Genomic DNA, 51712 nt, shown 5'->3' with positions numbered 1-51712 from the left:
GTTTGCGAGCCACTGGCTCGCGGCCGTGCCGAACGCCCGGCGCGCTGCGCCGGGCCGGGGTTGCGCGGTGAGCGCGCAGCGCGAGCCCGCAACGGCCCGAGAGGCGGAGCCGATCGGTTGCGTTTGCGAGCCACTGGCTCGCGGTCGTGCCGAACGCCCGGCGCGCTGCGCCGGGCCGGGGGTTGCGAGGTGAGCGCGCAGCGCGAGCCCGCAACGGCCCGAGAGGCGGAGCCGATCGGTTGCGCTTGCGAGCCACTGGCTCGCGGTCGTGCCGAACGCCCGGCGCGCTGCGCCGGGCCGGGGTTGCGAGGTGAGCGCGCGGTGCGAGCCACGATCACCGGGCTGCGTCCGGAAGTCCCCAAAGTTTGCTTCGCAAACCATGGGCCCCGCCGTTGCGCTTCCATACCCCCATTCATGCCTGTGGCGCGAGTCGTCCCCTGAGTCACGGGGGCCGGGCATCCGTCCACATCCGTGGGAGCGGCGTGAGCCGCGATGGGCCTTTCCCGATGGAACCGGGTTTAAAACCGGGTTGCGTGAACCCGATCGCGGCTCACGCCGCTCCCACGCGAGATCCGCGGGACGCTGTCGTCCAGCGGCGCCGCCGGGCCGCCAATCTGAACCGTTCCGTGGCCTGCGCCCGGGCACGGTTACCTCACGCGTGCCACAATCGAAGCTTGGTCCATGGGATGGCCCCACATCAGTCAGGAAACGATCCAGATGAAGCGCACCCTTCTTGCCGTACTCGGCGCAATCAGCCTTTCCGCCTGTGCGCAGGCTCCCGATGCCGACGCGGGCACGTCGGCGAAAGCCCCGGTGGTCGCCAGTCCGATGGTGCCGGCGGCACCGGAACCGGCCGAGGGAACGCCGGATGCACTGGCGCTCAAGGCGGTCCGTACGTTGAGTCCGAATCTGCAGCCCGAGCACATCGGCGCGGCGCCGCTCCCGGGCTTTCGCGAAGTGATCGTCGGCGGCCAGATCGTCTATGTCAGCGACGACGGCCGCTACATGTTCCTGCCGGGCCAGGGCGGGGCGCTGTATGACGCCGTCGCCGAGCGTAACCTGAGCGAGGACAGCCTGGCCGGCCTGCGTCGCGACCTGCTCAAGACGATCCCGGCCAGCGAGCGCATCGTGTTCGCGCCGGCCGAGCCGAAGTACACCGTCACCGTCTTCACCGATGTCGAATGCGGCTATTGCCGCCGTCTGCACAGCGAGATCGCCGAGTACAACAAACAGGGCATCGCGATCGAGTACCTGGCGTTCCCGCGCATGGGCATCGGCAGCGAGGACTACAACAAGATGGTCTCGGTCTGGTGCGCGTCCGACCGCAAGCAGGCGCTGACCGACGCCAAGGCGGAGAAGTCCGTGCCCGAGCGCGACTGCAAGAACACCGTGACCATGCAGTACAACATCGGCCAGCGCGCCGGCCTGACCGGTACGCCGATGATCCTGACCGAGGACGGTGTCCAGGTTGGCGGTTACGTGCCGGCGGAGGCCTTGCGCCAGACCCTCGACAAGCTCGCGGCGAGCAAGGCCGAAGCGGCTCCTGCTCCGGCCGCGAACGCGGCCGCTGCCGGCGGCGTCTGAGCCGGGCCCCGTTTCCGCCGTCCGCGCCGGACGGCGGACCGCGGGGGCGCGGGATTCCACCGCTTCAGCCGGTATTGCGGTCCGGGGTCGGCGCCGGGGCGGGCGCTTGGTTACAATCTGCGCCCCCGATGTCGCACGGTTCCCCGGACATGATCGTCCTCGAGGGCCCCCAGGCCCTGTCTGCGTTCCGTCGTGAACGCCTCCAAGCCCGCCTCCAGGCCCTCCACCCCGATCTGCGTCTGCTCGGCGCCTGGCCGGTCTACTGGGTACAGCCCGAGCCCGGTGCGCAGCCCGACGTCGAGGTCCTGAGCCGGATACTGCAGGCAGGCCGCGATGCCGGACCGGTGGCGGCCGGAGCGGTCAGCCGGTATGCGACTCCGCGTCTGGGCACGCTCTCGCCGTGGTCCAGCAAGGCAACCGAGCTGCTGCACGGCGCCGAACTGCAGGTCAAGCGGGTCGAACGCGGCCTGCGCTACGACCTGGCCGGCTGGCCAGCCGACCCGGCCACCCGGGCCGCAGTGGCGAGAGTCCTGCACGACCCGATGACACAGTCGCTGCTGGAAACGCGCGAGGCCGGCGAGGCGCTGTTCACGGCGCTGGCGCGCGGGCAGCTCGAGCGGGTCGCCCTGGACGACCTCGATGCCGCCAACCTGCGCCTGGGCCTGGCCCTGGCCGAGGACGAGATCGACTACCTGCGGGAGCGCTACGCGGCGCTGGGCCGGCAGCCATCCGATGTCGAGCTAATGATGTTCGCGCAGGCGAATTCAGAGCACTGCCGGCACAAGATCTTCAACGCCAGCTGGACCATCGATGGACGCGACATGTCGGCCGGTGGCGGGCCGCAGTCGCTGTTCAAGATGATCAGGAACACCCACGCCGAGACGCCGGAGCACACGCTGTCGGCGTACAGCGACAACGCCGCGGTCGTGGCCGGCTATGCCAGCCGCCGCTTCCGTCCGGATCCGGCCAGCGGCCGGTATCGCAGCGAGGACGAGGTCGACTCGGCGTTCTGCATCAAGGTCGAGACCCACAACCACCCCACCGCCATCGCGCCGTTTCCGGGTGCCTCGACCGGCAACGGCGGCGAGATCCGCGACGAGGGCGCGACCGGCCGTGGCGGCAAGCCCAAGGCGGGCCTGACCGGCTTCTCGGTTTCGCACCTGCGCATTCCGACCCTGCCGCAGCCCTGGGAGCGCGAGCGCGCACTGAACCCGCGGATGGCGTCGGCGCTGGAGATCATGCTCGAGGGCCCGATTGGCGGCGCTGCGTTCAACAACGAGTTCGGCCGCCCGAACCTGGCCGGTTACTTCCGCAGTTTCGAGCTCGACGAGGGGAGTGCCGGCGACCTGTCGCTGGTGCGCGCGTACGACAAGCCGATCATGCTGGCCGGTGGCCTGGGAGCGGTCGACCGCGTACAGGTCGAGAAGCGCGGCCTCAAGCCGGGCTACGCGGTGATCGTGCTCGGCGGTCCGGCGATGCTGATCGGCCTGGGTGGCGGTGCGGCCAGTTCGGTCGCCTCGGGCACCAGTTCCGAGGACCTCGATTTCGCCAGCGTGCAGCGCGACAACCCGGAGATGGAGCGCCGCTGCCAGGAAGTGATCGATTGCTGCGTCGCTCTCGGTGAAGCCAATCCGATCGCCAGCGTGCATGACGTCGGTGCCGGCGGGCTGTCCAATGCGATCCCGGAACTGCTGCACGACTCGGGCGTCGGCGGCGTGATCGATCTCGATCGGGTGCCCAGCGACGACCCATCGTTGTCGCCGATGCAGCTGTGGTGCAACGAATCGCAGGAACGTTACGTGCTCGGCCTGCCGGCCGATCGCGTGTCCGAGTTCGCCGCATTGTGCGAGCGTGAGCGCTGCCCGTTCGCGGTGGTCGGCCATGCGACCGCGGAAGAGCGGCTGGTGGTCGGCTACGGCGCGACCGTCGAGACGGTTTACGGCGACAAGCCAGCCGAGGACAGGGATGTCCGAGCGCGCAACGGCGAAGCCGGTGCGCGGAGCGAATCGAAAACCGCGCTTTTCGATTCGCTCCCGGAAGTCGGGCAGGAGGCCCGATCTTCCGGAACTGACGCGTATGCGATCGACATTCCGATGGACGTGCTGTTCGGCAAACCGCCGAAGATGCATCGCGACACCACGCGGCCGCCGGAGGCGCCGTGGCCGTCGCTGGACTGGAGCGGACTCTCCCTGCACGACGCCGCGCTGCGGGTGATCGCCCATCCGAGCGTGGCGGCGAAGAACTTTCTGGTCACGATCGGCGACCGCAGCGTCGGCGGCCTGACCGTGCGCGACCAGATGGTCGGACCCTGGCAGATGCCAGTGGCCGATTGCGCGATCACCCTGTCGGGCTTCGACGGATTCGTGGGCGAGGCGCTGTCGATCGGCGAGCGCACGCCGCTGGCCCTGCTCGATGCGCCGGCCGCGGCGCGGATGGCGGTCGGCGAGGCGATCACCAACCTGTGCGCGGCGCCGGTGGAGTCGCTGAACCGGATCAAGCTGTCGGCAAACTGGATGGCGGCCGCCTCGCACGACGGCGAGGACGCGTTGCTGTTCGATGCGGTGCGCGCGGTCGGCATCGAACTGTGCCCGGAACTCGAGCTGAGCATCCCGGTCGGCAAGGATTCGCTGTCGATGCAGGCGCAGTGGACGTCCGCGCAGGGCGTCAGCAAGTCGGTGTCGCCGGTTTCGCTGATCGTCAGCGCGTTCGCGCCGGTGGTCGACGTGCGCCGCCAGCTGACACCGCTGCTGGAGCGCGACATCGACTCCGAGCTCTGGCTGATCGGGCTGGGCGCCGGCAAGCAGCGGCTCGGCGGTTCGGTGCTGGCGCAGTGCCATCCCGATGCCGTGCTGGCGGGCGCGGCCGGCAGCGAGCTGCCGGCATTCGCCGGGCAGCCGTCCGAGGACGGCCGTCGCAATGTCGGCGTGCCCGACCTCGACAATCCCGAGCGCCTGCGCGATTTCTTCGAACTGATCCGCGACGCCCGCGAAGCCGGCTTGCTGAAGGCCTACCACGACCGCTCCGACGGCGGCGCCTTCGCGACGCTGTGCGAGATGGCGTTCGCTTCGCATCTGGGTCTGGAGATCAGCCTGGACGGGTGGGGCGATGATCCGTTCCGCACCCTGTTCAACGAGGAACTCGGCGCGGTGGTGCAGATCGCCAGCGAGGACCGCGCCGCGTTCGCCGACCTGGTCGCGCGCCATGGCCTGATCGATTGCGCGCAGCGCATTGCCCGTCCCAGCACGGCGCCGATGGTCCGCATCAACGAGGACGGCGAGACCCTCGCCGAGTGGCGCTGGGACGCATTGTTCGACGCGTGGTGGGCGACCACCCATGCGATGCAGAAGCTGCGCGACAACCCCGAATGCGCCGACCAGGAGCGCGAGCTGGCGCGCCAGTTCGCCACGCCTGGCCTGCGCCCGAAGCTGGGCTTCGATCCGGCCGAGGACATCGCGGCGCCGTACGTGAACGCGGGCGCGCGGCCAAAGGTCGCGATCCTTCGCGAGCAGGGCGTCAATGGCCAGATCGAGATGGCACGCGCGTTCGACAAGGCAGGGTTCGAGGCCTTCGACGTGCACATGAGCGACCTGATCGCGGGCCGCTTCGCACTCGCCGATTTCATCGGCCTGGCCGCCTGCGGCGGTTTCAGCTATGGCGACGTGCTGGGTGCCGGCCGCGGCTGGGCGACCTCGATCCTCGAACGGCCGGCGCTGCGCGACATGTTCGCGGCGTTCTTCGAGCGCGACGGCACGTTCGCCCTTGGCGTATGCAACGGCTGCCAGATGCTCAGCCAGCTCAAGCCGATCATTCCCGGCGCCGACCACTGGCCGGAGTTCCTGCGCAACGCCAGCGAGCAGTACGAAGCACGCCTGGCCCAGGTCGAGGTGCTGGAATCGCCTTCCGTTCTGTTGCGCGGCATGGCGGGTTCGCGCCTGCCGGTGGTGGTCGCGCATGGCGAAGGGCGGGCAACGTTCGCGGATGGTCTGGATCCGATGACCGTCCACCTCGCGCTGCGCTATGTCGACGGCAACGGCGAGGTCGCCACACGCTACCCGCTGAATCCGAACGGCTCGATCGATGGCATTACCGGCCTGGCCAGCGACGACGGCCGGGTCACCATCATGATGCCGCACCCGGAGCGCACCCTGTTGACCGCCAACCTGAGCTGGGCGCCGGCGGAGTGGGGCGACGACTCGCCATGGTTGCGGATGTTCCGCAACGCGCGGGTGTTCGTGGGGTGAGCTACGCCCCGGCTGCCCCGTGGCAACCGGGCGGCCCACGTGGTCTCGACGGAGCGGCGGAATCTACCCGGGACTAGCGTCGGTCGCCCCCACTGCGGCCGCCTCTCGGCGACCTGTTAAAGTCGGTTTCCCGGTCCGGACGGGCTTGCTGCCCCGATAGTGATGGAAGCAGAGATGATGCGCGCGGAGATGGCCCAGGCGGAAGTGCCCCTGACCCCCGATGAGGCCGTGGAGGCGCGCATCGTCGACATGCTGGTGTCGAAGGGGCGGCTCAAGGAAGCCGACCTGGGACGCGCTCGCCGCCTGCAGGTCGAGACCGGCGGCAGCCTGCTGTCGCTGCTGGGCAGGCTCGGGCTGGTGTCCGAGCGCGACCATGCCGATGCGGTCGCCGAGGTGACCGGCCTGCCTCTGGTGTCCGCCCAGACCGCCCCGGACCTGCCGCCGGAGGATGTCAGTCTCAGTGTCAAGTTCATGAAACAGTTCCATGTCTGCCCGCTGGCGTCCGGCGAGCAGGGCATCGAACTGCTGATGGCGGATCCGCAGGACGGCTACGCGGTCGACGCGGTGCGCCTCGCGCTGGCGCGACCGCTGCAGCTGAAGATCGGCCTCCGCTCGGAGATCGAGGCGTTGATCGAGCGCTGGTACGGCCAGGGCCGCAGTGCGATGGGCGCGATCGTCGAGACCGCGGAGGGCGAGGGCTCCGGCGACCTCGACGATGTCGAGCACCTGCGCGATCTCGCGTCCGAGGCGCCGGTGATCCGGTTGGTGAACCTGATCATCCAGCGCGCGGTCGAGCTGCGCGCGTCCGACATCCACATCGAGCCGTTCGAGAACCGGCTGAAGGTCCGCTATCGCGTCGACGGCGTGCTGCAGGAGGGCGAGAGTCCCCCGCAGAACCTGACCGCAGCGGTGATCAGCCGCATCAAGATCATGGCCAAGCTCAACATCGCCGAGCGGCGGTTGCCGCAGGACGGACGGATCATGCTGCGGGTGCAGGGCAAGGAACTGGATCTGCGCGTGAGCACGATCCCTACCGCCCATGGCGAGAGCGTGGTGATGCGTCTGCTCGACCGCGAGACGGTAGTGTTCGACTTCAAGCGGCTGGGTTTCACCGACCATTTCCTGCCGCAGTTCCAGAAGGTGCTCGACCAGCCGCACGGCATCCTGCTCGTGACCGGCCCCACCGGCTCGGGCAAGACCACCACGCTGTACACCGCGCTGTCCAAGCTCAACACGCCGGACGTCAAGATCATCACCGTCGAGGACCCGGTCGAGTACCAGATCGAGGGCATCAACCAGATCCAGGCGAAGCCGCAGATCGGGCTGGATTTCGCCCAGGCGCTGCGCTCGATCGTGCGCCAGGACCCGGACATCATCATGATCGGCGAGATGCGCGACCTGGAAACCTGCAGGATCGCGATCCAGTCGGCGCTGACGGGTCACCTCGTGCTCAGCACCCTGCACACCAACAACGCTGCCGGCGGCATCACCCGCCTGCTCGACATGGGCGTGGAGGACTACCTGCTGACCTCGACGGTCAACGGCATTCTCGCCCAGCGCCTGGTCCGCCGGCTGGAGCGGCAGCACGCCGAGCGTTATCCCGCCAGTGCCGAGGAGATCGAGAAGTTCGGCCTGCGCCGATATCAGCCCGAGGGCGACATCCATTTGTTCCGTCCACGCCCCTCTGCGCTTTCGCCGACCGGCTATTCCGGACGCACGACGATCATGGAGTTCCTGGTCATGAACGACGAGTTGCGCCGGGCGGTGATGCGGCATGCCGGCATGGGCGAGATCGAGGAGATCGCCCGCCGTTGCGGCATGCGTACGATGTACGAGGACGGTATCGCCAAGGCGCTGGCCGGCGAGACGACGATCGAGGAAGTCCTGCGCGTGACCGAGGACGCCTGAACCGATGGCATTGTTCGCCTACAAGGCGCTGAACGCGCGCGGCGAGATGCTGGAAGGCCAGATGGAGGCCGCAAGCAGCCAGGAAGTCGCGCAGCGCCTGCAGGAGCAGGGTCACCTGCCGGTGGAGGCGCGCCCGGCGAGTGAAGGCGGCGGCGGTTCGCTGTTGAAGGGGCTGTTCAGGCCGAAGTCGTTCTCCGGCGAACGCCTGGTCCAGTTCACCCAGCAACTGGCGACCCTGCTCGGCGCCGGGCAGCCGCTCGACCGTGCGCTGAGCATCCTGCTCGAACTGCCCGAGGACGAGGCGGCCCGGCGCACCCTGACCGATGTGCGCGATGCGGTGCGCGGCGGCAGCTCGCTGTCGGCGGCGCTGGAGCGCCAGCACGGCACGTTCTCGCGGCTGTACATCAACATGGTCCGCGCCGGCGAGGCCGGTGGCAGCCTGCAGGAGACGCTGGCGCGCCTGGCGGATTACCTCGAGCGCAGTCGCGCACTGCGCAGCCGCGTGATCAATGCGCTGATCTACCCGGCGATCCTGCTGGTGATGGTCGGCCTGAGCCTGCTGTTCCTGCTCGGTTACGTGGTGCCGCAATTCGCGCAGATGTACGAGAGCCTGGATGCCGAGCTGCCGCTGTTCACCCAGGTCGTGCTCGGCATCGGGCTGTTCGTGCGCGACTGGTGGATCGTGCTGCTGGTGGTGCCGGGGCTGCTGTTGTGGTGGTTCGACCGCAAGCGCCGCGACCCGGCCTTCCGCGAGGCGCTCGACGGCTGGCTGCTGCGGCAGCGCTTCTTCGGCGGGCTGGTGGCGAAGATGGAGACCGCGCGGCTGGCGCGCACGCTCGGTACCCTGGTCCGCAACGGCGTGCCGCTGATGTCCGCGCTGGGCATCGGCCGCAACGTGATGGACAACCGGGTGCTGGCCGACGACGTCGGCAAGGCCGCCGACGAGGTCAAGAACGGCGTTGCGCTGTCGACCGCGCTGGCGCGCGGCAAGCGCTTCCCGCGGCTCGCCCTGCAGATGATCCAGGTCGGCGAGGAGTCAGGCGCGCTGGACGCGATGCTGATCAAGACCGCCGAAACCTTCGAGCAGCAGACCTCGCTGGCGCTGGACCGGATGCTGGCCGCGCTGGTGCCGGTGGTGACCGTGGTGCTGGCCGGCGTGGTCGGCGTCGTCGTGCTGGCGGTGCTGACCCCGCTGTACGACCTGACCTCGGCGATCGGGTGAGGCGGTGCCGCCGAACGTCCGGCGCGCGCCTGTGACAGTCCGCGAGGCGGAGCGTGGGAGCGGCATGAGCCGCGAAAAGCTTTCCCGTGAGCCCGTCGCGGCTCGCGCCGCTCCCATGACGCGTCCGGCGGCGGCCCCCGCACGGTCGTGACAGGTCGCCGGTCCGTGACTGAATGCGCGAGCAGGGGACGTCGGCGGCACTTTGTTCACATTTCGGTGTCCGACCCTGAACCCCGTATCCTGCGGGCATGCGTCAGTGCCGCAAACAGACATGGAATAGGGTAAACATCGCAGTTTCCCCGCCCGCGGCCCGGCCGGCTTCATCCCGGGCCGGTCGAACGGGCAGTCAGCAGGCATCACGCAATTCGCATAAACGCCAGATCACGAGGACGACCATCATGCGCAACCGCCGTTCCATCACCCGCAGCCCGTCCGCCAGCGCGCAGCGCGGCATGAGCCTGATCGAGATCATCATCGTGATCGTGCTGATCGGCGCGGTGCTGACCTTCGTCGGCAGCCGCGTACTCGGCGGGGCCGATCGTGCGAAGGCCAATCTCGCCAAGTCGCAGGTCACCACGATGGCGCAGAAGGTCGAGGCCTTCCAGATGGATACCGGCCGCCTGCCGACCACCCTCGACGAGCTGGTGACCGCTCCCGGCGACGCCCCGGGCTGGCTCGGCCCCTACGCCAAGGCGCAGGAGCTGAAGGATCCGTGGGGGCACGACATCGAATACCGCACGCCCGGCGAGAGCGGGCCGTTCGATCTGGTGATCCTCGGCAAGGACGGCAAGGTCGGAGGCACCAGCGTGGACGCCGACGTCCGCTACGAGTAAGCGACGTTTCCGTCGACGTCCTGCCATGAGCGCCCGGGCATCGAGCCGTCGCGTCCGCGGCGTTTCCCTGGTGGAGATGTTGCTGGTGGTCGCGCTGTTCGCGGTCGCGAGCCTGCTGGCGGCCGCGGCGATGACCGGCGGTTTCAGGGGCATGCAGTTGCGTTCGGCGGCCAAGGAGGTTGCTTCGCAGTTGCGCTACACCCGCGCGCAGGCGCTGGCGACCGGCGAGCCGCAACGTTTCGTGATCGATCCGCAGGCGCATCGCTGGGAGGCGCCGAACGGCCGTCACGGGGAGATTCCGGAAGCGGTCGGGATCCGCTTCACCGGCGCCCGAGAGGCGCAGGCGGCCGAGGGGCAGGGGGCGGTGCTGTTCTTCCGTGACGGCGCGGCGACGGGGGGGCGCATCCAGCTGAGCATCGAACAGGCGGCGTGGAACATCGACGTGGCGTGGCTCACCGGCGAGGTACGCCTGCGCCGGGCGGAGGCGGAACGGTGAAGCGCGCGACAGCTGCCGATGATCGGTGGACCGGCATGGCGGCTCCTTCCATGAGCGAGCCGTCGGCCTTCGGTTGCCGGCTCCGCCGGCAGCGGGGCTACACCCTGATCGAGGTCATCGTCGCCTTCGCCTTGCTGGCATTGGCGTTGACCCTGCTGCTTGGCACCCTGTCGGGCGCAGCCCGGCAGGTGCGCTGGTCCGGCGATGCCGGTCGCGCTGCACTGCACGCGCAGTCGCTGCTGGATCAGATGGGAGTCGGCACGCCCATCGAGCCGGGACAGGACCATGGTGAGTTCGAGGACGGCCGCTATCGCTGGAGCCTGGTGATCGCGCCCTGGGAGGATCCCGGGTTGCCGCCGGATGCACTGGAGCCCGCCGGCGGTGCATTCAACCGGCTGTACGAGCTGACCCTGGCGGTGGAGTGGGGCGAGGGTCGTCCCGGCGAGCGCCTGCAACTGAGGACCTTGCGCCTGGTGCAGGGCGACCCGCTGGAGGCCGTGCCATGAGCCGGATGCCGGCGGGGCCGGTGGCATGCGCGGGAGACAGGGCCGCAGGCTTTCAGGTCGCGGTTCCCCGTCCCATAGCCGGCTGCGGCGCATCTGTGAGGCCGAGCGGCCAGCGAGGCTTTACCCTGATCGAGGTGCTGCTGGCGACGGTGCTGCTCGCGGCCGGTCTGGCGCTGGCGTTCGCGACGCTCACCGCTGCGACCCGGACCGTGAACCGCGGCGAGGCGATGGCCCAGCGCGGCGAGCGTGAGCGTGCGGTGCTCGGTTTCCTGCGCCAGCGGCTGTCGGCGGCGCGCCCGGTGGCATTCGAGATGAACCAGGACACCGCCCTGCCGGTGCGCTTCGTCGGCGAACCCGACCGCATCCGCTTCGTCGCCGACCTGCCCGACTACCTCGGCCATGGCGGTCCCTATCTGCACGATTTCCGCATCGAGGCCGGCGACGACGGTGTGCGCGTCGTTCTCGCGCTGGCGGTGGTGCAGGCGGCGCAGACGTTCGAGGAGCCCGATCCGCGGCCGCCGGAGCTGCTGGTCGACCGGCTGGACGAGGCGCGTTTCCGCTATCGGGCGCTCGGCGTGGACGGCGCGCTGTCCGACTGGCAGGACCGCTGGGAGGCCAGCGAGCAGTTGCCGTTGCTGGTCGAGGTCACCCTGACCGATGTCGACGGCCGCGCCTGGCCGCCGCTGGTGGTCGCGTTGCCGCAGGCGGGCAGTCTGGCCGGCGGCGTGGTGCTGTGATGGGATTGGCGATGGGCGAGGCATGCGCGCAGGGCGCGCGACAGGTCGGCAGCGCGGGCCGACGTCGATGGGCCGGGACCGGCGTCGCCCGTCCTCAGGATGATCCGGGAGATGTCTTTTCGCGCCTTGCTCCATGTCCCCGTTGGCCACTCCCTGTTTCCGGCCGGGTCGCGTGCGGAGCGCAGGGCCGACGTTGCAGGCCCGGACAGCGTCCTTCGGCCGGCGCGGCCTTGCTGCTGGTGCTGTGGCTGATCACCCTGCTGACCGCGCTGGTGGGAGGCTTCGCGCTGGCGGCGCGGATCGAGGCGCTGCAGGGGCGGGTGCTGGTCAGCGGACTGGTCGCCGGCAATGCAGCGCGGGCCGGGATCGAATACGCGATGACCCGGGTCGATCAGACCGATCCGCGCCTGCAATGGCGTCCGGACGGCCAGCCCTACACCTGGCGCTACGGTGGTGCCGAGGTCGAGGTCCGGATCATCGACGAGAATGGCAAGGTCGACCTCAACCAGGCCGACATGAACCTGTTGACGGAACTGTTGCGGGTTCTGGGCAGCGAACAGACCGAAGCCGCACGGCTGGCGGCGGCGATCCTGGACTGGCGCGACACCGATCCGCTGACCCAGGCCGCCGGCGGCGCCGAGGACGCCGACTATGCGTCCGCCGGCCGCGCATACGGGGCCAAGGACGCCGAGTTCGAAAGCATCGCCGAGCTCGAGCAGGTGCTCGGCTTCACCCCGGAGATCTACGCCAGGATCGAGCCGCACGTGACCGTGTTCAGCGGCCTGCCGCGTCCGGACGGCGCGTTTGCTTCGGCCGAGGTGCTCGATGCGATGGGCATGGATGGCGAACTGGTGGTCGAACAGCGGCGGCAGGTCGATCCGGTGACCGGGCAGCCGCTGGGAGGCGCCGAAGGGCTGGGCCTCGTGGGCAGCCGGAGCGGCACGTATAGTATCGGCAGCCGCGCGCGGCTAGCGGATGGCCGTGAGACGGTGGTGCGCGCGGTGGTCCGCACGGGAGGCAGTGCCGTGCCAGGCATGGCGTATACCGTGTTGCGCTGGGAGGAGGGAGTGACACCACGATGACAGCTCTGCGAGACCGCCTCGGGGCGATCGGCCGCGGGTCGAAAAGCGGCATGGGCGCCCGGCTGTGGCCGGGAGCGGGCCGCTTCCTGGCCTGGTGGGGACGATCGCTCGCGTCCTGGCTGCCGTCGACGCTGCGCCGCGCCCTCGGCGTCGGCCGCGGACGGCTGATGCTGCAGGCCGCCGGCGACGAGATCCTGCTGTCGCGCCACCAGGACGAGGCTTTGCAGCCGCTCGGGCAGATTCCCGCGCCGCCTGCCGATGGCGACGCGATCGCATTCGCGGCCTCCGCGACCTCGGCCGATCCGCTGGACGGGCTGCTTGCGCCTCGCCTGGCCGAACTTCCGCGCTGGCTGCTGCTGCCGGCCTCGACCTGCCTGCGTCGGCGGCTGCGGTTGCCCGCGGCCGCGGCCGACCGGCTTCGCGACGTGGTCGGCTTCGAGGTCGACCGGCAGACGCCGTTCGCGGCAGAGGCGGTCGTCTACGACGCGCGCGTGCTCGGCCATCACGACGGCGACGGCCAGCTCGACGTCGAACTGGTCGTGGTGCCGCGCGCCGCGCTGGCGCCGCAGCGCGATGCGCTGGGCGCACTGGCCGCCGATCTCGCCGGTGTCGACGTGGCCGGTCCCGATGGCGTGCCGATCGGCGTCAACCTGCTGCCGCCATCCGAGCGCCGGCTGCAGCGGGATCCCTGGCGGCTCTGGAACTGGGGCCTGGCCGCGCTGGCGGTGACCGCCTGCGGTCTGATGTTGTGGCAGGTGCTGGAGAACCGCCGTGCTGCCGCGGACGTCTTCGAACAGCAGATCGGCGCCCAGGCCGCCGCCGGTCGCCAGGCCGCGGCCCAGCGCCAGCGCCTGGTGTCGCTGATCAAGGGGCAGGCCTTCCTCGATACCCAGCGGGCCGCGCGTCCGACTGCCGTCGAGGTCATTGACGAGCTGACCCGCCGCCTGCCCGACAGCACCTATCTGGAGAAGCTCTCGCTCGAGGACCGCCGGATGATGCTGATTGGGCTCAGCAGCGAGGCGCCGGCCCTGATCGGCCGCCTGCAGGGGGCCGGGCAATGGCGCTCGCCGGCACTGGCCGGAGCGCTGCAGCCGGATCCGGCCAGCGGCCGCGATCGCTTCACCCTGACCGCGGAGCTGACCGCGGCTCCGTCGCGGCCGGCCGGAGCGGAAGCAGCGCCGGCGCAGGCGCCCGCGGCGGCCTCCGATGCCGCCGATCCGGACGACGGGGAGGGCGACGATGACGCCGAGTAAGCGCGATCGCTGGCTGGCGCTGGCGCTGTTGGCGGGCCTGCTGCTGCTGGCCTACGCCGTGCTGGTGCATCCCTGGTGGACCGTGCCGATGCGCGAGCTCGACGGGCGGATCGCCACCCTGCAGGAGCGCGAGCTGCGCCTGCGTGCCCAGATCGAGCAGGCCCCGGTGGTCGAGCAGCGGCTCGCACAGCTCGCCGAGCGGCAGGCGAACCGCCCCGGCTTCATGCCCGAGGCCAACGCCGAGCTGGCGACCGCCGCGTTGATCCAGCGGCTCGAGGCGGTGGTCGCCGAGGCCAGCCCGGGCAACCGCAGTTGCGCCATCGTCAACCGGTCGCCGCTGGAGCCCAGCAACCGCGATCCGTACACCCGCGTCACCGTGCAGGTCCGGCTCAAGTGCGGCAGCCCGGAAACCGCCGCGGTGCTGCATGCGCTGGAGAGCGGGTCGCCGCGCCTGTTCGTCGGCAACCTCAACATCCTGGTCCAGCGCATGTACTTCGCGCCGGGAACCGGTCGCAGCAGCAGCGATGGCGGTCTCGACGTCAGCTTCGACCTGTACGGCTACCTGCCCCCCGGAAACCTCGGCGATGGAGGCGACCGGGGCGGAACGCCGGTAGCGCGAGGAACGGCTCCGGATGCTTCGCGGGCAGGCCGCCACGAACCCGCCGGCGACGGCGACCGGGCAGGGCGCATCGCCGTCCGCCCGCTATCGACCAGGCGGATTTCCCTGCTGGAGGCGCGCGATGCGGGTTGAGAACATCGGTCCGCGCAGCTGGCTGTTGATCGCCGTCGCCGGCTGGGCCGTGCTGGCGCTGCTGCTGGCGTTCGCCGGCATGGGCGGCAGGGTCGAGCCGCTCGCGATGGGCGAGGGGCTGCTCGAACCGCTGCCGGCCGCGGTACCGGACGAGCGGCAGCCGTCGCTGGGACCGCTGGCCCAATACGCCGAGATCGGTGCCCGGCCACTGTTCAGCAGCGATCGCAAGCCCAAGCCGTTCTCGTTGCAGGGCGAAAGCGAGGAGGCCGACGACAGTGCCTTCGATTACCAGCTGACCAGCGTGCTGATCACCCCGCAGCTGCGGATGGCGATCCTGCAGCCGGCCGACGGCAGCGAGTCGGTCCGGGTCAAGCTCGATGCCGCACCGGAGTCGCACCCGGCCTGGCGGTTGGTCGAACTCAATGCGCGGTCGGCGGTGTTCGACGGCCCCGAGGGGCGCCGGACCCTGGGTCTGCGCGTGTTCGACGGCCAGGGCGGACAGGCGCCGACCCAGATCAGCGCGCAGGATCCCGGGGGGCGCAACGGCGCGCCGCCTCCGCCTCCGCCACCGGGCCTGCCGGCGCCGCCGCGCGACCCGGCTCCACCGGCGCCGTCCGCCCCGGCACCGGGCAGCGTCGCCGATGCCGCCGAGCCCAAGTCGGATGCGCCGGCGATCACCCCCGAGGCGCAGATGGAGGCGATCCGCCAGCGCATCCAGGCACGCCGTGCGGCGCTGCGCGAGCAGGCGCAGAACCGACCGCCTCCGCCGACCCCACCGGCTCCGTCGCCCAGTCCATCGCCCAACCCGCCCGAACAGAGCCGGTAGAGTGCACGCAATGAATCGACCGAACCTTTCCTTCGCTCCGTCCCATGCTCCGCGTTCCGCCATGGCCCGGCCCTGGCTGCTGGCGGCCTCGATCGCGATGCTGCTCAACGCCTGCGCCAGCGCGCCCACGCCGCGGATCAGCCGCGATGCCGACCTGCAGCCCCGCACCGGGAGCGCGACGGCCGCGGCCGCCGGTACTGCGGATGCCGCCGATGCCGAACCGCTGGACGAAGTGCTGGGTCCGCAGCCGCAGATCCGCCGCGGCAGCGGCGAGGTCATCAACCGCAGTGCCGCCGCCGCGCCGCCGCCGAATCTCGGCGCGACCAGCGGCGAGGCCACCTTCAACTTCGAGGGCGAGTCGTTGCATGCGGTGGTCAAGGCCATCCTCGGCGACATGCTCGGCCAGAACTACGTGATCGCGCCCGGCGTGCAGGGGACGGTCACCCTCGCCACGCCAAAGCCTGTCAGCCCGGCCAGCGCGTTGAGCCTGCTGGAGATGGTGCTGGGCTGGAACAACGCCCGAATGATCTACGCCGACGGCCGCTACAACATCGTGCCGGCCGACCAGGCGGTGCCTGGCAACGTCGCGCCGCGGACCGGCGGCGCGGTCGGCGCGCGCGGCTTCGAGGTCCGCGCGGTGCCGTTGCGCTACATCTCCGCCGAGGAGATGAAAAAGGTGCTGGAACCGTATGCGCGGCCCAATGCGATCGTCTCCACCGATCCGGCACGCAACGTGATCAGCATCGGCGGCACCCGTGCCGAGCTGGAGAACTACCTGCGCACGATCGAGATCTTCGACGTCGACTGGCTGTCGGGGATGTCGGTCGGTGTGTTTCCGATCCAGTCCGGCAAGGCCAGCGGCGTGGTTGCCGACCTGGAGAAGGTGTTCGGCGAGCAGAGCAAGTCGCCGGTTGCCGGCATGTTCCGCTTCATGCCGCTGGACGGCGCCAACGCGGTGCTGGTGATCACGCCGCAGGCCGAGTACCTGGACGACATCCAGCAATGGCTGGAGCGGATCGACAGCGCCGGCGGCGACATGCAGCTGTTCTCCTACGAGCTCAAGTACATCGACGCCGGCGAACTGGCCGAGCGGCTGGCCGAGGTGTTCGGTGCGAGCAGCAGTGGCAACGGCAACCGCCGCGGCGGCGCGCCGTCGCTGATGCCGGGGCTGGAACCGGTCGAGCTGCAGGACGGCGGCAACGGCAGCGTCGCCAACATCGGCGGCAAGGGCGACTCCGGCGGCAGCGGTGGCGACATCGGCAGCATGTCGCTGAGCCAGCGCCAGGCCGGCAATGGCAGCGTGACCCTGGAGGTCGAGGGCGCGCAGGTCGGCGTGTCGGCGATCGCGGAAACCAACTCGCTGCTGGTGCGCGGCTCGCCGGCCGCGTGGAAGTCGATCCGCGACGTGATCGAGCGCCTCGACGTGATGCCGATGCAGGTGCATATCGAGGCGCAGATCGCCCTGGTCACCCTGACCGGTGACCTCAGCTACGGCGTCAACTGGTTCTTCGAGCGCGCGGTGACCGACAACGGCCTGCCCAGCGCGGTCGGTCGCGACACCTGGAGCACGCTGGCGGGCAGCGTGATGCCGCGCAACGACAGCGGCGGTGGCGGCCTGTCCTGGACCTTCCTCGGCCGCAATGCCGCCGCCGTGATCAACGCGCTCGACCAGGTCACCGACGTACAGATGCTGCAGTCGCCGTCGCTGTTCGTGCGCAACAACACCGAGGCGACCTTCAACGTCGGCAGCCGGATCCCGATCCAGTCGGTCACCTTCAATCCCAACCTCGGCAGCGGCGACACCATCGGCCAGGTGCAGTATCTGGACACCGGCACCATCCTCAAGGTGCGCCCGCGCATCACCAGGGACGACATGGTCTTCCTCGACATCGTCCAGGAGGTCAGCGCGCCGGGCGACGAGCCCGACGACAACGGCAACGTCCGCATCGACACCCGCAAGCTCAAGACCGAGGCGGCGGTGCGCAGCGGCGACACCGTGGTGCTGGCAGGGCTGATCACCGACCGCAACAGCCGCGGTTCCTCAGGCTTTCCGGGGCTGAGCCGGATCCCGGTGATCGGCGGCCTGTTCGGGCGCCAGAGCAGCGGTTCGGCGCGCGAGGAGACCATCATCCTGCTGACCCCGAAGATCGTGCGCAGCCCGCAGGAGGCGCGCAACCTGACCGACGAATACGGACGCCGTTTCCGCGCGCTGGAGCCGCTCAACCGCGCGCCGGAGCGCTGAGTCGCGCATGCGCGGCGTCGGGATCGTCGAGCGAAGCGGAATAGATGGCTGAACTGCCGATCGTCATCGTGCCGGTCGGCGCCGACGATGACGCGCTGGACGCCTGCCTCGGAGCGCTGGAAGCGTCGACGAGGCCCGGCACGCGGGTATGGCTGGCGGACGACGCCCAGGTCGGGCCGCGCGGCTACGCGATCATCGAGCGCTGGATGGCGCGTACCGCGTTGCAGGCCGACTACACGAGGCGCCAGCGTGGCATCGGCGAGGTCGCCCATCTGGACGAAGTGTTCGCAGCCTGTGGCGATGCCGATGTCGCGGTCGTCGCACCCGACGCGTTGCCAACGCCCGGCTGGCTTGGCCGCCTGGCCGGTTGCCTGCGCGCCGACGGCGCCATCGCCACCGCCACGCCCTGGTGCAACGCGGGCGAGGCGGCGGCCTGGCCACGCATCGGCGAGATCTCGCCGGTCCCGGACGAGCCGTTGCGGCTGGCGCGGGCGGCCGCGGCGATGCCGGCGCTGTGTCCGGAACTGCCGGCCGCGGTCGGGCACGCGGTGCTGATCCGCGGCGCGGCGCGGGCCAGGACGGGTGGCCTGGACACCGCCAGCTACGGTTCCTGGTACGCGGCGTTGATCGACCTGTCGCTGCGGCTGGCGGGGCTGGGCTGGCGCAACGTCCTGTGCGACACCGCCTTCGTCGCCCGGGCCGGCGAGGGCACGCCGTTCGACGGCGACATGGAGCGGTTGGCGGTCCGCTGGCCGGACTGGCATGCGCGGCTGGCCGGCTTCCTGATGCGCGATCCGCTGCGCGATCCGCGCGCTAGGCTGGCCGCACGGGTGTCCGAGGTGGGGCCGCCGGATCCGCAGCGCGACCTGTTCTGGGACGACGAAGCGCCGCCGGCCGCCGCGGAGGACCGTCAATGAGCGCTACACCGCCGGCAGGCAGCATCGCCGCGATCGTGGTCAGCCACTGCAGTGCCGAAACCATCGACGACTGCCTGCTGCGGCTGCGCTCCAGCGATGGCGTAGGCGAAATCCGGGTGGTCGACAACGCGTCCGAGGACGGCACCGTCGACATCGTCCAGCGCCATGCGGCGAGCGATCCGCGCGTGCGTTTCATCGCCAATCCGGACAACCCCGGCTTCGCGGTGGCCTGCAACCAGGGCGCGGCCGACAGCGGCGCGCCGTGGCTGGCCTTCGTCAATCCCGACTGCCTGCCCGAGACCGACGTCCTGGCGCGCATGCGTGCACTGGCCGAAACGCTGCCGATGCCGCTGCTCGGTGCCGACCTGGTCGACGAGGGCGGCGTCCGCGATGCGGCCTCTCGGCGCCGCGATCCCGACTTCGCATCGATGCTTCGGGCCGCTCGGCGGGCACGACGGACGATGGCGGTGCCGCCGGACGATACGCTGGAACTGCAGCCAGTGGACGCGGTGTCCGGAGCGTTGATGCTGATGCCGAGGACGCTGTTCGATGGCATCGGAGGCTTCGACGAGGGCTACCGGCTGCATGCCGAGGATCTGGACCTGTGCCGGCGCGCGCGGGCCGCGGGCGCGACGGTCGCGGTTGCGAACCGGGTGCGCGTGCTGCACGTGCGCGGCGTGTCCAGCCGCAGCAGGCCGCTGTTCGTGGAGTGGCACAAGCATCGTGGCCTGTGGCGCTACTTCAAGAAGTTCGAGGCTGCGCGCCGCAGCCTGCCGGTCAGGACGTTGGTGTTCGCCGCGATCTGGACGCGGCTTCCGTTCGCGCTGGCGCGTGCCTGCTGGCGCAGCCGCTAGAGAGCCGGCATGCAGTCCGGCGGGCGCGGAGCAAGCCGCGATCAGGCCTTCATCAAAGGCACACTGCCGCCGGGTCGAGGCGATGCGGGTCGCGGGTCAGGCCCGGTCCGGGCGCTCAGCGGTACCGGTTGATCTGGTCGCGCAGGGCGCGCGCCGCGGTGGCGGCGGCATCCGTGTAGTCGTCGCCCGCCGACGCGTACAGCACCGCGCGCGAGCTGCTGACGATCATCCCGCTGCCGTCGGCGCTTTTCGCGTTGGCCACCACCGCGGCCACGTCGCCGCCCTGGGCGCCGACGCCGGGAATCAGCAGCGGCAGCCCGCCGACGATCGCGCGGACCTCGCGCAACTGTTCGGGCCAGGTCGCGCCGACCACCAGCGCGCAGTTGCCGTTGCCGTTCCAGTCGCGGGCGATCTTCTCGGCGACGTGCTGGTACAGCGGGCGACGGCCGCCGTCGCTTCCTGCGACGGGCAGGTCCTGCAGGTCGCCGGCGCCCGGGTTGGAGGTCCGGCACAGAATCACCACCCCGCGGTCGGCGCGGTCGAGGAACGGCTGCACGGAGTCGCGGCCGAGATATGGGTTCACGGTCACCGCGTCGGCTGCGTAGCGGTCGAACGCCTCGCCGGCGTAGTGGGCGGCAGTGCTGCCGATGTCGCCGCGCTTGCTGTCGAGGATCACCGGGATGCCGGGGTGGCTCTGGTGGATGTGCTCGATCAGGCGCAGCAACGCGCTCTCCGCACCGAGCGCGGCGAAGTGCGCGATCTGCGGCTTGAACGCGCAGACGTAGCCGGCGGTCGCATCGACGATGTCGCGGCAGAACTGGAACACCGCATCGGGCGCATCGTTGAACCGTGTCGGGAAGCGCGACGGCTCGGGATCCAGACCGACGCAGACCAGGCTGTCGGCGCGCTCCCAGCGCGTGCGCAGTGCTTGCATGAAACTCATCGTCGGCTCCGGAAGCGAGCGCCCGCGCGCTCGGTAGGGTTGTCCGTTCTTGCGGAAACAGCGCGGCCGGCCATCCGCTTGGCGCGCGGAGAGATCATCGTCGGGTGGTCCACGGCATCGTCGCCACGGCAGCCGCCGGCTTCCGGGCGGACCATGTCCGCGCCGCCGCGATCGACCCGCCGGCGCCGGTCCACCGGCACCGGATGGCCTTCAGGGACATGGGCGAACTCCTTCTCGCGGGCATGCGCGTGACCCAGCGCCAATGCCATGCCCGGCAGCAGCCGGGCGTGGGTCACGCCGAGCGTGGAGAAGCTGGACCGGGCACCGGGAAAACGCGTCTGGAGCCCGGCAACACGCGGGGAGACCGGTTCCGGGCAGCCCGGCCCGGGCCGGAACGGCAGCCCGTCGACGTCGATTGCCGAAGGATTCGGCTTGTTCGCGCTCATCGCGGGCCTCCTGCGGGTTCAGGTCACGACGATCGGTTCGCCGCGGGTGACGATCACGGTGTGCTCGAACTGCGCTGCATGACCGCGCGGACAGACCATCGACCAGCCGTCGTCGGCTTCCACGGTGCGGGTGCAGTGGGTGGACAGGAACGGCTCGACCGTGATCACCATGCCGTCGTGCAGGCGGCGGGTGTCGCGCGGATCGTAGTGGCCGGGAATGCTGCCCGGTGCCTCGTGCAGGGCGCGGCCGATCCCGTGGCTGCCGAGGTCACGGATCACCCGGAAGCCGCGACGCGCGGCGACCGCCTCGACGGTGCGGCCGATGCTGTTGAGCGGGTTGTCCGCACGCAGCTGGGCGATCGCGGCGTCGCGCGCTTCGCGGGCGGCATCGAGCAGGCGTCGCTGGCGCGCGCTCGGCGCGCCGACCACGAAACTGGCGCCGGTGTCCGCGAAATAGCCGTCCAGCTCGGCCGATACGTCGATGTTGACCAGATCTCCGTCGCGCAGCACGGTCGCGTCGGGGATACCGTGCGCGGCCACCGAGTTGAGGCTGATGCAGGTCGCGGCCGGAAAGCCGTAGGTCAGCGTGGGCGCCGGGCGTGCGCCGGCGGCCCGCATCAGTTCCGCGCCGAGGGCGTCCAGGTCGCGCGAGACCGCACCGGCCACCGCCGCCTCGCGCATCCGCGCGAGGACGTCCGCCACCAGCGCGCCGGCGCGGCGCAATCCGTCGATGTCGTCCTGGTGCTGGATGGTCATGCGGCGGTCCTCGCGGGGCCGGCCGGCGTCTTCGCCGGCCGGTGGAGCAGGGTTGCTGCGGTTACTTCAGCGCCTTGAAACGCAGCCGGTGCGGGCCGGCGTCGTCGCCGAGGCGGCGCTTCTTGTCTTCCTCGTACTCGCGGTAGTTGCCCTGGAAGAACTCCACGTGCGAGTCGCCCTCGAACGCGAGGATGTGGGTCGCGATGCGGTCCAGGAACCAGCGGTCGTGGCTGATCACGAAGGTGTTGCCCGGGAACTCCAGCAGCGCGTCCTCGAGCGCGCGCAGGGTCTCGACGTCAAGGTCGTTCGACGGCTCGTCGAGCAGCAGCACGTTGCCGCCCTGCAGCAGGGTCTTGGCCATGTGCAGGCGACCACGCTCGCCGCCGGACAGGCTGCCGACCATCTTCTGCTGGTCCTGGCCCTTGAAGTTGAAGCGGCCGATGTAGGCGCGCGACTGGATCTCGATGCCGTTGATGTTGAGGATGTCGAGGCCGCCGGAGACTTCCTGGAACACGTTGTGGTTGCCTTCCAGCTTGTCGCGGCTCTGGTCGACGTAGGCCAGCTTCACGGTCGGGCCGATGTTGATCTCGCCCGAGTCCGGCTTTTCCTGGCCGGTGATCATCTTGAACAGGGTCGACTTGCCGGCGCCGTTGGGGCCGATGATGCCGACGATCGCGCCCGGCGGCACGATGAAGCTCAGGTCGTCGATCAGCAGGCGGTCGCCGAACTTCTTGCTGACGTTCCTGAACTCGATCACCGAGTTGCCCAGGCGCTCGCCCGGCGGGATGAAGATCTCGTTGGTCTCGTTGCGCTTCTGGTACTCGACGGACTGCAGCTCGTCGAGACGGGCCAGGCGCGCCTTGCCCTTGCTGCGGCCGCCCTTGGCGTTCTGGCGGGCCCACTCCAGTTCCTTGGCGATCGCCTTCTGGCGCGCCTTCTCCTGGTTCTCCTCCTGCTTCAGGCGCTCTTCCTTCTGCACCAGCCAGTCGGTGTAGTTGCCCTTCCACGGGATGCCGCGGCCGCGGTCGAGCTCAAGGATCCACTCGGCGGCGTTGTCGAGGAAGTAACGATCGTGGGTGACCGCGACGACGGTGCCGGGGAAACGGGCCAGGAACTGCTCCAGCCATTCGACGGATTCTGCGTCGAGGTGGTTGGTCGGCTCGTCGAGCAGCAGCATGTCGGGCTTGCTCAGCAGCAGCCGGCACAGCGCGACGCGGCGCTTCTCGCCACCGGACAGCGGGCCGATCTTCGCGTCCCACGGCGGCAGCCGCAGGGCGTCGGCGGCGACTTCGAGCTGCTGCTCGAGCAGGTGGGCGTCGCCCGAGGCCAGGATCGCCTCCAGCCGTTCCTGTTCCTTCGCCAGCGCGTCGAAGTCGGCGTTCTCTTCGGCGTAGGCCGCATAGACCTCGTCCAGCCGCTGCTGTGCCTGCAGGATCTCGCCGACGCCTTCCTCGACGGCCTCGCGGACGGTCTTCTCGGGGTCGAGCTGCGGTTCCTGCGCCAGGTAGCCGACCTTGATTCCCGGCTGCGGCCGCGCCTCGCCCTGGAAATCGGTGTCCACGCCGGCCATGATCCTGAGCACCGTCGACTTGCCGGCGCCGTTCAGGCCGAGCAGGCCGATCTTGGCGCCCGGGAAGAACGACAGCGAGATGTCCTTGATGATCTGGCGCTTCGGCGGGACCGTCTTGGACACGCCGTTCATGGTGTAGATGTATTGCGACATGGGGCTCGGACTCCGCGTGCGGACGGCGGCCGGCTGCACGGGGGCAGGGCCGCGGGGATTCGGACAGAAGACCGCCAATTATCCCGGAAGCCCGACGGCGACGCCAGCCGGCATGCCGCCGGAACATCGGGGGCGTTCAAGTTTCGCGTAGACTCCGAGGCTTCCCTCCCACGCCACACAACCGTCTGGAGCCGCAATGTTTCCGCGCGACGCCCGCATCGAAGGATTTGACCCCGAACTGGCCCAGGCCATCGCCGACGAGGCGCGCCGCCAGGAAGACCATGTCGAGCTGATCGCCAGCGAGAACTACGCCAGTCCGCGGGTGATGGAGGCGCAGGGCAGCGTGCTGACCAACAAGTATGCCGAGGGCTATCCGGGCAAGCGCTACTACGGCGGCTGCGAGTACGTCGACGTCGCCGAGACCCTGGCGATCGAGCGGCTGAAGCAGTTGTTCGGGGGCGGCTCCACCGATGGCATGTACGCCAACGTCCAGCCACATTCCGGCAGCCAGGCCAACCAGGCGGTCTACCTTGCCCTGCTGGAGCCGGGCGACACCATCCTGGGCATGTCGCTCGCCCATGGCGGTCACCTGACCCACGGCGCCAAGGTCAACGTTTCCGGCAAGCTGTTCAATGCGGTCCAGTACGGCGTGAACGACCAGGGCCTGATCGACTACGACGAGGTCGAGAAGCTCGCGGTCGAGCACCAGCCGAAGATGGTCGTGGCCGGGTTCTCGGCCTATTCGCAGAAGATCGACTGGGCGCGCTTCCGCGCGATCGCCGACAAGGTCGGTGCGTACCTGTTCGTCGACATGGCCCACGTCGCGGGTCTGGTCGCCGCCGGCGTCTACCCGAACCCGCTGCCGCATGCGCACGTGGTCACCTCGACCACCCACAAGACCCTGCGCGGCCCGCGCGGCGGCATCATCGTCGCCCAGGACCCGTCCGAGGAGCTGGTCAAGAAGCTGCAGAGCATCGTCTTTCCCGGCATCCAGGGCGGCCCGCTGATGCATGTGATCGCGGCCAAGGCGGTCGCGTTCAAGGAGGCGCTGGAGCCGGCGTTCACCGAATATCAGCAGCAGGTGGTGAAGAACGCCCAGGCGATGGCGAAGACCATCATCGAGCGCGGCTACAAGATCGTCTCCGGCGGCACCGAGAACCACCTGATGCTGATCGACATGATCGGCAAGGGCGTGACCGGCAAGGCGGCCGAGGCGGCGCTGGGCAAGGCCCACATCACCGTCAACAAGAACGCGGTGCCGAACGACCCGCAGAAGCCGTTCGTGACCTCGGGCCTGCGCATCGGCACCCCGGCGGTGACCACCCGAGGCTACCGGGAGGCCGACTGCGTCGAGCTGGCGCACTGGATCTGCGACGTGCTCGACGCGCCGGACGACGGGGACGTGATCGCCGCGGTGCGCGGGAAGGTCACCGCTCAGTGCCGGAAGTTCCCGGTGTACGGCTGAGGACGACGCAGGGGAAAGGGAGCAGGACGCGGGAAAGGCGCCGCTTCCCAATCCTCCGCCTCCATTGACACTCGCTGCCGATGCATTGCCCCTTCTGCCAACACACCGATACCCGCGTGATCGACTCGCGGGTGTCCGACGACGGCGCGACGATCCGCCGTCGCCGCGTCTGCGAGGCCTGTGGGGAGCGTTTTTCGACCCTGGAGACGATCGAGCTCAAGCTGCCGGCGATCATCAAGAGCGACGGCCGCCGCGAGGCCTTCGATGCGCGCAAGCTGCGCGCCGGCTTCGACCGCGCGCTGCAGAAGCGGCCGGTGTCGGAGGAGCAGATCGAGGCGGCCGTGCGCGCGGTCGTCCATCAGCTGCGGATGACCGCCGAACGCGAATTGCCGTCGCTGCGGGTCGGCGAGTTCGTGATGGCCGAGCTGCGCAAGCTCGATCATGTCGCCTACGTGCGTTTCGCGTCGGTCTATCGCGCGTTCGAGGACGTCGCCGATTTCCGCGAGGAGCTCGACCGGCTGGAAAGCGACCACGCAGGCGAGGGCCAGCTTCCGCTGCTGGACAGCGAGCCGGCGCCGACCAAGGGCCGCAAGCGATGAGACAGGCATGACCTCGACCCCGAATTCCGAAGAGCGAGTCGCGGCTCCCGCTTTCAGCTCTGGCGATCACGCGTTCATGGCGCGTGCGCTGCGCCTGGCCGAGCGCGGCGCCTGGACCACCAAGCCCAATCCGATGGTCGGCTGTGTATTGGTCCGCGACGACGACGTCGTCGGCGAAGGCTGGCACCAGCGCGCCGGCGGCGCGCACGCGGAGGTCCATGCGCTGCAGGCGGCCGGCGACCGGGCCCGCGGCGCGACCGCGTACGTGACCCTCGAGCCGTGCGCGCATACCGGGCGCACCGGCCCATGCGCCGAGGCGCTGGTCGCGGCCGGGGTCGCGCGCGTGGTCGCGGCGATGCGCGACCCGTTCCCACAGGTGTCGGGGCAGGGTTTCGAACGCCTGCGCGCGGCCGGGATCGCGGTCGAGTCGGGGTTGATGGAGGCGCAGGCGCGGCAGCTGAACCGCGGCTTCCTGTCGCGGATCGAGCGCGGTCGGCCGTGGGTGCGGGTCAAGCTCGCGACCAGCCTCGACGGCCGCACCGCGCTCGCCAGCGGCGAGTCGAAGTGGATCAGCGGCGAGGCCTCGCGGCGCGACGTGCAGTACTGGCGCGCCCGCAGCGGCGCGATCCTGACCGGCGCCGGCACCGTGCTGGTCGACGATCCGCAGCTGACCGTGCGCCTGGAGGATGGGGAAGAGGAGTTCGTGCCGCCGCTGCGGGTGGTGCTCGACCCCGGCCTGGCCACGGTCGCCCGTGGCCGCATCCGCGAGGGCGATGCGCCGACGCTCTACATCCATGCCCCGGACGCGAAGCCGCCGCGCGGCCTGAGCGCGCAGGTGGCGTCGGTGCCGGTGAGGGCGGGACGTTTCGATCTGGAGGCGGTGCTGCGGCTGTTGGCCGAGCGCCACCACGTCAACGAGGTCCAGGTGGAGTCCGGCGCGACGCTGGCCGGGGCCCTGCTGGCGGCGAACCTCGTCGACGAAGTGCTGCTGTATGTGGCGCCGGTACTGATGGGCGCGCAGGCGCGGCCGCTGTTCAGCGGCCTGGACATCGGTTCGATGGCCGAGCGGCTGCAACTGTCGCTGATCGAGACCCGGCAACTGGGCGAGGACACCCGGCTGCTGCTGCAGCCGGCTGCTCCGGCGGGCTGAGGCCGGATGGCGCCGGAGCGGTTCAACGACCATTTCTCCGGCGTCGCCGAAGCCTACGCTGCCGCGCGTCCGGAATATCCGGACGCGCTGTTCGAGGCCTTGGCCGCCGTGGTGCCGGCCACCGCGAGGGTCTGGGAGCCGGGCTGCGGCAGCGGTCAGGCGACCCGCGGGCTGGCCGCGCGCTTCGCCCATGTCCATGCCACCGATCCCAGCGACGCGCAGCTGGCGCGGCACTGGGCGGCCGGACGGGCCGGCGGCGTCAGCCTGGCGGTGGAACCCGGCGAGCGGACGGGGCTGGCCGATGCCAGCGTGCAACTGGTTGCGGTCGCGCAGGCCCTGCACTGGTTCGACCGCCCCCGCTTCTTCGCCGAATGCGGACGCGTGCTCGCGCCGGGCGGCGTGCTCGCGGCCTGGGGCTATGCCGACTTCCTGCCTCCGGAGGGCATGCTCGACGCGGTGGCCGACTACCGCACGCAGATCGAGCCGCACTGGCCGCCGGAGCGGGCCGAGGTCGACAGTGCCTATGCCGGCTACGACTGGCCGTTTCCGGCGCTGCCGGCGCCTGCGCTGTGGTTGGAGGCGGACTGGTCGCTGCCGCGTTTCCTGCGTTACCTGGCAAGCAGTTCGGCACGCGCCCGTTGCCAGGCCGAAACCGGCGACGACCCGGTCGCCCGCCATGCCGGTGCGCTCGCCGCGGCATGGGGCGATCCGGACGAGGTGCGCCGGATCAGCTGGCCGCTGTTCCTGCATCTGCGCCGAAAGGTTTGATTGGCCACGGATCTACGCGGATCGACGCGGATAAAGCTTCGGATGCGCTTTTGATCCGCGTGCATCCGTGTTGATCCGTGGCACAAGACGCTTTGGAACACAGCGTTCGGAACGGGTAGTGGCGTCCGGGTGCTAGAATCCCCGCGCCGGCTGCCTTCCGGGGCCTGCCGGCAACACACACGACGTCTTCAGGGCGGGGTGGAATTCCCCACCGGCGGTAGGCGCCGCGTTCCCCGGAACGCCGCGCGAGCCCGCGAGCGCTTTCCGGCACCTCGCAGTCCCACGTGGACTTCAGGGTCTTCCGGGAAGGTCAGCAGATCCGGTCCGATGCCGGAGCCGACGGTCATGCCCTGCCGGTCGAACCGGCGGGCCCAGAGTCCGGATGAAAGAAGACGGCAACGTACGTCCCGCGGTCCGCCCACGGGGCGGGCGTGCCTCATGCCTTAAGACGTTTTTCGCTCACTGCCTGCGGGAAACGTTCATGAACCACATCCACAACCCCGACCCTGCGGCCTCCGTCCGGGAGGTGCGCTGATGTTCACCGGCATCATCGAGGGCGTCGGCCGGCTGGCGGCGGCCGAGCCGCTCGGCGGCGACGTCCGCCTGCGCATCGACGCCGGCAGCCTGCCGTTCGACGACGTCCGCCTCGGCGAGAGCATCGCCGTCAACGGCGTCTGCCTGACCGTGATCGATTTCGACGCACACGGATTTTCCGCCGATGCGTCCACCGAGACCCTGGCGCTGACCACGCTGGGCGGGCTCCGGCAGGGCGCCCCGGTCAACCTTGAACGGGCGATGCGGCCGAGCGACCGGCTCGGCGGGCACCTGGTCAGCGGCCACGTCGACGGCATCGGCCGGGTCGTCTCGATCGCCGAGGACGCGCGCGCCCAGCGCTGGCGCTTCGCTGCGCCGGCGGCACTGCTGCGGTACGTCGCGAAGAAGGGTTCGATCTGCGTCGACGGCGTCAGCCTGACGGTCAATGCGGTCGATGACGAGGGCTTCGAGGTCGCGCTGGTGCCGCATACCGTCGCCCACACCGTGTTCGCCCACACCGGCGCCGGCGATGCGGTCAACCTGGAGGTCGACACGGTCGCGCGCTACGTCGAACGCTTGCTTGCAGGTCGCGGAGAGGAGGGCGCCGCATGAGCTTCGCGCCGATTCCCGAACTGCTGGAGGAGATCCGCAACGGCCGCATGGTGGTGATCGTCGACGACGAGGACCGCGAGAACGAGGGCGACCTGATCATGGCCGCCGAGCTGGTCAAGCCGTCGGACATCAACTTCATGGTCACCCATGCGCGCGGCCTGGTCTGCCTGTCGCTGACGCGCGAGCGCTGCGCCCAGCTGGGGCTGCCGCCGATGGTCCGCGACAATACCTCCCAGCACCATACCAACTTCACCGTCAGCATCGAGGCCGCGGAGGGCGTGACCACCGGCATCAGCGCCTACGACCGCGCCCACACCGTGCGCACCGCGGTGCGTCCGGACGCCAAGCCCAGCGACCTGCACCAGCCCGGCCACATCTTTCCGCTGCAGGCGCAGCCCGGCGGCGTGCTCAACCGTGCCGGACACACCGAGGCCGCCGCCGACCTGGCGATGCTGGCCGGGCTGGAGCCGGCCGGCGTGCTGGTGGAGATACTCAATGCCGACGGCACGATGGCGCGGCGTCCGCAGTTGGAGGCCTTCGCCCGCGAACACGGCCTGAAGATCGGCTCGATCGAAGAGCTGATCCGCTACCGGCTCGAGACCGAGCACACGGTCGAGCGGGTCGATGCGCGGCCGATCGAGACCGAACACGGCGAGTTCCAGCTGGTCACCTACCGCGACCGCCTGGACCATGGTCTGCATTTCGCGCTGACGCGCGGCGAGATGGAGGCATCGATCCCGACCCTGGTCCGCGTACACGTGCTCAACCCGCTCGCCGACGCGCTGCACTGGCGGCGCCCCGACTTCGGGCCGGCGATCGGCGAGGTGCTCGCGACGATCGCCGCCGGGGAGCGCGGCGTGCTGGTGCTGTTGGGCGAGCAGCCGGGCCCGGATGCGCTGCTGCGGCGGATCCGGACGGAGTTGCCGGCGGAGGCGGCGCGCGCCGATGCCGAACCGGCCGGCGACGGCGGCGGGCGCGGCCAGGCCCTGAGCGAGTGGCGCCGCAACGGCGTCGGCAGCCAGATCCTCGCCGACCTGGGCCTGGGCAGACTGCGGGTGCTCGGCACTCCGCGCAAACAGATCGGCCTGGCCGGCTTCGGCCTGGAGGTGGTGGAGTACGTCGAGCCCCTCTGATGGGCAGGGGCCGCCGGTCGCCGCCGGCCGTGGCCCTTTGTCACAAGCCAGCCGCTAAACTGACACCTTTCACGCGACACGACCCGAATCCGCCCATGTCCCATATCGAAGGCGATCTGCGCAGCCCTGCCGGCGCGCGTTACGCGATCATCGCCAGCCGCTGGAATCCACGCATCACCGACACCCTCGTCGCCGGTGCCCGCAAGACCTTCGTCGAGAACGGCGTCGCCGAATCGGCGGTCGACGTGATCCGGGTGCCGGGCGCGTGGGAAATCCCGGTCACGGCCGCGCGCCTGGCGGAGGCGGGCGGCCACGCCGCGATCGTCGCGCTGGGCTGCGTGGTCCGCGGCGACACCCGCCATTACGAGCAGGTCGCCGACGGCTGTTCCGACGCATTGATGAGGGTCTCGCTCGACTACGGCGTGCCCGTCGCCAATGGCGTGCTCGCGGTCGACCGGTTCGAGGATGCCGAGGCCCGCGCCGGCGGCAGCCACGGCAACAAGGGCGAGGAGGCCGCGCTGGTCGCGATCGAGATGGCCCACCTGCTGTCGCAGCTCCCGGCGGGCTTCGACGTTCCCGGTGAAGCGCTGATGGAGAAGGCCTCGTGAACCGCCGTCGTCCGGACGGGATCGATCCCGTCGCCCGCACCCGCGCCCGCCGCCGTGCGCTGCAGGCGGTCTACGCCTGGCAGATGTCGGGCGCGCCGGTGCGCGAGATCCTCGCCCAGTTCGCCCACGAGCAGGCGCGCGAGCACGCCGACCTGGCCTACTTCGAAGACCTGGTGACCGGCGTCGACACGCATCTGAAGGACATCGACGAGGCGCTGCTGCCGTTCCTGGACCGTACCGTCGAGGAAGTCGATCCAATTGAGCGCGCCGGTCTGCGCATCGCCGCCTACGAGTTGCGCCACCGCCTGGACGTGCCGTACCGGGTTGTGATCAACGAGGCGATCGAGAGCGTCAAGAAGTTCGGCACCGAGCACGGTCACACCTATGTCAATGGCGTGCTCGACCAGGCCGCTGCCGACTGGCGCGCGGCCGAGGTCAGCGCCGCGCGCGGCTGAGGCCGGGCCGGGTATCGCACCCGGTGGGAGCGCCTGCCCGCTGTCGCGGGCATGGTCCGCCGACGATCGCGGTGCGCGATCGCGGCGCATCGCGCGCCCTGGCGGCGCCAATCCAGGAGGCGAGCGGCATATGCCCGAGTTCGAACTCATCGACCGGATCCGCGCACGGGCCGCCGTTCGCGACGACGTGATCCTGGGCATCGGCGACGATGCCGCCCTCCTGCAGGTGCCGCCGGGCCGTCATCTGGTCGTCGCGATGGACACGCTGAACACCGGTGTGCACTTTCCCCGCGACACGGCCGCCGCCGACATCGGCTGGAAGGCGCTTGCGGTCAACCTGTCCGACCTCGCCGCGATGGGTGCCGAGCCGGCGTGGTGCACGTTGTCGCTGTCGCTGCCGGAGAGCGACGAGGACTGGGTCGATGGCTTTCTCGACGGCTTCCTGGCGCTGGCTGCCGGGCATCGCGTCGCTCTGGTCGGCGGCGATACCACCCGCGGACCGCTGTCGGTCTGTGTGACGGTGCACGGCTTCGTCGAGCCGGGCCGCGCGCTGCGTCGCGACGCAGCGCGGGTCGGCGATGCGGTCTGGATCAGCGGTACGCTCGGCGATGCCGCCGCGGCGCTGGCCTTGCTGGATGCCGCGGCACCGGTGCCCCCGCCGCTGCGCGAGCGTCTCGACCGACCGCAGCCGCGCGTCGGCCTCGGTCGCTCGCTGGCCGGCATCGCCCATGCCTGCATCGACGTGTCCGACGGACTGCTCGCCGACCTCGATCACGTCTGCGCGGCCAGCGGCGTTGGCATGCGCATCGCGCTGGATGCATTGCCGGCGTCGGAGGCGCTGCGCGAAGCCTGCGACGCCACTGCCCGCGCCGCATTCCAGGCGGTCGGCGGCGACGACTACGAACTGGCCTTCAGCGCGCCCGCGGATGCCGATGCGGCGGTGCTGGCCGCGGCATCGGCGGCGGGCGTCGCCGCGAGCCGCATCGGCGAGGTCGTGACCGGCGAGCGGGTGCGGGTGTTCGACGCCGGCGGCACCGAGTGGCAGCCGCCGCGCCGGGGATACGCGCATTTCGACGGCTGAAGCTGCGGCGGCGGGATGCGGCATCCCGTGGATCGCCGGCCGGCCTGGCCGGCGTCGGCTGTCGTCATGTGGGATGTTGATTCTTTAACGCGGCGTTCATCCGCTCACGGCGTCCTAATACCCTCGGTGAAAGCATCGCAGGCATGGACGACAACACGCCAGCGACGATGCCGTTCTTCTCGACGGCCGAGCGGCTGGTCCTGCAGCGCCCCAGCGACGATTGGGACCTGGTCGTGGACGAAGGGCCGGTGATCGCGACCGCGATCCACGACGGGCACCTGATGCGCCCGTCGCTGATCGCGCACCTGGCGATCGACGAGGATCAGCGCCGCCGCGAAGAGGATCCGATGACCGGCGTGCTCGTTTCGGCCGGTGACGTGCGCCTGTGCGTACGGGCCTCGCGTTTCCAGGTCGATCTGAACCGTTCCCGCGAGCGGGCGCTGTCGACCAACCTGGAGGACACCTGGGGCGTGCGGGTGTGGAAGGGCCCTGTGCCGGAGCGGGAACTGGAGCTGTCGCTCGCCGCGCACGACCGCTTCTACGCGATGGTGACGGAACTCGTCGAACACCTGATCGCCCGCTGGGGCTGCGTGCTCGTGCTGGACATCCACAGTTACAACCATCGCCGCGCGGGTGCGGACGCCCGACCGGCGACGGCGGGTGGAAATCCCGACATCGACATCGGCGCGACCACGCTGGACCGCAGCCGCTGGGGCGCGGTCGTCGAACGCATGATCGAAGTGCTCGGCGGGCACACCGCGGGCGGGCGTCGCCTGGACGTGCGCGAGAACGTGCGCTATCCCGATGGCGGCCACTTCCCGGAATGGCTGCATGCGACCTACGGGGACCGTGTCTGCGCGATCACCCTGGAATACAAGAAGATCTACATGGACGAATGGACGGGGCAGGCCGATATCGAAATCGTGGAGGATCTCCGCAAGGGGCTCGATGCCGCCGTGGCTGCGGTGCGTGCGGAGTTCATCGCGTGCCGCTGACTTCCGCCCGCCCCGCCGTGTCCCCGGTGCGCGCGCTGCCGCCGGTCGCAGCCCGGGTGGACGACGCACTGGCCGAGCTGGACCGGCAGGTGGACTGGCTGCTGGCGCTGTCGCCGATCGACAACGACGGCTTGTGGGAAAGTTTCAAGAGCAGCGGTTACACCCGCGTCGAGCCGTTGAGGTACATCGATCTGGAGATCGATCTCGACGAGGCCCGCCACCGCCTCCTCGCGCTGCCCATCGAACGCGTCGAGTCGCCGCTGCTCGAGGGGCTGCTGTCGGAGAAGCAGCGCGAACTGGAACGCCATGTCGAGCTGGTCCGGCTGCGTGGCACCGAGGGCTTCGTGACCGCCAGCCTCGACCTGTTCGGCGGGGTCGACGCGGCCCTGCTCGAACTCGCCTGCGACATCCTGCGGGAAGTGCCGCACGGCCGCGCACTGGCCGCCGATGCCGGCATCGACGAGGTTCTCGCGGCCGTCGAGACCGAGTTGGAGTGGTACCGGCAGCGGGCACCCGGGTTCCACACCGATGTCGTCGTCGACACCGACATCGGCTCGATGATGATGGTGTCGCACGGAACCTTCTACGTCGACGGCGGCATACGCCTGCCGCATGCGCGCATCCAGCCGCTCGTGCAGCACGAGATCGGCACCCACCTGGTGACGTACTACAACGGTTCCAGGCAGCCGCTGCGCCAGCTCGCCGTGGGGCTTGCGCATTACGATGCGCTGCAGGAAGGACTGGGGGTGCTGGCCGAGTACCTGGCCGGCTACCTGTCGGGCGACCGCCTGCGGGTGCTGGCGGCGCGCGTCGTCGCCGTCGACATGGCGATCCATGGCGAAGGCATCGCCGCGATATTCGCACGCCTGCACGAGACCCACCGCCTGCCCACGGACGACGCGTTCGACATCGCGGTGCGCGCGCTGCGCGGCGGCGGCCTGACCAAGGACGCGGTGTACCTGGGCGGCCTGCGCGACCTCATCGCGCACCTGCACGCGGGCGAACCGCTGGTTCCCCTCCTGATCGGCAAGTTCGCGCTGTCGCACCGGGTCGTGCTCGAGCAGCTGGCCGGACACGGATGGGCGGCGCCGCCCGCGCTGCTGCCACGCTACTTCGAACATCCCGGGTTCGAAACGCGGCTGGCGGAATGCCGCGAAACGGACACACTCGACTTCTACCACCTGGAGCCGGCGCCATGAACGGTTCGTCCCGCCGGGAGCCGCATGCCGCGCACCCGATCAAGCTGGGTTTCGTGATCAACGACATCGCGACGGAGAAGGACAACTACACGACCGTCAGGCTGGCCCGGCGCGCGGTCGCGCGAGGGCATTCCGTCGCCATGATTGGCCTGGGCGGCTTCATCTACGACAGCGACGGGACTGTGCATGCCCATGCGCACGTGCCACGACGCACCGATTATCGCGACGACGCCGATTTCCTCGCCGACCTGCAGGCAGCCGACGCGGAGGTCGCACGGATCTCGGTGGAGGCACTCGACGTACTGATGCTGCGCAGCGACCCGGCCGAGGAACTCAACGAGCGGCCGTGGGCGCCCAACAGCGGACTGCTGTTCGCGCAGCTGGCGGCGCTCAGGCACGTGATCGTGCTCAACGATCCCACCCATCTGACCGATGCCTCCAACAAGACCTATTTCCAGCATTTCCCCGAGGAGGTCAGGCCGGTTACCTGCATCACGCTGGACGTCGAGGAGATCAAATCCTTCATCGCCGCGCACGACGGCCATTGCGTGATAAAGCCGCTGCAGGGCTCCGGTGGCCAGAGCGTATTCGTCGTCACCCCGGACAACACCGCGAATCTCAACCAGATGATCGATGCCGTCGTCCGTGACGGCTACGCGATCGTCCAGGAGTACCTGCCCGAAGCGAGGAACGGCGATCTCAGGCTGCTCACCCTCAACGGCCGGCCGTTGCAGGTCGACGGGAAGTACGCGTGTTTCCGGCGCTACAACGATTCGGGGGACGCCCGCAGCAACATCACCGCCGGCGGCAAGGTCGAACTGGCCGAGCCGGACGCCGATGCCCTGCGGCTGGCCGGCATCGTCGCCCCCAAGCTGATCCGCGACGGCATGTACCTGGCCGGTCTGGACATCGTCGGGGACAAGATGATGGAGATCAATGTCGATACGCCCGGCGGAATCAACATGGCCGAGGAACTGACCGGTGTGGATTTCAGCGGTCACGTGATCGCCGACCTGGAGCGCAAGGTCGGCCTGCGCGAGCACTACAACCGGACCCTGAGCAACAACGAACTGGCGACGATGTAGTCGGCGTCAGCCCAGCGTGTCGCGGACCCGCTCGCGCAACGTCGGCAGCACATCGTCCTCGAACCACGGATTGGCCTTGAACCAGGCGACGTTGCGTGGACTGGGATGCGGCAGCGGCAGCAGCCCGTCGCCGAGGTATTCGCGCCAGGCGGCCACCGTCGCGGTCAGGCCGGGTTTGCGGCGGTCGCCGAGGAAATGCGCCTGCGCGTACTGGCCGATCAGCAGGGTCAGGCCGATGTCCGGCAGCAACGGCAGCAGGCGCGGATGCCAGGTCGCGCGGCATTCGGGCCGCGGCGGTGCATCGCCGCCGCCCTTCCTGCCCGGGTAGCAGAAGCCCATCGGAACGATCGCGACGCGCGATTCGTCGTAGAAGGTATCGGCGTCGACCTGCAGCCAGTCGCGCAGGCGCCTGCCGCTGGCGTCGTCCCACGGGATGCCGCTGGCATGCACGCGCGTGCCCGGGGCCTGGCCGACGATCAGCAACCGTGCGCTGGTACTCGCCCGCAGCACCGGGCGCGGGCCGAGCGGCAGGTGCGCCTCGCAGATCGTGCAGGCGCGGATGTCCTTCAGCAGCGTGTCGAGTTTGCGACTCACGGCGGCAGCAGCTTGCCCGGATTGAGGATGCCGTCGGGATCGAACTGCGCCTTGATCGCGCGCATCAGCGCCAGCGTGGGAGCGTCGACCGCCTGCGGCATGAACTCGCGCTTGGCAAGGCCGATGCCGTGCTCGCCCGACAGGGTGCCGCCGAGCGCGATCGCCAGCGCGAACACCCGCGCCATCGCCTCGTGCGCGTGCCGCGACTGGCGGGCCTCGGCCGGATCGAACATCAGGTTGACGTGCAGGTTGCCGTTGCCGGCATGGCCGAAGCAGACGATCGCCAGCGCGAACTCGTCGGCGAGCCGCTGCACGCCGTCGACCAGTTCCGGAATGCGCGAAACCGGTACCACGACATCCTCGTTGATCTTGCCCGGGGCGAGCGTGCGCAGCGCCGGCGACAGCGCCTTGCGCGCAGCCCACAACCGTTCGCGTGCGACCGCGTCGGCCGCATCGTCGAGCGCGACCAGGCCGTCGCCTTCGGCCGCGCGCGCCAGCGACTCGACGGCATGGGGCAGGGTGGCGGAGTCGCCATCGGCCTCGATCATCAGCAGTGCGCCGGCATCCGCCGGCAGGTCGGCGCCGCCGACGTCGCGCGCCAGCCGCACCGCCTGGTGGTCCATGAATTCGAGCATCGACGGGGTGACCGGTTGCGCCATCAGCCGCGCCACCGCCTGCGCGGCGCTGGTGACGTCGCGGTAGATCGCGCGGATCGCGCGGCGTTCCGGCGGCAGCGGTACCAGGCGCAGGGTGGCTTCGACGATCAACGCGAGGGTGCCCTCGCTGCCGACCAGCAGCCGTTGCAGGTCGTAGCCGGTTGCGCCCTTGGTGGTCGCGCTGCCGCAGCGGATCAGCTCGCCGCTGCCGGTGACCGCGGCCAGCGCCAGCACGTTGTCGCGGCTGGCACCGTATTTCACCGCGCGCGGCCCGCCGGCGTTGCAGGCGAGGTTGCCGCCGACCGTGCTGTAGCCGGCGCTGGTCGGGTCGGGCGGCCAGAACAGCCCGTACGGCGCGAGCAAAGCCTGCAGGTCGCCGTTGAGCACGCCGGGTTCGACCACCGCGCAACGATCGCCGGGGCGGATGTCGCGGATCCGGTTCATGCGCTCGAACGACACCACCACGCCACCGGCCACCGGCACCGCCGCGCCGGTGGTGTTGGTGCCGCGTCCGCGTGCCACCACCGGAACGCGGTGACGACGACAGGCCTGGACAAGGGCGACCACCTGGGCGACCTCGGTCGGCAGCGCCACGGCGTCGGGAAGCGATTCGCGCCGCGAGTTGTCATAGGCGTAGGTCAGCCGCTCGGCCGGGTCGGTGCGCCAGGCCTCGCCGAGCAGGCCGGCCAACTCGGTGTGCAGAGCGGGCGGCAACGTGCTCATCGTCGCGAGGATAGCGCGCGCGAGGTCCGTCGCAGCGCCACCGCCGCCAGCGCCAGCGCGGTGACCGGCAGCCAGACCCAGCGCGCCTCCGACATCAGCACCACCAGGCCCCGGGCGCTGAAGAAGCCGGCGCCGATAGGCGACACCTCGATCGGACGCCACGGAGCGAATTCGCGCGCATGCGACCAGGGCCACCATAGCGCCACCCCGAGACCTCCGTCGGTGAAGGCGTCGAGCAGCGGGTGCGAAAGTGTGCAGGCGAATATCCAGATCGCGGCCAGAGCCGGTGCTGCGCGCAGACTGCGGTGGAACGATGCGGCGAGCGCGCCCAGGACCGCGGCGAACAGCAGCGAGTGGCTGGCGCCGCGGTGTCCGAACGCATCGGCGTAGGGGATGCCGAGAGCGAACGCGACCACGTCGGCATCCGGCAGCATCGCCGCTGCCATCCCGGCGAGCACCAGCCTGCGGTCGATCCGCCGCGAGCCCAGGGCGATGCCGGCGGCCAGCGGCACCAGGGCGTGGGTGATGATGGTCGGCATGTCCGGGTCCGTTCCGGGGATCAGCAGTCGTCCGCGCGGAACGCGTCGCGCAGCCAGTTCAGTCGCGGTGCCGTCGGCTCGCCGTCGGCTTCGACCACGTCGAAGCGGCAGGGCAGGTCGGCGTAGTGCGGATGACGGGAGAGGAAGACCTGCGCCGCATGGACCAGCCTGCGCTGTTTGCGGATGTCGACCGAGGCCGCGCCGCCGCCGAAGTCAGCGCTGCGGCGGTAGCGCACCTCGACGAAGACCAGGGTGCCGCCGTCGCGCATCACCAGATCTATCTCGCCGCCGCGGCTGTGCGCATTGGCCGCGACCGCCTGCAGACCTGCGGCCAGCAGGTGGCGGCGTGCGGCCGCCTCGACCGCGGCACCGTGCGCGCGGCGCGAGAGCGCCTGGGCCGGCTCTCTAGCGACGGTCGGCTCCACCCGGCAGCGGCATCACCACGCCGCTGATGAAGGTCGCCCAGGCCGGGATGCGCTTGACGTTGCCGAAGCCGTCCACCTGCAGGGTGCCGGTGGCGCCTTGGATCGAGCCGTCGGCGGTCTTCACCAACCGTTCCATGTAGGCCGAAAGCAGCCAGGCGTCGTAGCCGAATGCGAACAGGCGAGCCGCCGCGCCCCTGGCAGTCGGCAGCATGCCGGCCGCGTAGGTGGCCGAAGGCAGGCCGGTGATGCCGCGGACCGCCCAGGTCTCGGTCGGGAAGGCGATGCCATCGAGCGCGCGATCTTCCTCCGCGTTGCCGGTGCCGGACAGCAGTTGCGAGGTCGCGACGCGCGGCACCCCGCCGAGACCGGCCAGCGCCAGCTTCGGGGTCAGCTCGCGAGCGGCACCGCCGCGCATCGCCAGGAACACGGCATCGACGCCGCCCTCGCGCGCCGCGAACGGGCCGAGGTCGGCGATGCCTTCGCCGACCACGTCGGTGACGGTGGCGCCGCGCTCGCCGAGACGTTCGCGCAACGCATCGACCGCGCGGCGCTGGCTGTCGTCGCTGCCGGCCACCACCAGCACGCGGCGGGCGCCGCGCGCGAGCAGGTATTCGGCAGCTGCGATGCCTTCGTCCTCCGGTGCCAGCGCGAAACTGGCGTTGCCGGCCGGCGGCGACTGGCTGCCGCTGTTGAGCGCCAGCAGCGACACCGGCGTGGAGCCGCGCGCGAACAGCGCATCGACGGCAGCCCGGTCGAGCGGTCCGACCACGAAGTCGTTGCCCTCCGCGACTGCGCGGTCGTAGGCCGACAGCGTCCCGGCGATGCTGCCGGTGGTGTCATAGAAGGTGACTTCCGGACGCCGGCGGCGCTCGCCGTAGTAGCCGGCCATGAAGCCGTCGCGTACCGGCGAGGCCGCGATCGCGAGGTTGCCGCTCAGCGGCAGCAGCATCGCCAGCTTCACCGGCGGACGATAGCCATCGGATTCCGCCGGAGGCCGGCTGTTGGCATCAAAGGTCCAGGCGGCATGGTCGAACGGGCGCGGCAGCGGCAGCCCGCGCTCCAGCAGCGCCTGTCCCATGTAGTTGTACAGCGGGTCGCCGGGTGCGGCCGCGGTGGCCTCGCGGGCGAGGGTGTCGTTGTCGAGCTGCGACAGCAACTGGTGGATCCGGCGCTCGTTGTCGACGCGGGCCTGGCCGGTCAGCACGACGCCGTTGCGGGCGAGCGCACCGGCTTCGGCCACCGCCGGGTTCTGGACCACGGTGGTTTCGGAGGTCGGGCGCACGCCCAGCCCGCCGCAGCCGCCCAGCAGCAGGATCGCCAGCGCAGGCGCGAGCCACGGACCGGCGGCACGGATCGGTTGGCGGGAGGCGGCGGAAACGTGTGGCTTGGGGGTCATCGGCGGGCATCCTGCGCGGCGCGGTGTCGGCGCCGTGTCAAACGAAAAGATCGGGTCAACGTCCGGAACGGGTACGATTCTAACCGCGCACCGCCTGAATCCACGTGTCGGACCCGCAATGCCCGCAACGCTCCACGTCGTCGCCACCCCGATCGGCCACCTTGGCGACATGAGTCCGCGTGCGCTCGAGACCCTGCGCGAGGTCGATGCGATCTGCGCCGAGGACACCCGCCACACCCGCCAGCTGCTCGCCCATTTCGGGATCGAGCGGCCGCTGCTGGCGCTGCACCAGCACAACGAGGAGGCCCAGGTCGCGCAACTGGTCGGGCGGCTGCAGGCCGGCGAGTCGCTGGCGCTGGTGTCCGATGCCGGCACGCCGCTGGTCAGCGACCCGGGCTACCGGCTGGTCCGCGCCGCCCGCGCCGCCGGCGTCCGGGTGTCGCCGGTTCCGGGTGCCTGCGCGGCGATCGCCGCGCTGAGCGTGGCCGGCCTCGCTTCCGACCGCTTCGCGTTCGAGGGTTTCCTGCCGGCCAGGGCCGGCGCCCGCCGCGAGCGGCTGGCCCGGCTCGCGGCCGAGCCGCGCACGCTGATCTTCTACGAGTCGGCGCACCGCATCGAGGAGTCGCTGGCCGACATGGCCGCCGCGTTCGGCGACGGGCGTCATGCGGTGCTGGCGCGCGAGCTGACCAAGCTGTTCGAGACCGTGTTCGACGGCACCCTCGGCGAATTGCGCCAGCGGGTCGCCGGCGACCCGAACCAGCGCAAGGGCGAGTTCGTTCTGATCGTCGACGGCGCCGGCGATGATGCCGACGCGCGCGTCGCCGAGGGCCGCCGCCTGTACGCAAAACTGGCCGGGCATCTGCCGCCGTCGACCGCGGCCAAGCTTGCCGCCGAACTCAGCGGCGCGCCGCGCAAGGCGTTGTATGGCGGCGGTTGACCGCTGCGAAGAGCGGCGACGCCGGGAATTGTGGTGGATCAAGTTCGCCTGGCAGTACCACCCCGGATATCTGCCAGTCTGCGACCAGGACCCCGACCAGCCAAAGCCTCCCGCCCCGGACGTGGTGATCAGCTCGTCCGGGCGGCGATACGGAATCGAGATTTCGCAGCTCGTCCCCTCTGCGTACCCGGGCTTTACCAATCTCCAGATCCACGCCGCCCAGAGGAGCTATCTGGCCGAAGCGCAACGGGCTTACGAGCGAGCGAATGGAGATGATCTATTCGCCAACTTCTCGTTCAGGCCGGGTCCACTGCCAGCTCTGCGCCCTGCCGTTCAGGAAATGACGGGGCTGGTCGAAAAGTTTCGGCCGCGGCCCGGGGAGTCGTTCCGGGCACTGCCGGGACAGCGGAAAACAGCCGATCTGCTACCGCGTTGGCTCTCCGGACTCAGCGTTTTCTTCCAGTTGCCAGGATTGCCGAGGTCATGGGTGGGCGGTTCGGTCTGGAGCACATTCGAGCTCGAACGGGGTCAGGTCGCTACCCGGATCGGGGAAAAATCCAGGAGGCTGACGGAATACCGGCGTTATGCGGACGAAGTCTGGTTGTTGCTGGTATGCGATCAGGTGTCGATTGCTGCGGACCTGTCCATTCCTGCGGAAGCCGTATCCTGGCAGTTCGAGCATGGGTTTGATCGGGTGCTCCTGATGTCCATGCAGGAAGTATTGGCCTTCTGACAGGACGGCTATGCGACAATGCGCGTGCGGAGTCGGCCAGGCAGTCGCGTCATCCGGAAGGATGCCGAGGAAAGTCCGGGCTCCACAGGGCACGGTGCCAGGTAACGCCTGGGCGGCGCGAGCCGACGGAAAGTGCAACAGAGAGCAGACCGCCGAACGGTCCCGCCACCCCTGTATCGCCGGATCTGCCATCGCGCGCGAAGCGCGCGATGGCCCAGGTCCGTATCCGGAAGGATACGCGGCGATAGAGGGGTGGCGGGATGCGTGGCAAGGGTGAAACGGTGCGGTAAGAGCGCACCGCGAGTCCGGCAACGGACCGGCACGGCAAACCCCACCGGGAGCAAGACCAAATAGGGAGACAATGCCGCGGCCCGCGGTGTCTCCGGGTAGGTTGCTCGAGCGTATCGGCGACGATGCGCCTAGAGGAATGACTGTCCACGACAGAACCCGGCTTATCGGCCGGCTCCGCCCTTATCTTCCTGCAGGCATCAGCCCGCTGGGACTAGGGCCATGCCGTTCGTGCCTCGCGCGCGAACGTGCGGTGCATTGCACCGCACGGCCCGGGCGCCATGCGTCCGGGCCCCCTCCTGATGCGGGCCGCCCCGGGCAGCGGGCGGGGCGGATTCGGCGGTGTGTCAGTGGCGGCGCGGCATTCCCGGTGGCTGGTAGAGGCTGGGCACACGCCCGCCCGCGTCGTGGCCGCCCGGGCTGCCATCGCTCTGTATAACCGCCTTCAGCGCCCGGCGGATCCGGCCGAACCGAGGTCGGCGCCGCGGGCGGGTTCGCGCAGACAGGCCAGGGCGAGTGCTTCGTCATGGATCGCCGTCGCGCCCGTACCCCGGCTGCGGCGGATCGAAGCCGGACGTTGCTGGAACGCCCCCGGTGACGGCCCCGACAGCCAGCGGATCTCGTCCGGCGCCAGTCCGTGCGCGGCAAGCGCGGGGCGGCCCGGCCACCCGCGGGCGGCAACTCGTTCAGCACGCCGCCGTACTGCAGCGCGGTGGGTTGCCGGAATGACTTCATTAGCGCTGGTCGTGCCCGCTTCGACCGGCGTCGTCGATCACTCTCGCCGGCACCTCCCCGCCGCGCCCCGGGCCTGCAGCGCCGCCTGCGCAGGACGCCATATAACCACGGCCGTTCCTCGCGCCCGGTCTGCAGCGCGGCGATCAGGGTTTCCTGGACCAGGTCCTCGGCATCCGTTCCCGAGCGGGCCAGCCGTCGCGCCCGCGCCAGGAGCTGCCGGTAGGTGAGGGTGTCCATCGCGCCGCTGTAGGGCGACGGGGGCTGGCCGGGGAGCGCGATCGATGCCTGGCGTCGGATGGGATCGCTCAGAGGGCGTGCTGCGATGCGGCATCAGCCACGCTGCCGGACCGGCGGGAGGGGCTGCGGCTCGTCTGGCTGAACCGCCCTTCACATGTGGTCGGTAGACGGTTGCGTCTCAAAAGATGAGACGAAACAAGACTTAGTGGATAAGTCTTGAACAAGTCTCTGAAGTTTCGCTTAAGCTATTGATGTGCTTGGTGAAATTTGCCCCGAAAAGTTGTTGACAACCCTGTGGGGCGTGCCTAAGGTGGTCATCCGAGGGAAAACCGGGTTTTTTGTGGTTTTTCGTGGCCGGATGCGTTCGTATCGAACGTTTCCATCGACAGGCAGACCCGCCCGCAGAGGCGGGCTTCCAACAGGTGACCCATGTTCCAGGGCGAGACCGCCATCACGATCGACGACAAGGGCCGGCTGGCGGTGCCCACCGCCTACCGCGACCTGGTCGCGTCCGAGTGCGGCAATCGGCTGGTGATCACCTACAACCCCTTCGAGTCCGGTTCGCTGTACCTGTACCCGCTGGCGGTCTGGGAGCGCGTGCGCGACCAGGTCAATGCCCTGCCCAGGGTCAAGAAGGTCAACCGTGCGATGCAGCTGAAGCTGGTCGGCGCGGCGACCCACGTCGAGCTCGACGGCAATGGCCGCATCACCGTGCCGGCGAGCCATCGCGCCGCGGTTGGCATCGAGCGCAGGGCCGTGCTCCTGGGCATGGGCGACAAATTCGAGCTGTGGAGCGAGCAGGCGCATCACGCGCAGATCCAGCAGACGGTGTCTGACGAGGATCTGAGCGAAGAGCTGCTCGATCTGCAGCTGTGACGAGGGGTGGCATGGAGCGCGCATCGGCGCCATCCGGCCACCTCCCCGTGATGTACGCACAGGTGCTGGAGGGCCTGCGCGTGGTCGGGGACGGAACCTACCTGGATGGCACGTTCGGGCGCGGCGGTCATGCGCGCGGGGTGCTCGGACAACTCGGCCCCGGAGGCCGGCTGCTGCTGATGGACAAGGATCCCGAAGCGATTGCGGTGGCCGAACGCGAGTTCGGCGGCGATCCGCGCGTGTCGATCCTGCGCGGCAGCTTCGCCGCGCTCGCCGACTGGGACGCCGCCGCCGGTCTCGACGGCGTGCTGTTCGACCTTGGCGTGTCCTCTCCGCAGCTGGATGTCGCCGAGCGCGGTTTCAGCTTCGGCAAGGACGGTCCGCTCGACATGCGGATGGACCCGGACAGCGGCGAGAGCGCGGCCGAGTGGCTGGCGCGTGCCGACGAGCGCGAGATCGCCGACGTGCTGTGGACTTACGGCGAGGAGCGGATGAGCCGCCGGATCGCGCGCGCGATCGTCGCCGAGCGCGAGCGCAACCCGTTGACCCGCACCGCCCAGCTGGCGGATCTGATCGCCAGGACGATGCCGCGCGGCGACGGCAGATCCGACAGGGGCCGGTCCGACAAGGGCCGGATCCATCCGGCGACCCGCAGCTTCCAGGCGATCCGCATCCACATCAACCGCGAGCTGGCCGATCTGGAAGCCGGGCTCGACAGTGCGCTGGCACGATTGAAGCCGGGCGGACGACTGGCGGTGATCAGCTTCCACTCGCTGGAGGACCGCGTCGTCAAGCAGTTCATCGCCCGCCACAGCAAGGCGCCGCCGGCCAACCGGCGGATGCCGGTCGAGGTCGCGTTCACTCCGCGGCTGCGGGCGATCGGTTCGGCGATCAAGGCCGATGCCGCCGAGCTCGACCGCAATCCGCGCGCGCGCAGCGCGGTGCTGCGCATCGCGGAGAAGCTTGGTCCTTCGGGGCCCATCGCGGCCTCCGCGGGAGGCCCTGCATGACCCTGCGCCTTGCCCTCGTCGTGCTGGTCGCCGCCAATCTCGTCAGCGCGCTGGCGGTGGTCCATGCGCGGCACCAGCATCGTCAGCTGTTCGTACAGCTGACCCGGCTGGAGAAGGCGCGTGACGAACTCGACATCGAGTTCGGCCGGTTGCAGCTCGAGCAGGCGACCTGGGCGGAGAGCAACCGCATCGACCAGGTCGCACGCGACCGGCTCGGCATGAAGTTCCCGGAAGGCGACGAGATCGTGGTGGTGCGTCCATGAGCCCGCGCCGCCGTCCCGGTTCGAACATGCGCACGACGGTACGCGAACGCCTCGGCGAGCTGCTGAGTGCCCGCCCGGCACAGGGCAAGCCACGCAACCGCGCCCGCTACAACCCACGCAACCGCCTGTTCCTGGTCGGCGGCGTGCTCGGCCTGTGCTCGCTGGCGCTGGTCGCGCGCGCGTTCACCCTGCAGATCGTCAATGCCGACTTCTACCGCCGCCAGGGCGATGAGCGGATCCTGCGCGAGATCGAGATCCCGACCTCGCGCGGCATGATCACCGACCGCAACGGCGAGCCGCTGGCGGTGTCGACGCCGGTCGAGTCGGTCTGGGGCAACCCGCAGGAGCTGCTGAAGGCGCCCGAGCGCATCCCGGAACTGGCGGCGGTGCTCGGCGTTCCGGCCGACGAGCTGACCCGCAAGCTGACCCAGCGCGCGTCGCGCGAGTTCATGTATCTCAAGCGCCGGATCAATCCCGATCAGGCCCGCGCGATCCTGTCGCACAACATCCCGGGCGTGTATTCGCAGCGCGAGTTCCGCCGCTTCTACCCGCAGGGCGAGGCGCTCGCCCACGTGCTGGGCTTCACCAACATCGACGACCGTGGCCAGGAAGGCCTCGAACTCGCGTTCGACGACTGGCTGCGCGGTGCCCCGGGCAGCAAGCGGGTGATCCGCGACAGCCGTGGCCGCATCGTCGAGAACGTCGAGCTGATCGATGCCGCCCAGCCCGGCCACGAGCTGACCCTGACCATCGACCGCCGGATCCAGTACCTGACCTTCCGCGAGCTGCGCGCGACCCTGGAGCGCACCGGCGCCAGCAGCGGATCGGCGGTGGTCCTGGATGTCGCCACCGGCGAGATACTGGCGATGGCCAATCTGCCGACCTACAACCCGAATGCGCTGGGCGGGCAGCCGTCCGATGCGCGTCGCAACCGCGCCGTGACCGACGTGATCGAGCCCGGCTCGACGATGAAGCCGCTGACCGTGGCCGCCGCGCTGGAGGCGGGGGCGATCACGCCGACGACGGTGATCGACACCAGCCCGGGCTGGATGCCGAACGGCCGGTTCCGCACCAGCGACTTCCGCAACTACGGCGTGCTGGATACCACCGGGATCATCCGCAAGAGCTCCAACGTCGGCGTCTCCAAGATCGTGCACCGGTTGCCCGACCAGACCTTCTACGAGTTCCTGCGGCGGATGGGCTACGGCCGCAGCACCCGCAGCGGGTTTCCCGGCGAGTCCTCCGGCGTGCTGACGCCACCGGCGCGCTGGAGCGGCACCACCAAGCAGACCATGTCCTACGGTTACGGGCTGTCGGCGACGCCGCTGCAGATCGCCGCCGCCTACGCGGCGCTGGGCAATGGCGGCAAGCTGATCGCCCCGACCTTCGTCAAGGGCCAGCGCAACCCGTCCGAGCAGGTGCTCGACCCGCGCATCGCCCGCCAGGTCATGCGGATGATGCAGACCGTGACCGAACCCGGCGGCACCGCGACCCAGGCGGCGATCCTCGGCTACCACGTCGCCGGCAAGACCGGCACCGCGCGCAAGTTCAACAGCAGCGGTGGCTACTCGCGCCGCTACATCTCGTTCTTCGCCGGAGTGGTGCCGGTGGAGAACCCGCGCTTTTCGATGGTGGTGGTGATCGACGACCCGGATCCGGCCAAGGGCTATTACGGCGGCTTCGTGTCGGCGCCGATGTTCAAGACGGTGATGGACGGCGCGCTGCGGCTGATGGACGTGCCGCCGGACGACATCGATACCTGGCTCGCCGCGCAGGCCGCCGAGGAGGCGAAGCGGCGCACGGCCGAAGGCCTGTCGCCGACTCCCGCGGGTCCGGCGGCGGCGCTGGCCGCGCAGGCGCCCGCGCCGGGGGGCGCACGATGAGCGCGTTCGCCCGCCCGCGGATGCGTCTGGCCGAGCTGTTGCCGGACGTGCCGTCCGTGCCGGCCGATCTCGCGATCGGCGGCCTGGTGATGGACAGCCGCGAGCTGCAGGCCGGGGATGCGTTCGTCGCGATCGGCGGGTTCGGCACCCATGGCCTGAAGTTCGCCGACGACGTCCGTGCCAGGGGCGCGGCGGCGATCCTGTTCGAGCCGCCCGCGCCCGACGACATCCCGGCGCCGCCCGATGCGATCGCTGTGCCCGGGCTGCGCGCGCGCCTGGGCGAGATGGGTGACCTCTTCTACGGTCGGGTCAGTGCGCAGATGGATGTCGTCGGCGTGACCGGTACCAACGGCAAGACCTCGACCGTGCAGCTGCTGGCGCAGGCCTGGTCGCTGCTCGACACCACCAGCGGCACGATCGGTACGCTCGGCGCCGGCCTGTACGGGCAGGCGGTCGCGACCGGCTTCACCACGCCGCTGGTGCTGCGACTGCATGCGCTGATCGCCGACCTGCACGCGCAGGGCGCCGACGCACTGGCGATGGAAGTCAGCTCGCATGCGCTCGACCAGGGACGCGCCGATGGCGTGCACTTCGATGTCGGCGTGTTCACCAATCTCACCCGCGACCACCTCGACTATCACGGCGACATGGCGCGCTACGGCGCGGCCAAGGCGCGCCTGTTCGCATGGCCGGGATTGAAGGCGGCGGTGGTCAACATCGACGATGGTTTCGGCCGCGAACTGGCCGGATCGCTCGATCCGGGCCTGCGCGTGCTCACCTGCAGCTCGCGGGGCACTCCCGGCGCGACCGTGCGGGCGGGGCAGCTGCGGCTGGATGCGCGCGGCCTGCTGTTCGAACTGGAGATCGATGGCGAGTGCCATCCCGTGGAGTCGGCGCTGCTGGGCCGCTTCAACGTCGACAATCTGCTGGCGGTCGCCGGAGCGCTGTCGGCACTGGGTCACGCGCCGGCGGAGATCGCGCGGGTCCTCAGCCGGCTGCAGCCGATCCACGGCAGGATGAACCGCCTCGGCGGCGACGGCACGCTTCCGCTGGTCGTGATCGATTACGCGCATACGCCGGACGCGCTGGAGCAGGCGCTGGAATCGGTGCGCGCGCATGCGGCGGCACGGGTGATCTGCGTATTCGGCTGCGGCGGCGAGCGGGACTGCGGAAAGCGCCCGCAGATGGCCGCGATCGCACGGCGGCTGGCCGACGCGGTGATCGTCACCGACGACAACCCGCGCGGCGAGGACGGCGACGCGATCGTCGCCGACATCATCGCCGGCTTCGAGACCACCGACTCCGTCGTCGTCGAGCGCGATCGTCGCGCCGCGATCGGGCGCGCGATCGGTGCGGCAGGGCCGGACGACATCGTGCTGATCGCCGGCAAGGGGCACGAGCCCTACCAGGAGATCGGCGGCGTGCGCCATCCATTCGATGACACCGAAGTCGCGCGCGCGGCGCTGGGGGTGGAGGCATGAGACCGCTGCACCTGTCCGAGATCGCGCGCATGACCGGCGGTCGCCTGCACGGCGAGGAGCGGGTGGTCGATGTGGTCGCCACCGATTCCCGTCGCCTGCCGCCCGGCGGCGCCGCGCTGTTCGTCGCGATCCGCGGCGAGCGCTTCGATGGCCACGACCACGTCGCAGCGGCGGCCGAGGGTGGCGTGATCGCGGCGCTGGTGTCGCGCGAGATCGACCGTGCGCTGCCGCAGGTGGTGGTGGCCGACACCGAGCGCGCGTTGGCCGATCTTGCCGCGGCGATGCAGCGCGAGCGTCGTACCACCGTCGTCGCCATCACCGGCAGCAACGGCAAGACCAGCGTCAAGACGTTGCTGGCCTCGATCATGCAACGCGCCACCACGACCTATGCGACCCCGGGCAACCGCAACAACGAGATCGGCCTGCCGCTGGCGGTGCTCGAGGCACCCGAGGACGCCGCAGTCGCGATCTACGAGATGGGTGCCGGCAAGCCGGGCGACATCGCCTACCTGACCCGGATCGCGCCGCCGGACGTGGCACTGGTCAACAACATCGCCCCCGCGCACATGGAACGGATGGGCAGCCTGCTCGGGATCGCCGATACCAAGGCGGCGATCTACGACGCATTGCCTGCGGGCGGTGTCGCGGTGATCAACGCGGACGATGCGTTCGCGCCGTTCTTCGCCGAGCGCGCGCATGGCCGGCGACTGATCCGTTTCGGCCTGGAGGCCAGCGCCGACGTCAGCGCGCGCGACGTCCAGCTGCGCGAAGGCGGATCCCGGTTCGTCCTGGTCACGCCACTGGGCGAAGCGGAGGTATCCCTCGCGATGCCGGGACGCCACAACGTCGGCAATGCGCTGGCGGCGGCATCGCTGGCGCTGGGCGCGGGTGCCGACCTGGCGACGATCGCCGCCGGTCTCGGCGAGGCGGAGCCGGTCGCCGGGCGGCTGGTGTCGCATCGGCTGGGCAACGGCGCGGTGCTGATCGACGACAGCTACAACGCCAACCCGGGTTCGGCCGCGACCGCGATCGACACCCTGGCCGCAATGGGCGGCGAGGGCTGGCTGGTGCTCGGCGACATGCGCGAGATGGGGACCGACGCGGAGGCCCTGCACGCCGAGGTCGGCCGCCGCGCTCGCACCGCCGGCCTGCGCCGGTTGTTCGCGCTGGGGCCGCTGAGCGCTTGCGCAGCCGGGGCGTTCGGCGATGGCGGCCGGGTCTTCGACAGCCACGATGCCTTGGCCGCGACGCTGCGCGACGCGCTCGCCGGCGCCGATGCCGGCAACGTTCGGGTGCTGGTGAAGGGCTCGCGCGGCAGCGCGATGGACCGGATCGTGACCGCGCTGCTGGCTGCAGACAATCCCGGCGGCGATGGCGCCCCGACCACAGACGACCAAGGGGGGCCGCATGCTGCTTGAACTCGCCCGCTGGCTCGAACAGCTGCAGAGCGTATTCGGCCTGTTCGGCTATCTCACCTTCCGCGGCATCCTCGCCGCACTGACCTCGCTCGCGCTGTCGCTGTGGTGGGGGCCGACGGTGATCCGCCGGCTGGCCCAGCTCAAGGGCGGCCAGCCGATCCGCAAGGACGGCCCGGAGTCGCACTTCTCCAAGGCCGGCACCCCGACCATGGGCGGTGCACTGATCCTGCTGACCGTGCTCGCCTCGGTGCTGCTGTGGGGCGACCTGCGCAACCGCTACGTCTGGCTGGTGCTGGCCGTGATGGTCGCGTTCGGCTGGATCGGCTGGTGGGACGATTGGATCAAGATCGTCAAGCGCGACCCGAACGGGATGAAGTCGCGCTGGAAGTACCTGCTGCAGTCGCTGTTCGGCCTCGGCGCCGGCCTGTTCCTGTTCTACACCGCCGACGCGCCGGCGACGACGACCTTCTATATCCCGTTCTTCAAGGCCGTCGCGTTGCCGCTGGTGGGCATCACCTTCGTCGCGATCGCGTATTTCTGGATCGTCGGATTCTCCAACGCGGTCAACCTGACCGATGGCCTCGATGGGCTGGCGATCATGCCGACCGTCCTGGTCGCCTGCGCGCTGGGCGTGTTCGCCTACGCGTCCGGCAACGCGGTGTTCTCCCAGTACCTGCAGATCCCGCAGATCCCGGGCGCCGGAGAACTGGTGATCATCTGCGCGGCGATCGCCGGCGCGGGGCTCGGGTTCCTGTGGTTCAACACCTATCCGGCGATGGTGTTCATGGGCGATATCGGTGCGCTGGCGCTCGGTGCCGTGCTCGGCACGATCGCGGTGATCGTGCGCCAGGAACTGGTGCTGGTGGTGATGGGCGGCATCTTCGTGGTCGAGACGCTGTCGGTGATGATCCAGGTCGCCAGCTTCAAGCTGACCGGCAGGCGCGTGTTCCGGATGGCGCCGATCCACCACCATTTCGAATTGAAGGGCTGGCCCGAGCCGCGGGTCATCGTCCGCTTCTGGATCATCTCGGTGATCCTGGTCCTGGTCGGCCTGGCGACGCTGAAGGTGCGCTGATGAGCGACTACGCCGCCACCCGCCCCGGCAGCCGCCAGGCCACCCGCATCGACGAGATCAGCGGTCGCTTCGACCCGTGGCTGGTCGGTGTCGTGCTGGCGCTGGTGTCGCTCGGCGTGGTGATGGTCGGCTCCAGCTCGCTCTACCAGGACAGCAATCCCTACCACTACTTCAGTCGCCACTTGATGTTTCTGGCCGGAGGCGCGGCGCTGATGGTGGTGGCCATGCGGACCGAGCTGAAGACGGTGGAGCGCTACAACCACCTGCTGCTGCTCGGCTGCTTCGTGATGCTGCTGCTGGTGTTCGTGCCCGGGCTGGGCGTGAGCGTGAAGGGGGCGCACCGCTGGATCAACCTCGGCGTGTCCAACTTCCAGGTGGTGGAGACGGTCAAGGTGTTCTTCATCATCTGGCTGGCCAGCTATCTGGTGCGCTTCCGCGACGAAGTCAACGCGACCTGGATGGCGATGCTCAAGCCGATCGGGGTGGTCGCGGTGCTGGTCGTGCTGCTGTTGCTGCAGCCCGACTTCGGCTCCTCGTCGCTGCTGCTGGCGATCACCGCCGGCATGCTGGTGCTCGGCGGCGTGAACATGCCGCGGATGTTCGGGCCGGTGCTGGTCGGACTGCCGCTGCTGGCGATCGTCGCCATCGCCGAGCCGTACCGGATGCGCCGCCTGACCTCGTTCATGGACCCGTGGGCGGACCCGTTCGGGAGCGGCTACCAGCTGACCAACGCCCTGATGGCGGCCGGCCGCGGCGAATGGTTCGGCGTCGGGCTCGGCGGTTCGATCCAGAAGCTGTACTACCTGCCCGAAGCGCATACGGACTTCATCCTCGCCGTCATCGCCGAGGAACTCGGATTCGTTGGTGTCTGCGCGGTGATCGCCCTGTATGCGCTGCTGGTCGGGCGGGCGCTGTGGATCGGCCTGCAATGTGTCGAGATGCGCCGCCACTTCGCTGGCTATCTGGCGTTCGGCGTCGCTTTGTGGATCGGTCTGCAGAGCTTCGTTTCGATCGGCGTGAACCTCGGTCTGCTGCCGACCAAGGGGCTGACCCTGCCGCTGATCTCCTCGGGTGGATCGAGCGTGCTGATGACCTGTCTGGCGATGGGACTGTTGCTGCGCGTGTCCTACGAACTGGAGCGCGCGCAGCGGCAGGTCGCGCGCCTGCGTGGCGAAGATGCGGTGGCGCCGGTGATCTCGGCGACGGCATCGGCACCTGTGCCGGCCGCAGGGCCGTCGCCCGTGGCCGCCGCGCCGCTGCGAACCGGCGACAAGCCGTCGCGCGGCACCAGCCGGCTCAGGCCGCGCGTGGAGCCTACCCTCGGGAGGATCGGATGAAGCCGCACCCGGCCGCCACTGATTCCGACGTGCACCCGGTGATGATCCTCGCCGGCGGCACCGGCGGGCACATCTTCCCCGGCCTCGCGGTCGCGCATGCGT

48 protein-coding genes, 1 other RNA gene and 1 riboswitch (1 of these 50 only partly in view) are annotated in these 51712 nt (G+C 70.1%); of the genes, 39 read left to right on the top strand and 10 right to left on the bottom strand.

The features are described from left to right. The first annotated feature begins 717 nt into the window (after nt 1-717). The 15 genes from L3V18_RS09965 to L3V18_RS09895 all read left to right on the top strand — a co-directional run bounded on the left by L3V18_RS09965 (nt 718) and on the right by L3V18_RS09895 (nt 19452). Entirely contained in the window at nt 718-1584 is an 867-nt protein-coding gene (locus tag L3V18_RS09965; RefSeq protein ID WP_237054520.1) for a DsbC family protein, read from the top strand. A gap of 149 nt (nt 1585-1733) precedes the next feature. Beyond that, a complete protein-coding gene (gene purL / locus L3V18_RS09960; RefSeq protein WP_237054519.1) occupies nt 1734-5825 on the top strand; it encodes a phosphoribosylformylglycinamidine synthase in 4092 nt (1363 codons plus the stop codon). 189 nt (nt 5826-6014) lie between these two features. Further along, nucleotides 6015-7733, top strand: coding sequence for a type II secretion system ATPase GspE (gene gspE, locus L3V18_RS09955; RefSeq protein WP_237054541.1), 1719 nt, complete (start codon nt 6015-6017; stop codon nt 7731-7733). A gap of 4 nt (nt 7734-7737) precedes the next feature. Beyond that, on the top strand, nt 7738-8955 hold the full coding sequence (xpsF, locus tag L3V18_RS09950; RefSeq protein WP_237054518.1) for a type II secretion system protein XpsF: 1218 nt from the start codon (nt 7738-7740) through the stop codon (nt 8953-8955). 398 nt (nt 8956-9353) lie between these two features. Beyond that, nucleotides 9354-9788: a type II secretion system major pseudopilin GspG gene (gspG, locus tag L3V18_RS09945; protein WP_237054517.1), complete on the top strand. Its 435-nt coding sequence runs from the start codon at nt 9354-9356 to the stop codon at nt 9786-9788. 25 nt (nt 9789-9813) lie between these two features. Further along, on the top strand, nt 9814-10284 hold the full coding sequence (xpsH, locus tag L3V18_RS09940) for a type II secretion system protein XpsH (protein ID WP_237054516.1): 471 nt from the start codon (nt 9814-9816) through the stop codon (nt 10282-10284). Nucleotides 10285-10334: 50 nt separating this feature from the next. Further along, nucleotides 10335-10790 carry a type II secretion system protein XpsI gene (xpsI, locus tag L3V18_RS09935; protein ID WP_237054515.1) on the top strand — a complete coding sequence of 152 codons (456 nt, stop codon included), beginning with the start codon at nt 10335-10337 and terminating at the stop codon, nt 10788-10790. 95 nt (nt 10791-10885) lie between these two features. Then, nucleotides 10886-11527 carry a prepilin-type N-terminal cleavage/methylation domain-containing protein gene (locus tag L3V18_RS09930; protein ID WP_237054514.1) on the top strand — a complete coding sequence of 214 codons (642 nt, stop codon included), beginning with the start codon at nt 10886-10888 and terminating at the stop codon, nt 11525-11527. A gap of 230 nt (nt 11528-11757) precedes the next feature. Next, on the top strand, nt 11758-12609 hold the full coding sequence (locus L3V18_RS09925) for a type II secretion system minor pseudopilin (protein ID WP_237054513.1): 852 nt from the start codon (nt 11758-11760) through the stop codon (nt 12607-12609). Continuing rightward, complete coding sequence (locus tag L3V18_RS09920; protein ID WP_237054512.1) at nt 12606-13862, top strand: PilN domain-containing protein; 1257 nt, start codon at nt 12606-12608, stop codon at nt 13860-13862. The genes L3V18_RS09925 and L3V18_RS09920 overlap by 4 nt, the downstream gene beginning before the upstream one ends. Then, nucleotides 13849-14613 (top strand): type II secretion system protein GspM, encoded by a 765-nt coding sequence (gene gspM, locus L3V18_RS09915; RefSeq protein WP_237054511.1) that lies wholly within the window; start codon nt 13849-13851, stop codon nt 14611-14613. The genes L3V18_RS09920 and gspM overlap by 14 nt, the downstream gene beginning before the upstream one ends. Next, nucleotides 14603-15439 (top strand): general secretion pathway protein GspN, encoded by an 837-nt coding sequence (locus L3V18_RS09910; RefSeq protein WP_237054510.1) that lies wholly within the window; start codon nt 14603-14605, stop codon nt 15437-15439. Before gspM ends, L3V18_RS09910 begins: the two co-directional genes overlap by 11 nt. Nucleotides 15440-15500: 61 nt before the next feature. Next, complete coding sequence (gene gspD, locus L3V18_RS09905) at nt 15501-17681, top strand: type II secretion system secretin GspD (RefSeq protein WP_237054509.1); 2181 nt, start codon at nt 15501-15503, stop codon at nt 17679-17681. A gap of 44 nt (nt 17682-17725) precedes the next feature. After that, entirely contained in the window at nt 17726-18598 is an 873-nt protein-coding gene (locus L3V18_RS09900) for a glycosyltransferase family 2 protein (RefSeq protein WP_237054508.1), read from the top strand. Then, the gene (locus L3V18_RS09895; RefSeq protein ID WP_237054507.1) at nt 18595-19452 is read left to right on the top strand and encodes a glycosyltransferase family 2 protein; all 858 of its coding nucleotides are present in this window, start codon (nt 18595-18597) and stop codon (nt 19450-19452) included. The genes L3V18_RS09900 and L3V18_RS09895 overlap by 4 nt, the downstream gene beginning before the upstream one ends. A 115-nt stretch (nt 19453-19567) precedes the next feature. Here L3V18_RS09895 and pyrF read toward each other — a convergent pair whose 3' ends face one another. The 4 genes from pyrF to ettA all read right to left on the bottom strand — a co-directional run bounded on the left by pyrF (nt 19568) and on the right by ettA (nt 23320). Continuing rightward, nucleotides 19568-20395 (bottom strand): orotidine-5'-phosphate decarboxylase, encoded by an 828-nt coding sequence (gene pyrF, locus L3V18_RS09890; RefSeq protein ID WP_237054506.1) that lies wholly within the window; start codon nt 20393-20395, stop codon nt 19568-19570. Further along, nucleotides 20392-20841: a cupin domain-containing protein gene (locus L3V18_RS09885; RefSeq protein WP_237054505.1), complete on the bottom strand. Its 450-nt coding sequence runs from the start codon at nt 20839-20841 to the stop codon at nt 20392-20394. Before L3V18_RS09885 ends, pyrF begins: the two co-directional genes overlap by 4 nt. Before the next feature lie 18 nt (nt 20842-20859). Beyond that, the gene (gene map / locus L3V18_RS09880) at nt 20860-21597 is read right to left on the bottom strand and encodes a type I methionyl aminopeptidase (protein WP_237054504.1); all 738 of its coding nucleotides are present in this window, start codon (nt 21595-21597) and stop codon (nt 20860-20862) included. A 61-nt stretch (nt 21598-21658) separates the two neighbouring features. Continuing rightward, entirely contained in the window at nt 21659-23320 is a 1662-nt protein-coding gene (gene ettA, locus L3V18_RS09875) for an energy-dependent translational throttle protein EttA (protein WP_237054503.1), read from the bottom strand. A gap of 196 nt (nt 23321-23516) precedes the next feature. On the opposite strand from ettA, the gene glyA reads away from it, so the two are divergent. The 12 genes from glyA (at nt 23517) to L3V18_RS09815 (ending at nt 35004) form a co-directional block, all read left to right on the top strand. Next, nucleotides 23517-24785 (top strand): serine hydroxymethyltransferase, encoded by a 1269-nt coding sequence (gene glyA, locus L3V18_RS09870; protein WP_237054502.1) that lies wholly within the window; start codon nt 23517-23519, stop codon nt 24783-24785. A gap of 80 nt (nt 24786-24865) precedes the next feature. After that, the gene (gene nrdR / locus L3V18_RS09865; protein ID WP_237054501.1) at nt 24866-25384 is read left to right on the top strand and encodes a transcriptional regulator NrdR; all 519 of its coding nucleotides are present in this window, start codon (nt 24866-24868) and stop codon (nt 25382-25384) included. Between the two features lie 7 nt (nt 25385-25391). Continuing rightward, complete coding sequence (gene ribD / locus L3V18_RS09860) at nt 25392-26534, top strand: bifunctional diaminohydroxyphosphoribosylaminopyrimidine deaminase/5-amino-6-(5-phosphoribosylamino)uracil reductase RibD (RefSeq protein ID WP_237054500.1); 1143 nt, start codon at nt 25392-25394, stop codon at nt 26532-26534. A gap of 6 nt (nt 26535-26540) precedes the next feature. Then, complete coding sequence (locus L3V18_RS09855; RefSeq protein WP_237054499.1) at nt 26541-27302, top strand: class I SAM-dependent methyltransferase; 762 nt, start codon at nt 26541-26543, stop codon at nt 27300-27302. A gap of 180 nt (nt 27303-27482) precedes the next feature. After that, nucleotides 27483-27700, top strand: a riboswitch (FMN riboswitch). A 136-nt stretch (nt 27701-27836) separates the two neighbouring features. Continuing rightward, the gene (locus L3V18_RS09850) at nt 27837-28448 is read left to right on the top strand and encodes a riboflavin synthase (RefSeq protein WP_237054498.1); all 612 of its coding nucleotides are present in this window, start codon (nt 27837-27839) and stop codon (nt 28446-28448) included. Continuing rightward, nucleotides 28445-29581, top strand: coding sequence for a 3,4-dihydroxy-2-butanone-4-phosphate synthase (ribB, locus tag L3V18_RS09845; RefSeq protein ID WP_237054497.1), 1137 nt, complete (start codon nt 28445-28447; stop codon nt 29579-29581). The genes L3V18_RS09850 and ribB overlap by 4 nt, the downstream gene beginning before the upstream one ends. Nucleotides 29582-29676: 95 nt before the next feature. Next, complete coding sequence (gene ribH, locus L3V18_RS09840) at nt 29677-30189, top strand: 6,7-dimethyl-8-ribityllumazine synthase (RefSeq protein ID WP_237054496.1); 513 nt, start codon at nt 29677-29679, stop codon at nt 30187-30189. Further along, complete coding sequence (gene nusB / locus L3V18_RS09835; RefSeq protein WP_237054495.1) at nt 30186-30644, top strand: transcription antitermination factor NusB; 459 nt, start codon at nt 30186-30188, stop codon at nt 30642-30644. The genes ribH and nusB overlap by 4 nt, the downstream gene beginning before the upstream one ends. 130 nt (nt 30645-30774) lie before the next feature. Continuing rightward, on the top strand, nt 30775-31725 hold the full coding sequence (thiL, locus tag L3V18_RS09830; protein ID WP_237054494.1) for a thiamine-phosphate kinase: 951 nt from the start codon (nt 30775-30777) through the stop codon (nt 31723-31725). A 143-nt stretch (nt 31726-31868) separates the two neighbouring features. Then, nucleotides 31869-32720 carry an N-formylglutamate amidohydrolase gene (locus L3V18_RS09825; protein ID WP_237054493.1) on the top strand — a complete coding sequence of 284 codons (852 nt, stop codon included), beginning with the start codon at nt 31869-31871 and terminating at the stop codon, nt 32718-32720. Continuing rightward, nucleotides 32711-33919, top strand: coding sequence for a peptidase MATCAP family protein (locus L3V18_RS09820; protein WP_237054492.1), 1209 nt, complete (start codon nt 32711-32713; stop codon nt 33917-33919). Before L3V18_RS09825 ends, L3V18_RS09820 begins: the two co-directional genes overlap by 10 nt. Then, nucleotides 33916-35004 (top strand): ATP-grasp domain-containing protein, encoded by a 1089-nt coding sequence (locus tag L3V18_RS09815; protein ID WP_237054491.1) that lies wholly within the window; start codon nt 33916-33918, stop codon nt 35002-35004. Before L3V18_RS09820 ends, L3V18_RS09815 begins: the two co-directional genes overlap by 4 nt. A 6-nt stretch (nt 35005-35010) precedes the next feature. Here L3V18_RS09815 and L3V18_RS09810 read toward each other — a convergent pair whose 3' ends face one another. The 5 genes from L3V18_RS09810 to L3V18_RS09790 are packed head-to-tail and all read right to left on the bottom strand — an operon-like array spanning nt 35011 to nt 39337. Further along, complete coding sequence (locus L3V18_RS09810) at nt 35011-35598, bottom strand: uracil-DNA glycosylase family protein (RefSeq protein WP_237054490.1); 588 nt, start codon at nt 35596-35598, stop codon at nt 35011-35013. After that, a complete protein-coding gene (locus tag L3V18_RS09805) occupies nt 35595-36977 on the bottom strand; it encodes an FAD-binding oxidoreductase (RefSeq protein WP_237054489.1) in 1383 nt (460 codons plus the stop codon). Before L3V18_RS09805 ends, L3V18_RS09810 begins: the two co-directional genes overlap by 4 nt. Beyond that, nucleotides 36974-37516 (bottom strand): metal-dependent hydrolase, encoded by a 543-nt coding sequence (locus L3V18_RS09800; protein WP_237054488.1) that lies wholly within the window; start codon nt 37514-37516, stop codon nt 36974-36976. The genes L3V18_RS09805 and L3V18_RS09800 overlap by 4 nt, the downstream gene beginning before the upstream one ends. 20 nt (nt 37517-37536) lie before the next feature. Further along, the gene (locus L3V18_RS09795) at nt 37537-37941 is read right to left on the bottom strand and encodes a YraN family protein (RefSeq protein ID WP_237054487.1); all 405 of its coding nucleotides are present in this window, start codon (nt 37939-37941) and stop codon (nt 37537-37539) included. Further along, nucleotides 37922-39337, bottom strand: coding sequence for a penicillin-binding protein activator (locus L3V18_RS09790; protein ID WP_237054486.1), 1416 nt, complete (start codon nt 39335-39337; stop codon nt 37922-37924). Before L3V18_RS09790 ends, L3V18_RS09795 begins: the two co-directional genes overlap by 20 nt. Nucleotides 39338-39455: 118 nt before the next feature. Between L3V18_RS09790 and rsmI the strand changes: the two genes are divergently transcribed. The 3 genes from rsmI to rnpB all read left to right on the top strand — a co-directional run bounded on the left by rsmI (nt 39456) and on the right by rnpB (nt 41478). Next, nucleotides 39456-40274: a 16S rRNA (cytidine(1402)-2'-O)-methyltransferase gene (rsmI, locus tag L3V18_RS09785; protein ID WP_237054485.1), complete on the top strand. Its 819-nt coding sequence runs from the start codon at nt 39456-39458 to the stop codon at nt 40272-40274. Next, nucleotides 40261-41007, top strand: a complete 747-nt coding sequence (locus tag L3V18_RS09780) for a hypothetical protein (RefSeq protein WP_237054484.1) — start codon at nt 40261-40263, stop codon at nt 41005-41007. Before rsmI ends, L3V18_RS09780 begins: the two co-directional genes overlap by 14 nt. Before the next feature lie 28 nt (nt 41008-41035). After that, an RNA gene (gene rnpB / locus L3V18_RS09775) (RNase P RNA component class A) lies at nt 41036-41478 on the top strand. Here rnpB and L3V18_RS19440 read toward each other — a convergent pair. After that, entirely contained in the window at nt 41479-42267 is a 789-nt protein-coding gene (locus tag L3V18_RS19440; protein WP_425493503.1) for a sigma factor, read from the bottom strand. Nucleotides 42268-42696: 429 nt separating this feature from the next. Here L3V18_RS19440 and mraZ point away from each other — a divergent pair, with 429 nt between their 5' ends. The 9 genes in view from mraZ to murG are tightly spaced (at most 26 nt apart) and all read left to right on the top strand, a layout consistent with a single transcriptional unit that may run on beyond the window. Then, nucleotides 42697-43143, top strand: coding sequence for a division/cell wall cluster transcriptional repressor MraZ (gene mraZ, locus L3V18_RS09770; protein ID WP_237054483.1), 447 nt, complete (start codon nt 42697-42699; stop codon nt 43141-43143). An 11-nt stretch (nt 43144-43154) separates the two neighbouring features. Further along, a complete protein-coding gene (rsmH, locus tag L3V18_RS09765; protein WP_237054482.1) occupies nt 43155-44153 on the top strand; it encodes a 16S rRNA (cytosine(1402)-N(4))-methyltransferase RsmH in 999 nt (332 codons plus the stop codon). Further along, nucleotides 44150-44416 carry a cell division protein FtsL gene (ftsL, locus tag L3V18_RS09760; RefSeq protein WP_237054481.1) on the top strand — a complete coding sequence of 89 codons (267 nt, stop codon included), beginning with the start codon at nt 44150-44152 and terminating at the stop codon, nt 44414-44416. The genes rsmH and ftsL overlap by 4 nt, the downstream gene beginning before the upstream one ends. Before the next feature lie 26 nt (nt 44417-44442). Beyond that, the gene (locus L3V18_RS09755; RefSeq protein WP_343226326.1) at nt 44443-46299 is read left to right on the top strand and encodes a peptidoglycan D,D-transpeptidase FtsI family protein; all 1857 of its coding nucleotides are present in this window, start codon (nt 44443-44445) and stop codon (nt 46297-46299) included. 20 nt (nt 46300-46319) lie between these two features. After that, entirely contained in the window at nt 46320-47780 is a 1461-nt protein-coding gene (locus L3V18_RS09750) for a UDP-N-acetylmuramoyl-L-alanyl-D-glutamate--2,6-diaminopimelate ligase (RefSeq protein WP_237054540.1), read from the top strand. After that, on the top strand, nt 47777-49198 hold the full coding sequence (locus L3V18_RS09745) for a UDP-N-acetylmuramoyl-tripeptide--D-alanyl-D-alanine ligase (RefSeq protein ID WP_237054480.1): 1422 nt from the start codon (nt 47777-47779) through the stop codon (nt 49196-49198). Before L3V18_RS09750 ends, L3V18_RS09745 begins: the two co-directional genes overlap by 4 nt. After that, nucleotides 49188-50273: a phospho-N-acetylmuramoyl-pentapeptide-transferase gene (mraY, locus tag L3V18_RS09740; protein WP_237054479.1), complete on the top strand. Its 1086-nt coding sequence runs from the start codon at nt 49188-49190 to the stop codon at nt 50271-50273. Before L3V18_RS09745 ends, mraY begins: the two co-directional genes overlap by 11 nt. Then, entirely contained in the window at nt 50273-51610 is a 1338-nt protein-coding gene (gene ftsW, locus L3V18_RS09735) for a putative lipid II flippase FtsW (RefSeq protein WP_237054478.1), read from the top strand. Before mraY ends, ftsW begins: the two co-directional genes overlap by 1 nt. Then, nucleotides 51607-51712: the 5' portion of an undecaprenyldiphospho-muramoylpentapeptide beta-N-acetylglucosaminyltransferase gene (murG, locus tag L3V18_RS09730; RefSeq protein WP_237054477.1), read on the top strand. Its footprint extends 1013 nt past the window's final position; 106 of the gene's 1119 nt are visible here — the first part of the coding sequence; its start codon is at nt 51607-51609; its stop codon lies off the right edge, out of view. The genes ftsW and murG overlap by 4 nt, the downstream gene beginning before the upstream one ends.

The organism is Marilutibacter chinensis (genome assembly GCF_021725675.1).
Lineage (GTDB): Bacteria > Pseudomonadota > Gammaproteobacteria > Xanthomonadales > Xanthomonadaceae > Marilutibacter > Marilutibacter chinensis.
This window is presented reverse-complemented; position numbering and strand designations above follow the sequence as displayed.

Excerpts from the sequence above, each read along its gene's own strand:
- ribH (WP_237054496.1), top strand. The coding sequence starts at position 29,677 with ATGTCCCATATCGAAGGCGATCTGCGCAGCCCTGCCGGCGCGCGTTAC.
- rsmH (WP_237054482.1), top strand. The coding sequence starts at position 43,155 with ATGGAGCGCGCATCGGCGCCATCCGGCCACCTCCCCGTGATGTACGCA.
- rsmI (WP_237054485.1), top strand. The coding sequence starts at position 39,456 with ATGCCCGCAACGCTCCACGTCGTCGCCACCCCGATCGGCCACCTTGGC.
- mraY (WP_237054479.1), top strand. The coding sequence starts at position 49,188 with ATGCTGCTTGAACTCGCCCGCTGGCTCGAACAGCTGCAGAGCGTATTC.
- ftsW (WP_237054478.1), top strand. The coding sequence starts at position 50,273 with ATGAGCGACTACGCCGCCACCCGCCCCGGCAGCCGCCAGGCCACCCGC.
- xpsI (WP_237054515.1), top strand. The coding sequence starts at position 10,335 with ATGAGCGAGCCGTCGGCCTTCGGTTGCCGGCTCCGCCGGCAGCGGGGC.
- L3V18_RS09815 (WP_237054491.1), top strand. The coding sequence starts at position 33,916 with ATGAACGGTTCGTCCCGCCGGGAGCCGCATGCCGCGCACCCGATCAAG.
- L3V18_RS09895 (WP_237054507.1), top strand. The coding sequence starts at position 18,595 with ATGAGCGCTACACCGCCGGCAGGCAGCATCGCCGCGATCGTGGTCAGC.
- L3V18_RS09920 (WP_237054512.1), top strand. The coding sequence starts at position 12,606 with ATGACAGCTCTGCGAGACCGCCTCGGGGCGATCGGCCGCGGGTCGAAA.
- L3V18_RS09855 (WP_237054499.1), top strand. The coding sequence starts at position 26,541 with ATGGCGCCGGAGCGGTTCAACGACCATTTCTCCGGCGTCGCCGAAGCC.
- L3V18_RS09800 (WP_237054488.1), bottom strand. The coding sequence starts at position 37,516 with ATGCCGACCATCATCACCCACGCCCTGGTGCCGCTGGCCGCCGGCATC.
- L3V18_RS09790 (WP_237054486.1), bottom strand. The coding sequence starts at position 39,337 with ATGACCCCCAAGCCACACGTTTCCGCCGCCTCCCGCCAACCGATCCGT.
- pyrF (WP_237054506.1), bottom strand. The coding sequence starts at position 20,395 with ATGAGTTTCATGCAAGCACTGCGCACGCGCTGGGAGCGCGCCGACAGC.
- L3V18_RS09965 (WP_237054520.1), top strand. The coding sequence starts at position 718 with ATGAAGCGCACCCTTCTTGCCGTACTCGGCGCAATCAGCCTTTCCGCC.
- xpsF (WP_237054518.1), top strand. The coding sequence starts at position 7,738 with ATGGCATTGTTCGCCTACAAGGCGCTGAACGCGCGCGGCGAGATGCTG.
- L3V18_RS09885 (WP_237054505.1), bottom strand. The coding sequence starts at position 20,841 with ATGAGCGCGAACAAGCCGAATCCTTCGGCAATCGACGTCGACGGGCTG.
- glyA (WP_237054502.1), top strand. The coding sequence starts at position 23,517 with ATGTTTCCGCGCGACGCCCGCATCGAAGGATTTGACCCCGAACTGGCC.
- thiL (WP_237054494.1), top strand. The coding sequence starts at position 30,775 with ATGCCCGAGTTCGAACTCATCGACCGGATCCGCGCACGGGCCGCCGTT.
- ettA (WP_237054503.1), bottom strand. The coding sequence starts at position 23,320 with ATGTCGCAATACATCTACACCATGAACGGCGTGTCCAAGACGGTCCCG.
- nrdR (WP_237054501.1), top strand. The coding sequence starts at position 24,866 with ATGCATTGCCCCTTCTGCCAACACACCGATACCCGCGTGATCGACTCG.
- gspM (WP_237054511.1), top strand. The coding sequence starts at position 13,849 with ATGACGCCGAGTAAGCGCGATCGCTGGCTGGCGCTGGCGCTGTTGGCG.
- mraZ (WP_237054483.1), top strand. The coding sequence starts at position 42,697 with ATGTTCCAGGGCGAGACCGCCATCACGATCGACGACAAGGGCCGGCTG.
- L3V18_RS09805 (WP_237054489.1), bottom strand. The coding sequence starts at position 36,977 with ATGAGCACGTTGCCGCCCGCTCTGCACACCGAGTTGGCCGGCCTGCTC.
- gspE (WP_237054541.1), top strand. The coding sequence starts at position 6,015 with ATGGCCCAGGCGGAAGTGCCCCTGACCCCCGATGAGGCCGTGGAGGCG.
- map (WP_237054504.1), bottom strand. The coding sequence starts at position 21,597 with ATGACCATCCAGCACCAGGACGACATCGACGGATTGCGCCGCGCCGGC.
- L3V18_RS09825 (WP_237054493.1), top strand. The coding sequence starts at position 31,869 with ATGGACGACAACACGCCAGCGACGATGCCGTTCTTCTCGACGGCCGAG.
- L3V18_RS09750 (WP_237054540.1), top strand. The coding sequence starts at position 46,320 with ATGCGTCTGGCCGAGCTGTTGCCGGACGTGCCGTCCGTGCCGGCCGAT.
- gspG (WP_237054517.1), top strand. The coding sequence starts at position 9,354 with ATGCGCAACCGCCGTTCCATCACCCGCAGCCCGTCCGCCAGCGCGCAG.
- L3V18_RS09910 (WP_237054510.1), top strand. The coding sequence starts at position 14,603 with ATGCGGGTTGAGAACATCGGTCCGCGCAGCTGGCTGTTGATCGCCGTC.
- L3V18_RS19440 (WP_425493503.1), bottom strand. The coding sequence starts at position 42,267 with ATGGACACCCTCACCTACCGGCAGCTCCTGGCGCGGGCGCGACGGCTG.
- ribB (WP_237054497.1), top strand. The coding sequence starts at position 28,445 with ATGAGCTTCGCGCCGATTCCCGAACTGCTGGAGGAGATCCGCAACGGC.
- gspD (WP_237054509.1), top strand. The coding sequence starts at position 15,501 with ATGGCCCGGCCCTGGCTGCTGGCGGCCTCGATCGCGATGCTGCTCAAC.
- purL (WP_237054519.1), top strand. The coding sequence starts at position 1,734 with ATGATCGTCCTCGAGGGCCCCCAGGCCCTGTCTGCGTTCCGTCGTGAA.
- xpsH (WP_237054516.1), top strand. The coding sequence starts at position 9,814 with ATGAGCGCCCGGGCATCGAGCCGTCGCGTCCGCGGCGTTTCCCTGGTG.
- ribD (WP_237054500.1), top strand. The coding sequence starts at position 25,392 with ATGACCTCGACCCCGAATTCCGAAGAGCGAGTCGCGGCTCCCGCTTTC.
- ftsL (WP_237054481.1), top strand. The coding sequence starts at position 44,150 with ATGACCCTGCGCCTTGCCCTCGTCGTGCTGGTCGCCGCCAATCTCGTC.
- L3V18_RS09755 (WP_343226326.1), top strand. The coding sequence starts at position 44,443 with ATGCGCACGACGGTACGCGAACGCCTCGGCGAGCTGCTGAGTGCCCGC.
- L3V18_RS09745 (WP_237054480.1), top strand. The coding sequence starts at position 47,777 with ATGAGACCGCTGCACCTGTCCGAGATCGCGCGCATGACCGGCGGTCGC.
- L3V18_RS09850 (WP_237054498.1), top strand. The coding sequence starts at position 27,837 with ATGTTCACCGGCATCATCGAGGGCGTCGGCCGGCTGGCGGCGGCCGAG.
- L3V18_RS09900 (WP_237054508.1), top strand. The coding sequence starts at position 17,726 with ATGGCTGAACTGCCGATCGTCATCGTGCCGGTCGGCGCCGACGATGAC.
- L3V18_RS09780 (WP_237054484.1), top strand. The coding sequence starts at position 40,261 with ATGGCGGCGGTTGACCGCTGCGAAGAGCGGCGACGCCGGGAATTGTGG.